Annotated in this window: 57 protein-coding genes and 1 tRNA gene (2 of these 58 only partly in view); 16 read left to right on the top strand and 42 right to left on the bottom strand. The window is 64.1% G+C overall.

Annotated elements, in window-relative coordinates; genetic code table 11:
* Window positions 1-525 carry the 5' portion of a YdeI family protein gene (locus F2P46_RS06920; protein WP_166886639.1) on the bottom strand. It extends 81 nt beyond the left edge of the window, so 525 of the gene's 606 nt are visible here — the first part of the coding sequence; the start codon lies at window positions 523-525; its stop codon lies off the left edge, out of view.
* Window positions 526-615: 90 nt separating this feature from the next.
* On the opposite strand from F2P46_RS06920, the gene F2P46_RS06915 reads away from it, so the two are divergent.
* From F2P46_RS06915 to F2P46_RS06905, 3 genes are all read left to right on the top strand, one after another.
* Window positions 616-1,671 (top strand): sensor histidine kinase, encoded by a 1,056-nt coding sequence (locus F2P46_RS06915; protein WP_166886636.1) that lies wholly within the window; start codon window positions 616-618, stop codon window positions 1,669-1,671.
* Window positions 1,659-2,372, top strand: coding sequence for a LytTR family DNA-binding domain-containing protein (locus F2P46_RS06910; protein ID WP_166886633.1), 714 nt, complete (start codon window positions 1,659-1,661; stop codon window positions 2,370-2,372). Before F2P46_RS06915 ends, F2P46_RS06910 begins: the two co-directional genes overlap by 13 nt.
* A 104-nt stretch (window positions 2,373-2,476) precedes the next feature.
* Window positions 2,477-3,679 carry an acyltransferase family protein gene (locus F2P46_RS06905; RefSeq protein ID WP_166886630.1) on the top strand — a complete coding sequence of 401 codons (1,203 nt, stop codon included), beginning with the start codon at window positions 2,477-2,479 and terminating at the stop codon, window positions 3,677-3,679.
* 130 nt (window positions 3,680-3,809) lie between these two features.
* On the opposite strand, the gene phaP is transcribed toward F2P46_RS06905, so the two are convergent.
* The gene (gene phaP, locus F2P46_RS06900; RefSeq protein WP_166886627.1) at window positions 3,810-4,493 is read right to left on the bottom strand and encodes a TIGR01841 family phasin; all 684 of its coding nucleotides are present in this window, start codon (window positions 4,491-4,493) and stop codon (window positions 3,810-3,812) included.
* Window positions 4,494-4,885: 392 nt separating this feature from the next.
* Between phaP and F2P46_RS06895 the strand changes: the two genes are divergently transcribed.
* The gene (locus F2P46_RS06895) at window positions 4,886-5,614 is read left to right on the top strand and encodes a hypothetical protein (RefSeq protein WP_166886623.1); all 729 of its coding nucleotides are present in this window, start codon (window positions 4,886-4,888) and stop codon (window positions 5,612-5,614) included.
* 419 nt (window positions 5,615-6,033) lie between these two features.
* Window positions 6,034-8,403 carry a TonB-dependent receptor gene (locus F2P46_RS06890; protein ID WP_166886620.1) on the top strand — a complete coding sequence of 790 codons (2,370 nt, stop codon included), beginning with the start codon at window positions 6,034-6,036 and terminating at the stop codon, window positions 8,401-8,403.
* Window positions 8,404-8,405: 2 nt separating this feature from the next.
* Here the strand turns inward: F2P46_RS06890 and F2P46_RS06885 are convergent, their stop codons facing one another.
* From F2P46_RS06885 to F2P46_RS06875, 3 genes are all read right to left on the bottom strand, one after another.
* Window positions 8,406-9,308: an ion transporter gene (locus F2P46_RS06885; RefSeq protein ID WP_166886618.1), complete on the bottom strand. Its 903-nt coding sequence runs from the start codon at window positions 9,306-9,308 to the stop codon at window positions 8,406-8,408.
* A gap of 52 nt (window positions 9,309-9,360) precedes the next feature.
* Window positions 9,361-9,912: an NAD(P)H-dependent oxidoreductase gene (locus F2P46_RS06880; protein WP_166886615.1), complete on the bottom strand. Its 552-nt coding sequence runs from the start codon at window positions 9,910-9,912 to the stop codon at window positions 9,361-9,363.
* Between the two features lie 105 nt (window positions 9,913-10,017).
* On the bottom strand, window positions 10,018-10,656 hold the full coding sequence (locus tag F2P46_RS06875) for an NAD(P)-dependent oxidoreductase (protein ID WP_166886613.1): 639 nt from the start codon (window positions 10,654-10,656) through the stop codon (window positions 10,018-10,020).
* Window positions 10,657-10,904: 248 nt separating this feature from the next.
* Between F2P46_RS06875 and F2P46_RS06870 the strand changes: the two genes are divergently transcribed.
* Window positions 10,905-13,253, top strand: a complete 2,349-nt coding sequence (locus F2P46_RS06870; RefSeq protein ID WP_166886610.1) for a S8 family peptidase — start codon at window positions 10,905-10,907, stop codon at window positions 13,251-13,253.
* A gap of 48 nt (window positions 13,254-13,301) precedes the next feature.
* Complete coding sequence (locus tag F2P46_RS06865) at window positions 13,302-14,213, top strand: LysR family transcriptional regulator (RefSeq protein WP_208296532.1); 912 nt, start codon at window positions 13,302-13,304, stop codon at window positions 14,211-14,213.
* 17 nt (window positions 14,214-14,230) lie between these two features.
* Here the strand turns inward: F2P46_RS06865 and F2P46_RS06860 are convergent, their stop codons facing one another.
* Genes F2P46_RS06860 through F2P46_RS06845 form a run of 4 tightly spaced genes read right to left on the bottom strand, consistent with a single transcriptional unit; the run spans window position 14,231 to window position 16,650 of the window.
* Window positions 14,231-14,575, bottom strand: coding sequence for a hypothetical protein (locus tag F2P46_RS06860; RefSeq protein ID WP_208296531.1), 345 nt, complete (start codon window positions 14,573-14,575; stop codon window positions 14,231-14,233).
* A gap of 29 nt (window positions 14,576-14,604) precedes the next feature.
* Complete coding sequence (locus F2P46_RS06855; RefSeq protein WP_166886604.1) at window positions 14,605-14,913, bottom strand: hypothetical protein; 309 nt, start codon at window positions 14,911-14,913, stop codon at window positions 14,605-14,607.
* A complete protein-coding gene (locus F2P46_RS06850; RefSeq protein ID WP_208296530.1) occupies window positions 14,910-16,175 on the bottom strand; it encodes an MFS transporter in 1,266 nt (421 codons plus the stop codon). Before F2P46_RS06850 ends, F2P46_RS06855 begins: the two co-directional genes overlap by 4 nt.
* Entirely contained in the window at window positions 16,159-16,650 is a 492-nt protein-coding gene (locus F2P46_RS06845) for a MarR family winged helix-turn-helix transcriptional regulator (RefSeq protein WP_368737884.1), read from the bottom strand. Before F2P46_RS06845 ends, F2P46_RS06850 begins: the two co-directional genes overlap by 17 nt.
* A gap of 78 nt (window positions 16,651-16,728) precedes the next feature.
* Between F2P46_RS06845 and F2P46_RS06840 the strand changes: the two genes are divergently transcribed.
* Entirely contained in the window at window positions 16,729-17,262 is a 534-nt protein-coding gene (locus F2P46_RS06840; RefSeq protein ID WP_166886601.1) for a PaaI family thioesterase, read from the top strand.
* Here the strand turns inward: F2P46_RS06840 and F2P46_RS06835 are convergent.
* The 27 genes from F2P46_RS06835 to F2P46_RS06705 all read right to left on the bottom strand — a co-directional run bounded on the left by F2P46_RS06835 (window position 17,249) and on the right by F2P46_RS06705 (window position 40,999).
* Window positions 17,249-18,205, bottom strand: a complete 957-nt coding sequence (locus F2P46_RS06835) for a hypothetical protein (RefSeq protein WP_166886598.1) — start codon at window positions 18,203-18,205, stop codon at window positions 17,249-17,251. The genes F2P46_RS06840 and F2P46_RS06835 overlap by 14 nt on opposite strands.
* 124 nt (window positions 18,206-18,329) lie before the next feature.
* The gene (gene ispF / locus F2P46_RS06830) at window positions 18,330-18,845 is read right to left on the bottom strand and encodes a 2-C-methyl-D-erythritol 2,4-cyclodiphosphate synthase (RefSeq protein ID WP_166886595.1); all 516 of its coding nucleotides are present in this window, start codon (window positions 18,843-18,845) and stop codon (window positions 18,330-18,332) included.
* 18 nt (window positions 18,846-18,863) lie between these two features.
* Entirely contained in the window at window positions 18,864-19,559 is a 696-nt protein-coding gene (gene ispD, locus F2P46_RS06825) for a 2-C-methyl-D-erythritol 4-phosphate cytidylyltransferase (RefSeq protein WP_166886592.1), read from the bottom strand.
* A gap of 14 nt (window positions 19,560-19,573) precedes the next feature.
* The gene (locus F2P46_RS06820; protein ID WP_166886589.1) at window positions 19,574-20,257 is read right to left on the bottom strand and encodes a hypothetical protein; all 684 of its coding nucleotides are present in this window, start codon (window positions 20,255-20,257) and stop codon (window positions 19,574-19,576) included.
* Between the two features lie 6 nt (window positions 20,258-20,263).
* Window positions 20,264-20,860: an NUDIX hydrolase gene (locus F2P46_RS06815; protein WP_166886586.1), complete on the bottom strand. Its 597-nt coding sequence runs from the start codon at window positions 20,858-20,860 to the stop codon at window positions 20,264-20,266.
* A 16-nt stretch (window positions 20,861-20,876) separates the two neighbouring features.
* Window positions 20,877-21,191 (bottom strand): DUF2818 family protein, encoded by a 315-nt coding sequence (locus tag F2P46_RS06810; RefSeq protein WP_166886936.1) that lies wholly within the window; start codon window positions 21,189-21,191, stop codon window positions 20,877-20,879.
* 5 nt (window positions 21,192-21,196) lie between these two features.
* Entirely contained in the window at window positions 21,197-22,714 is a 1,518-nt protein-coding gene (nuoN, locus tag F2P46_RS06805; protein ID WP_166886583.1) for an NADH-quinone oxidoreductase subunit NuoN, read from the bottom strand.
* 8 nt (window positions 22,715-22,722) lie between these two features.
* Window positions 22,723-24,225, bottom strand: coding sequence for an NADH-quinone oxidoreductase subunit M (locus tag F2P46_RS06800; RefSeq protein ID WP_166886580.1), 1,503 nt, complete (start codon window positions 24,223-24,225; stop codon window positions 22,723-22,725).
* A gap of 23 nt (window positions 24,226-24,248) precedes the next feature.
* Window positions 24,249-26,357 carry an NADH-quinone oxidoreductase subunit L gene (gene nuoL, locus F2P46_RS06795; RefSeq protein WP_166886577.1) on the bottom strand — a complete coding sequence of 703 codons (2,109 nt, stop codon included), beginning with the start codon at window positions 26,355-26,357 and terminating at the stop codon, window positions 24,249-24,251.
* A gap of 56 nt (window positions 26,358-26,413) precedes the next feature.
* A complete protein-coding gene (nuoK, locus tag F2P46_RS06790; RefSeq protein WP_126075091.1) occupies window positions 26,414-26,722 on the bottom strand; it encodes an NADH-quinone oxidoreductase subunit NuoK in 309 nt (102 codons plus the stop codon).
* Window positions 26,719-27,420, bottom strand: coding sequence for an NADH-quinone oxidoreductase subunit J (locus tag F2P46_RS06785; RefSeq protein ID WP_166886575.1), 702 nt, complete (start codon window positions 27,418-27,420; stop codon window positions 26,719-26,721). The genes nuoK and F2P46_RS06785 overlap by 4 nt, the downstream gene beginning before the upstream one ends.
* A gap of 39 nt (window positions 27,421-27,459) precedes the next feature.
* Window positions 27,460-27,948, bottom strand: coding sequence for an NADH-quinone oxidoreductase subunit NuoI (gene nuoI, locus F2P46_RS06780; RefSeq protein ID WP_099876575.1), 489 nt, complete (start codon window positions 27,946-27,948; stop codon window positions 27,460-27,462).
* Between the two features lie 10 nt (window positions 27,949-27,958).
* Window positions 27,959-29,050 (bottom strand): NADH-quinone oxidoreductase subunit NuoH, encoded by a 1,092-nt coding sequence (gene nuoH / locus F2P46_RS06775; RefSeq protein ID WP_166886572.1) that lies wholly within the window; start codon window positions 29,048-29,050, stop codon window positions 27,959-27,961.
* Window positions 29,050-31,389 (bottom strand): NADH-quinone oxidoreductase subunit NuoG, encoded by a 2,340-nt coding sequence (gene nuoG / locus F2P46_RS06770; protein WP_166886569.1) that lies wholly within the window; start codon window positions 31,387-31,389, stop codon window positions 29,050-29,052. The genes nuoH and nuoG overlap by 1 nt, the downstream gene beginning before the upstream one ends.
* Before the next feature lie 15 nt (window positions 31,390-31,404).
* Window positions 31,405-32,700 (bottom strand): NADH-quinone oxidoreductase subunit NuoF, encoded by a 1,296-nt coding sequence (gene nuoF / locus F2P46_RS06765; protein ID WP_166886566.1) that lies wholly within the window; start codon window positions 32,698-32,700, stop codon window positions 31,405-31,407.
* Complete coding sequence (gene nuoE, locus F2P46_RS06760; RefSeq protein ID WP_166886563.1) at window positions 32,697-33,176, bottom strand: NADH-quinone oxidoreductase subunit NuoE; 480 nt, start codon at window positions 33,174-33,176, stop codon at window positions 32,697-32,699. The genes nuoF and nuoE overlap by 4 nt, the downstream gene beginning before the upstream one ends.
* Before the next feature lie 25 nt (window positions 33,177-33,201).
* The gene (locus F2P46_RS06755) at window positions 33,202-34,455 is read right to left on the bottom strand and encodes an NADH-quinone oxidoreductase subunit D (protein WP_166886560.1); all 1,254 of its coding nucleotides are present in this window, start codon (window positions 34,453-34,455) and stop codon (window positions 33,202-33,204) included.
* Window positions 34,448-35,062, bottom strand: a complete 615-nt coding sequence (locus F2P46_RS06750) for an NADH-quinone oxidoreductase subunit C (RefSeq protein ID WP_166886557.1) — start codon at window positions 35,060-35,062, stop codon at window positions 34,448-34,450. The genes F2P46_RS06755 and F2P46_RS06750 overlap by 8 nt, the downstream gene beginning before the upstream one ends.
* A 15-nt stretch (window positions 35,063-35,077) precedes the next feature.
* On the bottom strand, window positions 35,078-35,554 hold the full coding sequence (locus F2P46_RS06745; protein ID WP_054263649.1) for an NADH-quinone oxidoreductase subunit B family protein: 477 nt from the start codon (window positions 35,552-35,554) through the stop codon (window positions 35,078-35,080).
* Window positions 35,555-35,557: 3 nt separating this feature from the next.
* A complete protein-coding gene (locus tag F2P46_RS06740; RefSeq protein ID WP_099876556.1) occupies window positions 35,558-35,917 on the bottom strand; it encodes an NADH-quinone oxidoreductase subunit A in 360 nt (119 codons plus the stop codon).
* 172 nt (window positions 35,918-36,089) lie between these two features.
* A tRNA-Leu gene (locus F2P46_RS06735) sits at window positions 36,090-36,176 on the bottom strand.
* Window positions 36,177-36,342: 166 nt separating this feature from the next.
* Window positions 36,343-36,813, bottom strand: coding sequence for a preprotein translocase subunit SecG (gene secG, locus F2P46_RS06730; protein WP_166886554.1), 471 nt, complete (start codon window positions 36,811-36,813; stop codon window positions 36,343-36,345).
* A gap of 36 nt (window positions 36,814-36,849) precedes the next feature.
* Window positions 36,850-37,605 (bottom strand): triose-phosphate isomerase, encoded by a 756-nt coding sequence (tpiA, locus tag F2P46_RS06725; protein WP_166886551.1) that lies wholly within the window; start codon window positions 37,603-37,605, stop codon window positions 36,850-36,852.
* Window positions 37,606-37,688: 83 nt separating this feature from the next.
* Complete coding sequence (locus F2P46_RS06720) at window positions 37,689-38,669, bottom strand: NAD(P)H-quinone oxidoreductase (RefSeq protein WP_166886548.1); 981 nt, start codon at window positions 38,667-38,669, stop codon at window positions 37,689-37,691.
* 649 nt (window positions 38,670-39,318) lie between these two features.
* Window positions 39,319-39,933, bottom strand: coding sequence for a tetratricopeptide repeat protein (locus F2P46_RS06715; RefSeq protein ID WP_166886545.1), 615 nt, complete (start codon window positions 39,931-39,933; stop codon window positions 39,319-39,321).
* A 32-nt stretch (window positions 39,934-39,965) separates the two neighbouring features.
* Window positions 39,966-40,718, bottom strand: coding sequence for a DUF2807 domain-containing protein (locus F2P46_RS06710; RefSeq protein ID WP_166886542.1), 753 nt, complete (start codon window positions 40,716-40,718; stop codon window positions 39,966-39,968).
* A 74-nt stretch (window positions 40,719-40,792) separates the two neighbouring features.
* Complete coding sequence (locus tag F2P46_RS06705; protein ID WP_166886539.1) at window positions 40,793-40,999, bottom strand: hypothetical protein; 207 nt, start codon at window positions 40,997-40,999, stop codon at window positions 40,793-40,795.
* Between the two features lie 190 nt (window positions 41,000-41,189).
* Between F2P46_RS06705 and F2P46_RS06700 the strand changes: the two genes are divergently transcribed.
* Entirely contained in the window at window positions 41,190-42,491 is a 1,302-nt protein-coding gene (locus tag F2P46_RS06700) for a GMC family oxidoreductase N-terminal domain-containing protein (RefSeq protein ID WP_166886536.1), read from the top strand.
* Here F2P46_RS06700 and F2P46_RS06695 read toward each other — a convergent pair whose 3' ends face one another.
* Window positions 42,492-43,178 (bottom strand): methyl-accepting chemotaxis protein, encoded by a 687-nt coding sequence (locus F2P46_RS06695; protein WP_166886533.1) that lies wholly within the window; start codon window positions 43,176-43,178, stop codon window positions 42,492-42,494.
* Window positions 43,179-43,698: 520 nt separating this feature from the next.
* Here F2P46_RS06695 and F2P46_RS06690 point away from each other — a divergent pair.
* The 7 genes from F2P46_RS06690 to F2P46_RS06660 all read left to right on the top strand — a co-directional run bounded on the left by F2P46_RS06690 (window position 43,699) and on the right by F2P46_RS06660 (window position 50,462).
* Window positions 43,699-44,253, top strand: a complete 555-nt coding sequence (locus tag F2P46_RS06690; RefSeq protein WP_166886530.1) for an FxDxF family PEP-CTERM protein — start codon at window positions 43,699-43,701, stop codon at window positions 44,251-44,253.
* A 176-nt stretch (window positions 44,254-44,429) separates the two neighbouring features.
* Entirely contained in the window at window positions 44,430-45,809 is a 1,380-nt protein-coding gene (locus F2P46_RS06685; RefSeq protein ID WP_229509124.1) for a pitrilysin family protein, read from the top strand.
* Between the two features lie 11 nt (window positions 45,810-45,820).
* Window positions 45,821-47,233, top strand: a complete 1,413-nt coding sequence (locus tag F2P46_RS06680) for a pitrilysin family protein (protein WP_166886525.1) — start codon at window positions 45,821-45,823, stop codon at window positions 47,231-47,233.
* Between the two features lie 316 nt (window positions 47,234-47,549).
* Entirely contained in the window at window positions 47,550-47,999 is a 450-nt protein-coding gene (locus F2P46_RS06675) for a hypothetical protein (protein WP_166886522.1), read from the top strand.
* A gap of 13 nt (window positions 48,000-48,012) precedes the next feature.
* On the top strand, window positions 48,013-48,468 hold the full coding sequence (locus F2P46_RS06670; protein WP_166886519.1) for a hypothetical protein: 456 nt from the start codon (window positions 48,013-48,015) through the stop codon (window positions 48,466-48,468).
* On the top strand, window positions 48,465-48,884 hold the full coding sequence (locus F2P46_RS06665; protein WP_166886516.1) for a hypothetical protein: 420 nt from the start codon (window positions 48,465-48,467) through the stop codon (window positions 48,882-48,884). The genes F2P46_RS06670 and F2P46_RS06665 overlap by 4 nt, the downstream gene beginning before the upstream one ends.
* A 216-nt stretch (window positions 48,885-49,100) precedes the next feature.
* Window positions 49,101-50,462, top strand: a complete 1,362-nt coding sequence (locus F2P46_RS06660; protein ID WP_166886513.1) for a sigma-54 dependent transcriptional regulator — start codon at window positions 49,101-49,103, stop codon at window positions 50,460-50,462.
* Between the two features lie 4 nt (window positions 50,463-50,466).
* Here the strand turns inward: F2P46_RS06660 and F2P46_RS06655 are convergent, their stop codons facing one another.
* The 5 genes in view from F2P46_RS06655 to F2P46_RS06635 are tightly spaced (at most 46 nt apart) and all read right to left on the bottom strand, a layout consistent with a single transcriptional unit that may run on beyond the window.
* Window positions 50,467-51,195 carry an amidohydrolase family protein gene (locus F2P46_RS06655; protein WP_166886510.1) on the bottom strand — a complete coding sequence of 243 codons (729 nt, stop codon included), beginning with the start codon at window positions 51,193-51,195 and terminating at the stop codon, window positions 50,467-50,469.
* Window positions 51,192-51,830 carry a hypothetical protein gene (locus F2P46_RS06650; RefSeq protein WP_166886507.1) on the bottom strand — a complete coding sequence of 213 codons (639 nt, stop codon included), beginning with the start codon at window positions 51,828-51,830 and terminating at the stop codon, window positions 51,192-51,194. Before F2P46_RS06650 ends, F2P46_RS06655 begins: the two co-directional genes overlap by 4 nt.
* 46 nt (window positions 51,831-51,876) lie before the next feature.
* The gene (locus F2P46_RS06645; RefSeq protein ID WP_166886504.1) at window positions 51,877-52,497 is read right to left on the bottom strand and encodes a GIY-YIG nuclease family protein; all 621 of its coding nucleotides are present in this window, start codon (window positions 52,495-52,497) and stop codon (window positions 51,877-51,879) included.
* Window positions 52,481-53,554 carry an aminotransferase class I/II-fold pyridoxal phosphate-dependent enzyme gene (locus tag F2P46_RS06640; RefSeq protein WP_166886501.1) on the bottom strand — a complete coding sequence of 358 codons (1,074 nt, stop codon included), beginning with the start codon at window positions 53,552-53,554 and terminating at the stop codon, window positions 52,481-52,483. The genes F2P46_RS06645 and F2P46_RS06640 overlap by 17 nt, the downstream gene beginning before the upstream one ends.
* A gap of 3 nt (window positions 53,555-53,557) precedes the next feature.
* On the bottom strand, window positions 53,558-55,191 hold the 3' portion of the coding sequence (locus F2P46_RS06635) for a carboxypeptidase-like regulatory domain-containing protein (RefSeq protein WP_166886498.1). It continues 475 nt past the right edge of the window; the window shows 1,634 of its 2,109 coding nt (coding positions 476-2,109); its start codon lies off the right edge, out of view; its stop codon occupies window positions 53,558-53,560.

Here is a 55,191-nt window from a genome sequence, read left to right as displayed (position 1 = left end):
CGTTTCGGGCTTCTTGGCGGTCTGGATGCGAAACAGCATCGCGTAGCGGTTCTGCGAATTGAGCGTGGCGAAGAACTCGCGCGCGCCGGGGTGCGCATCGAGGGCCGCCTCCAGCTCGGGCGGCACCTGCGCCGAACTGGCCGGCGCGTAGGCGGCGTCCCAGCGGCCATCGCGCTGCGCGCGCTCCACTTCGGCCAGGCCGGCCGGCTGCATCTTGCCCTCGGCGATGCAGGCGAGCGCCTTGGCGCGGTTCACCTGCGACCAGATACTGCGCGCGCCGCGCGGCGTCCAGCGCTGCAGCCAGTAGTGCTGGTCCTCGGCTTTCTTCTGGCCATCGATCCAGCCGAAACACAACGCCACCTCAAGCGCTTCCTGGTACGACACGGTTGGCTGCGGCGCGCCCTTCTTGGCGTGGCGCAGCCACAGGCCGCGCGAACCGGCGTGGTGCTCGGCCAACCACTGCGCCCACGCGGCTTGCGAGGCGAAGGCACGCGGGGTGGCGTCCTGCGGCAACGGTGTCTCCATCTTGTTGCTCCCGATTCTTTGACATGAACCACAGAATACGCAATCATCAGCGCTTCGACCAGCCCCCGCATCGCACACACCAGCCTTCTCATGCGACCACAACGCTCCACCATTGTCATCGGCGTCGCCTGGCTGCTGTTCTGGTCACTGCTGGTATCGGTCGCCATCGAAGATTACCTGCGCGACGGTGGCACCAGGCTGTGGCAGCCGGTGCTGTGGGAAAGCTCCTCCATGGTGGCCGCATCGTTCTTGCTGGCGATCCAGCGCCGCTTCACGCGCCCCTACGACTACCTGCTGGCGACGCCCTGGCGCTGGTTCGGCCTGCAGGCGCTGTTTTTGCCGATGTACTGGGTCGCCTTCGTGCCGATCGCGTTCGGCATCCGCCATGGCGTGTATGCGCTGGCCGGGGCAAGCTACGAGCACGAAGGCTGGGTCGAAACCTTTGTCTACGAATCGCTCAAGCTGTCGTCGTTCATCGGCCTGTTCACGGTGATGGTGTTCGGCATCCTGTCGTACCAGCAGTTGCTGGAAGAAAAGCTGCGCGCCGAACAAGCCAGCGCCCTGCTGCGCCAGGCGCACCTGCAACGCCTGCGCCAGCAGATGCAGCCGCATTTCCTGTTCAATGCGCTCAACACCATCTCGTCCCTGATGCACACCGACGTCGCGCGCGCCGACGCCACCCTGATCGAACTGGCCGACGTGCTGCGCGCCACGCTCGACGTGGGCGAACTGCAGGTGGCGCCGCTGTCGACCGAACTGCGGCTGGTGCGCGGCTACGCCCGCGTGATGGAAGAGCGCTTCGCGGAGCGCGTGAGCATCGCATGGCGCATCGACGACGCTGCGCTGGACTGCCAGGTGCCGGTGATGAGCATCCAGCCCCTGCTCGAAAACATTTTCAAGCACACCGTGGAAAAGCGGCGCGAGACGGTCCGCATCGTCATCTCGGCCAGCCGCCACGGCAAGCTGCTGGTGGTGACGCTGGACGACGATATCGGCGCACTGGCGCCAGGCGCGTCGCCGGGGGTGGGCCTGTCCAACCTGCGCGAGCGCATGGCGGCGCTGTATGGCGACAGCGCCAGCATGGAACTGTCGCCGCTTGCGCCGGCCGGCGTGCGCGCAACAATGACCGTGCCATGCGCATCCTGATCGTCGACGACGAGCGCCCCGCGCGCGACAAACTGCGCCACCTGCTGGCGCAGGAAGACGGCGTGGACGCCATTGCCGAGGCGCGCGACGGGGTCGAGGCGATGCAGCGGATCGCGGCGTTCGTACCGGACGCGCTGTTCCTGGATATCCAGATGCCCGAAGTGAGCGGCCTTGAACTGGCCGCCTCCTTGCCCGCGCCGGCGCCGCTGATCGTTTTCGCGACCGCCTTCGATCAGTATGCGCTCAAGGCGTTCGACGCCAACGCCATCGATTACCTGCTCAAGCCCTACGACCAGGCCCGCCTGCGGCGCGCCATGCAGCGCCTGCGCGAACGCTTCCAGGCGCGCTGTGCGCAAACCCTGCCCCCCTTCACCGGCGAGCACGCGTTGCGGCAGTTGCTGGTGACCGAACGCGGGGTCACGCGCGTGATCCGCGCCGACCAGATCGGATGGATCGAAACGGCCGACAATTACGTCATCCTGCACACGGCGGGCCATCCGTTGATGCGCCAGACGCTGGCCGGGCTGCTGGTCAAACTGGGACCGGGCTTCATGCGCTGCCATCGCCGCGCGGCGGTGCAACTGGCCTGGATCGAGCGGGTCGAGACGCTCGACAAGGGCGACTGCGAACTGGTGCTGCGCGACGGCGCGCGCGTGCCCTGCAGCCGCCAGTACCGGGGCGCCGTGATGGATCGCCTGTAAGTAAGTGCGCCGTTTCGCCCCACCGTCATCCCGGCTCGCCACATTCCTGTGGCGTGCCGACCGGCCTTGATTCACGCTCGGTTTTTTTCACCTGCGAGCGCGCCATGACAACTTCTCCCGCCCGACTCTGGTTTCTCGACTGGGTCCGCATCATCGCTTTTTTCGTCCTGATTCTTTACCACGTCGGCATGTATTACGTGACGTGGGACTGGCATGTCAAGAGCCCCTTCGCCAGCGACGCCATCGAACCGCTGATGCTGCTCTCGTCCCCGTGGCGACTCGGCCTGCTGTTCATGGTGTCGGGCGTGGCCTCGAGCCTGATGCTGGTGAAAACCGGCGCCGCCCGTTTTTTGGGCCAACGCAGCGTGCGCCTGCTGGTGCCGCTGGTGTTCGGCATGCTGGTGATCGTGCCGCCGCAGGCCTACCTGGAGGTGGTGGGAAAGTTGGCCTACCAGGGAAGCTACGCCGACTTCATGCGCCTGTACCTGGGCGCCTACCACGGCTTTTGCAAGGGCGACGATTGCCTGGACCTGCCCACCTGGAACCACCTGTGGTTCGTGGCCTATCTGTGGGTGTACACACTGGTGCTCGGTGGCCTGGTGGCGGCGCTGGGCGGAAGGGTCGACCGGCTGGCCGCGCGCGTGGCCGCGTTGCTGGTGGGCTGGAAGATCATTGTGCTGCCGTTCGTGGCCCTGGCGATGGTGCGTCTGCTGTTGCAGCCCTACTTTCCAACCACCCACGCGCTGGTGGACGACTGGTTCAACCACGCGAACTACGTGTTGCTATTCCTGCTGGGCGCCACGCTGGCCCGGGCGCCGCAGTTCTGGCCGCGCCTCGAGCCCTTGCGCTGGAGCGCACTGGGCATCGCGGCGGCCTGCTGGGCAACGCTGACCATCTGTTTCGCGCTGCCGGATAGCTTGTTCATTGCGCAAGCGCTGGAGCAGATGTGGAATCTGCAGCGCATCCTGTATTCGCTGTTCTCATGGAGCGCCATCGTTGCCGTAGTCGGTTTCGCGTACCGTCACCTGAACCGCGACAGCGCCAACCGGCGTTACCTGGTGCAGGCGGTATTCCCCGTGTATATCGTGCACCAGACGCTGATCGTCGTGATGGCACATGCAATCGCGCCGGCCAAGCTCGCGCCCGTCATCGAAGCGCTGGTGTTGATCGTGCTCACCTTGTGCCTCAGTTTTGCCATCGCCGAAGTCGCGCGACGTTCACGCGTATTGCGGCCGCTGTTCGGCATCACCCCCATGCAAGCACCCGCAAAGACCGAGCGAAGCGCGCAGGAAGCGATGACGCAATGAACAAGGTCACGACGCACCAAATTGCCGGCGGGGGCAACAAGCCCTCCCCGGCAACGGTCTTGCTAATTCCGACCGGCCCTGTGCCGGTCAGGCGCACCCCTCGCGCTTATGATTGGTGATGCCTTGCTGTTCAGGTGTTCTTGCCAGTGCTTGCACCACCCGATTTGCTACCCGTGCTGGCGGACTGGCCTGCCGGCGACGCGCTGGTGCCGTGCGTCGCGCTGCTGCCTTGCATGCTGCCGTGCTGGTCGCTCTGGCTGCTGCCTGCCGAACCGCCCTGCGCGCTGCCGTTCTGGCCGCTCTGCATGCTGGTGCTGCCGCGCACTTCGGTGCTGCCGTTACCGCGCCAGGCGCCGCCCTGTTGCGTGAACGGATCGCTGAACTTGCGCATGTTCTCCTGTTGGTTTTGCATGCTGCGTTCGGTTTCTTCGGAAGCGACGCGTGCCACTTCATCTGCCAGGGCGCGCGCCGTGCGGGTGGTTTCCTGCACGTGCTGCTCGGTCACGCGGGCCAGTTCGACCTGCGCATCGGCCGCCACGCGCGAGATGTGCTGCTGGTAGGCGCGCAGTTTTTCGGTGGCGGGCTGGGCGCGCGAGGCGGCAGCGCTGATCACGTCGCTCTGGCGGTCGGCCGTCAGAATTTGCTGGCTGGTCATGGCGGTTTCTTCCAGCAAGGTCTGGGTCAGCTGGATGTTCAGGGCACACAGTTGCTGGAACGAATTGAACAACGATTTCGACATATCGTTGAGGAAGGATACCTGTGCGTCGAGGTGGGTACGCACAGCAGGAGTTACCGATTGCGAATATGGAAACATGTAGTCCTCTTTTATGTAATTAATCAAATACAAGAAGTTGCGGCGCGGCGATAAGCGGCCTTGTTCAGCTGACCGTTTAGCGGGCCGCCGCAGCGCATGCCTGGTGAAGACTGTTTGTCGCCAATCAAAACGATGCGCCAGATCGTCTTCAGCACGAGTCACTAGGCTAGGGGACAAACACCGTGGGAGTTTGATATATATCAAACGTGTTCAAGTCGGCAATGTTCCCAACTGCTTTCTGTCTTGAAATGGTGCGTTTGTGCTGCATCGCACCAAAAGCATGCCCGTCGCGGCCGGATTATCAGGCCGGCCAAGGGGCTGGCAGCACCTTGTTGGCATGGCACGGAACTTGCTTTTATGCATACTATTAACCAAACAAGGGAGCGTTGACGATGCTACTCAAGAACGACTTGCTCTATTACCCGGCGCAGGCGCGCACGGTCCGCATTTTGTGGATCGACAGCGCCGCCAGCGTGGCCTACACCTTCGACGTGGGTGTGAAAGGCGCGCATCCCGAGCTCGCGCCGCTGCATTGCCTGCACGCCGACCTGGGCGCGCGGCGCGCGCAACTGATGCCGGTGGACCCGTATGCGGCGCGCGGCGATGCGTCCCTGCTGCCGGCGCGCCACCGCCAGGTGCGCGACCGCGCGTGGGCCGTGGTGCAAGGCTTGATCGCCGACGAACCGGCCATCTACCAGGCGCGCCACCGAGGGCGCATGGTGATGGCGCAAAGCGCGCTGCACGGCGTGTCGCACCCGTCCATCTACCGCTACCTGCGGCGCTACTGGGAGCGCGGCCAGCATCCCGATACGCTGCTGCCGGACTATAAAAACTCCGGCGCGCCGGGCAAGACGCGCGGCTCCAGCGCCGGCGTCAAACGGGGGCGCCCGCGCAAGGCCGGCACTCATCCGGGACTGAACGCCGACGACGGCATCCGCCGCACCTTTCACGCCGCCGTGGCGCGCTACAGCGCCACCCACGCGCAGTTCTCGCGGCGCGGCGCGTACCGCCAGATGATCGAAGATTTTTTCGATCAGCACGAGGCCGACCGCTTGCCGACTTTCGGTCAGTTCAATTACTGGATCGAAAAGGATGCACCGGGCGCGAGCGCATCGGCGTGAGCCGTTCGCCGCAGCAGACGGGTGTGGTGCGGCGCATCAAAAATAGTCACCTGAAGCAATAACGGCCTCCTTCGCGGGGCCGTTTTTATTGGCCCGTTGAATCTGAGCGGCCGCAGTCGCATCCCTGTCGTTGACAAGCGACAAGTGTTGCACATGCACAAATCTGCCGAGTACCCTTGTTGCATATCACCGGTTGCCTGATCGAAATCGATATGGCCATCCCTGAAAAGTTATAGCTTGAAAGCAGCATTCCAACGACCAGGCATGCGCCGGCGCGCGTTTCCATGTCGCGCCGATTTCAACTGTTCACTTCCAAGGGAATTCCATGCTTAAGGCCACACTCAAGAAAAGCGTCGCCGCCACTATTGTGCTGCATTCCGGGATCACCTTCGCGCAGACCTCGCCCGGCAAAACCGACGATGGCGCCGGGGCACAAAGCCCGGCGTCCGGCGTCCGGCGTGGTGATCGTCACCGGCACCCGCGCCAGCGGCCTGAAAGCCGAGAACAGCGCCTCGCCGATCCAGGTGCTGGACGCCGCCGCCCTCGGGCGGACCGGCCCGCCCAACCTGATGCAGGCGCTGGCGCAGAACCTGCCCTCGTTTAATGTGCAAGCCTTCGGCCGCGACATGGCCGCGATGACCCTGTCGGCACGCCTGCGCGGCCTCAGTCCGAACAACACCCTGGTACTGATCAACGGAAAACGACGCCACGGCACCGCCAATCTGTCGGTGCTGGCCGGCGCCTACCAGGGCGGCGCGGCGGCCGACCTCAATTACATCCCCATGTCGGCGATCGACCACATCGAAGTGCTGCAAGACGGCGCGGCGGCCCAATACGGCACCGATGCCATCGCGGGCGTCATCAACATCATCCTCAAGTCGAACCAGCGCGGCGCGACCGGCAACGTGAACGGCGGCCGCTACCAGGATGGCGGCGGCCACACCGGCGCGGGCGCGGCCAACATCGGCCTGGCGCCGTTTGGCGGCGCGTTCCTGAGCCTGAGCGCCGAAACCAGATACCACGGCTTCAGCAACCGTGGCGGGATCGATCCGCGTGTGCTCGACAAGGGCACGCTGGCGGCGCAACCGAACCTGCTCAATGCGCCGGGCTACCCCAATCTCAACAAGATCCAGGGCGACGCCCAGTATCGCCAGCACGTGGGCGCCGCCAACTTCGGTTTCGGGATCGCGCCGGACACCTCGTTCTACAGCTTTGCCACCTTCGGCAAAAAGCAAGCGCGCGCGTTCGAGAACTACCGCATGCCGAAGCGCCTGCCACAGGTCTACCCGAACGGTTTCAGCCCGCTCGAAACCTTCGACGAAGAAGACTATGCCGCCACCGCCGGCATCAAGGGCAAGCTTTTCGGCGACTGGAACTGGGATCTCTCCACCACCTACGGCAAGGACGTGACCAGGATCGGCGTCGATTCCTCAGTCAACGTCTCGCTGTTCCTGGACCCCGGTTCGTCGCCGACAACGTTCGCGGCGGGCCAGTTCAAGGCCAGCCAGTGGACCAACAACCTTGACCTGAGCCGCGAGTTCGGCCTGGGCTGGGCCAAGCCGCTCACCTTCGCCATCGGCGCCGAGCAGCGCCGCGACAGCTACGCTATCGTGGCCGGCGAGCCGGCGTCGCGCTACAAGGAAGGCTCGCAGTCCTACCCCGGCTTTTCGCTGACCGACGCCGGCAGGCATGGCCGTCACAACGAAGCCTTCTACATCAACGCGTCGAGCCAGCCGATCAAGGACCTGACAGTCGACCTGGCGGCGCGCTACGAGCAGTTCAGCGATTTCGGCAAGGCCAGGGTCGCCAAGCTGACCACGCGCTACGATTTCACGCCGGATTTCGGGCTGCGCGGCACCTTCAGCAACGGCTTTCGCGCGCCCACGCTGGCTGAGTCCTACTACTCCGCCACCAACGTGACGCCGCGTAGCGCCTTCGTGCAACTGGCGCCCAATTCGGCCGGCGCGAAACTGATCGGCATCGATGGCTTGAAACCGGAAGCGTCGACCAACCTGTCGGCCGGCTTCGTGTTTACTCCGGCCCCTGGCGTGACCGTGACCGTGGACGGCTACCAGATCAGTATCCGCGATCGTATCGTCGGCAGCGGCGCGGTATATGGCTCGGGCGGTTCGGTCAACGCGCAAGCGGTGACGGCGGCCATTCTGGCCAACGGCAATGTGCTCGATCCGACCGTACTGGAAACAGGAATCAACATCTTCTCGAACGCGATCAACACGCGCAGCCGCGGCATGGAGCTGGTGGCGACGACGGCGAGCAATTACGGCGCCTACGGGAAGGTCGACTGGTCGCTGGCGGCCAACTGCAACCAGACCAAGGTCACCAGGATCAACCAGGCGCCGGCGCAATTGCGGCCGCAGACTTTATTGGACAAGACGGCGGTCTCGCACATCGAAAGCGCCTCGCCCAGGATGCGCGTGAACCTGGGCGCCTTATGGAAGATGGGCGACTGGACGGTGAACCTGCGCGAAGCGGTGTATGGCCAATCGTCGGAGCTGTTTTCGCCCGATGGCAATCGCACCTACTACGAAACCAAGGTCAAGACCAAGGCCATCACGGATCTGGAAGTGGGCTACAAGCTTACCGGCGAGTGGACGCTGTCGGTGGGGGCGAACAACCCGTTCAACGCATATCCGGACATGGTCAATCCGCAGATCCTGGCGGTGCAGCGGGCCAACCTGGATAACGGCGCGGTGACGATTTATCCGTCGTTCTCGCCGATCGGGATCAACGGCGGGTATTACTACGCGCGGGCCAGCTTCAGGTTCTGAGGCTAATCGGTGGTCTTATCGTATTCGTAGGCCGGCAAGGATTCGCCGCAATCCTTGCAGTACTTCGCATCCGGCTCGTGTCCTTCGCTCAGGCACGACGGACAGGTGCGCGTGGTCGGCCGCCAGTTCATTCGCTGCGACGTCATCTCCGCCGTCACGATCCCGGTCGGCACCGCCAGCACGCCCCAGCCCAGCAGCATCATGAACGCGGCGATCAGGCGCCCCAGGTTGGTCTGCGGCGTCAGGTCGCCGTAGCCGACCGTGGTCATGGTCACCGTGGCCCAATACATCGCCATCGGAATGCTGGTGAAGCCGTTTTCCGGTCCCTCGACCACGTACATCACGGTCCCTAAAATGAGCACCGCCATCATCACCACCGACAGGAACACGAGGATCTTGCGCCCGCTGGCGCGCAGGGCGCGGCCCAGACGCAGGTATTCGGTGATGTACAGCGTCAGCTTGAAGATGCGGAAAATGCGCAACAGGCGCAGGATGCGGATGTCGAGGAACGCCGACGCTTCCGGCACCAGCAGCGCAAAATAGGTCGGCAACACCGACACCAGGTCGATCACGCCGAAAAAACTGGTCGCGTAGCGCCATGGATGGCGCACACAGCACAGGCGCGCGATGTATTCGGCCGTAAACAACAGCGTGAAGGTCCACTCCAGCACATTGAGCGGGCGCTTGATGGCGCCGGTCGCCGATGGCACGCTGTCGAGGATGACCACGGCGATGCTGAGCAGGATGACGGCGACGAGCAGCACGTCGAAATGCCGGCCGGCGCTGGTATCGGCTTCGAAAATGATCGTATAGATGCGTCGGCGCAGCCCGCTATCGGGTTTGCCGAAGACAGGCGGCGTGTGCGGAGCGATGTCCGCGGCGGCAGGCGTGGTGGTGTCGGTCATGGTGCCGGCAGGGTAGCACGGACGAGGGACGCCGGGCGGCGCCCCGTTCCAATTAATCCGCGTGGCGTTCGACCCAGACCGCGAAGGCGTCGACGAACTTCTGCAAAAAGGCCTTGGTGCTGTCGTTGGTGAGGTTGTCGCCGTCGTACTGGCTGGCGACATTGGCCAGGTAGGCTTCGGGCTGCTGCATGGCGGGCATGTTCAGGAACACCAGCGACTGGCGCAGGTGATGATTGGCCCCGAAGGCGCCGAGCGCGCCCGGCGTCACGCTGACCACGGCGCACGGCTTGCTGCCCCAGGCGCTCTGGCCGTACGGACGCGAGCCGACGTCAATCGCGTTTTTCAGGGCAGCCGGCACCGAGCGGTTGTATTCGGGAGTGCAGAACAGGACCCCGTCGAATTCCTTGAGCTTGTCGCGGAATTCGGTGTAGACCGGCGGCGGCGCCGCGTCGTCGTCCTGGTTGTACAGCGGGAGCTGGCCGATCTCGACGATCTCCATTTCCAGCGTGGGCGGCGCCAGCAGCATCAGGGTCTTGGCGACCTTGCGGTTGAAGGAGTCCTTGCGCAAGCTGCCAATGATGACGGCGATTTTTCGTGAGGCCATGGTGGTCCTTTCGGGGGTGGTTGGTTGGTCGGCGATGCGTGATTTGCAAATCTTAACAATTTTCACAGTACCACGCGCGCGCGTTCCCGAACACCCCCGGAAGGCTTAATAGGCGATGGTAAAACGCTGGCGGCGGTGCGCCGGCTTTTCCAGCTCGTCGATCATGGCCACCGCGTAGTCTTCCACCGAAATGGCGCTGTTGCCGGCGCCATCGACCAGCAACTGGTCGCCGCCGAGGCGGAACACGCCGCTGCGCTCACCGGGCGAAATCATCGCCGCGGGACTGAGCATGGTCCAATCGAGCGAGGCTTCGTCGCGCAGCAGATTGAGCGCCTGGCGCGCGCCTTCCGCGCTGGCGCGGTACGCGTCCGGAAAGCCTGGGGTGTCGAGCAGTTGCACGTCAGGCGCGACCTCGAGCGAACCGGCGCCGCCGACGACCAGCAGGCGTGGCGCGCGCGCCTCCTTGACGGCGGCGATGATATTGCGCACGCCGGACAGGTAATACGACTGCACATCACCCTGGGCGTGGCCGCTGAAGGCCGCCAGCACGGCGTCGGCGCCGGCCAGTTGCGCGGTGAGCGCGGCGACGTCCATCACGTCAGCCTTGCGCGCCGTCAGGCGCTCGCGCGCGGCCAGCTTGTCGGGACGGGTCGCCAGCGCGGTGACGGCATGGCCACGGTTGAGTGCTTCATTCAATAAGGCTGTGCCGATAAATCCAGTGGCGCCGATCAAAACGATGTTCATTGCAATGCTCCTGCTGTTGGGTTGGTATGGAGAGCATCATGCCAGCAAGCATTGATCAGATAAACAGTGTCTTGCGCATTTCATTGTTACCGCTTTCTTATCAATGCAGCGGACTGGACAATTTGAAGGCGGCTTGCGCTGACGCAAAGCGGACGCTGGCATAACGCCGATTATCGACAACACGCCTGACCGAGCGCATGAAACCGTGTCGTCGCGCGGTGCGGGGCGCCACCCACAGGAGGCACAGCATGGACAAGCATAGCAGTCTGCAAGGCAGGACAAACAGTGCGAGTTACGACCGGCCGCGCGTGGTCGTGCGCTTTCGCGAAGGGGTGCGCCTGGCCGACCGTCCCGACCTGGGCGAGCAGATCGAAAACACCGGCATCGGCCCATGGCGGCGCCTCCTGGCGCAGTTCCCCGACCTGAAACTGAGCCCCGTTTTCACCGTGCTCAAATCGGACGACCTGCGCGAGCTGCAGCGGCGCGCGGCCGCCACGGACACGTCCTACCGGCCGGCCGACTTCAACACCTTCTATTATGTCGACGCGCCGCCCGAGACCGACCTGATCGAACTGGTACGCACACTGCTGCGCTGGAACAGCGTCCAGACGGCCTACATCGACCAGGGCGGCCCCGACCCCGCCGTCAACGCGGCCAACGATCCGCGCTCGGTCAACCAGGGCTACCTCGATCCTTCACCGGACGGCATCGACGCCGAATACGCGTGGACCTTTACCGGCGGCGACGGCGCCGGCCAGCGCTTCATTGACCTCGAACGCGGCTGGACGCTCAATCACGAAGACCTGGCCGCGCACGGCGCCACCCTGCTGCACGGGACCCTGCTCGACACCTCGCGCGCGCACGGCACCTCGGTGCTCGGCGAAATCTGCGCGGTCGATAACGCGATCGGCTGCGTCGGCATTGCGCCCAACATCGCCTCGGTCAATGTGGTGTCCTTCCACGGCAGCACGCGCCCGAACGCCGTCATCGCCGCCATCACCAACCTCGCCTTCGGCGACACCTTGCTTCTCGAAGCCCAGGTCGCGCTCAACGGCACCGCCCTGCTCGGCCCCATCGAAGCCTATGATGCCGAGTACGAGGCGATCCGCCTGGCCACGGCGCTCGGGATCATCGTGGTCGAAGCGGGCGGCAACGGCACCAATAACGGCGGCACGCCGGCGCTGAACATGGATACCTACACCACGCTCGGCGGCCAGGCCATCTTGCACCGCGATCCGGGCAATCCACAGTTCCGCGATTCGGGCGCGATCATTGTCACCGCCGCCAGTTCAGCCGCGCCGCACACGCGCCTGGCCTACGGCCCGCACGGCAAGCGCATCGACTGCTATGCCTGGGGCCAGGGCATCAACACCTGCTCGTCGAACGACGCCGGCTCCACCACGGCCTACACCACGGGCTTTTCCGGCACCTCGGGCGCCTCGCCGATCGTCACCGGCGCGGCGCTGGCGGTGCAGGGGCGCGCGCAGGCGCAGCTGGGCTACCGGCTCAGTCCGCGCCAGATGCGCGCAGTGCTCAGCGACCCGGCCACCGGCACCCTGCCCTCGGCGCTCGAAACCACCCAGATCCGCGTCATGCCGAACCTGCGCAAGATCTTCGACACCTTCTTCAACGCCGGGCCGGACGTGTACCTGCGCGACTTCGTCGGCGATACGGGCCTGCCGCACACCGGCGCCATCTCGGCCAGCCCGGACATCATCCTGCGGCCCACGCCCGTGCCCTCGCCGCAGGCCAGCTTCGGCGCGGGCAGCGGCACCGAGAACAATGCGGGCCTCGGCTACAAGGCCGAAGCGGGCCAGGACAACTATATTTATGTGCGGGTGCTGAACCAGGGCGGCTCCGCCGCCGTCAACGTACACGCCACCGTGTACTGGGCGCCTGTGGCCACCCTGATCACGCCGGACCTGTGGAACCTGGTCGGCGCCACGGTCCTGCCGAACGTGCCGACCGGCGAGCAACTGACGGTATCGAGCGCGCTGGTGTGGGCCAAGGCCGGCATTCCCGCACCGGGCCATTACTGCTTCGTCGGGCTGGTGGGCACGGCGGGCGACCCGGCGCCGGGTCCGGCCGACTTCCTCAACTTCGATAACTTCCGGCGCTTCATCCGCGAGAACAACAACGTCACCTGGCGTAACTTCAACGTCGAGAACAACGATCCCGACGTCGAAGACCCGACGCTGCCGCGCGGCTTCAAGGCGCTGGCCTTCCTTGCGCCCGGCGCCCCGGACCGCGCCCGCAACATGGCGCTGGAAGTGGTGGCGCGCCTGCCGGAAGGCGCGCGGGCAGTGCTGGAAGTGCCGCTGGTGTACTTCGAGATGCTGCGCGAGCGCCGCCAGTACGGGCGCGTGAAGATCGACAGCGAGCGCCGCGTAGCCTTTTTGGCGATCAATGCGAGCGGGCGCACCGCTTTCGGCGAGGTGCCGTTTCCCGCCAAGTCGCGCATGGCCATGCGCCTGCTGGTCGAGATCCCGGAGCAGTACCGCGAACGCACGTTCCAGGTCTACGTGCGCCAGTTGTTCGAGCGCGAGGAAATCGGCAGGGTTACCTGGCAACTGGAGCCCAGGCGCGAAGGCAATTGATACGCCGGGCGTCATGGACGATAATGGATTGTTACCCGATCCTTATCAATGCCCATGGCGCCTCTCGACCAGATTGACCTGAACAGCCTGACCATCTTCGACGCCGTCGCCGAAGCGGGCAGTTTCACGGCGGCGGCCGAGCGCCTGGGCGTGGCCAAGGCCCGGATCAGCGTGCAGATCGCGCGCCTGGAACGCCAGCTGGGGGTGTCGCTGTTTACCCGCACCACGCGCCAGGTGGCGCCCACCGAGGCCGGACGCGCGCTGCATGCGCAGTGCCAGCCCTTGCTGCGCGCCCTGTCGGACGCGCTGGCGCAAGCCGGCAGCGAGCAGGGCGAGTTGTCCGGCATGCTGCGCATCTCCACCACCGCGCTGCAGGTGGAACACTCGATCGGCCCGGCGCTGGTGGCGTTCATGGAGCGCCATCCACGCATCACGGTCGATGTGCGTACTGCCGACAAGGTGGCCGACATGGTCGCCGAAGGCATCGACCTGTCGTTTCGCATGGGCTGGCTGCGCGACTCGACCCAGCGCGCCATCAAGCTGGGCGAGTTCACGCAGCATGTGGTGGCCTCGCCAGCGTACCTGGAGCGGCGCGGTTATCCGGCCACGCCGCAGGACCTGGCGCAACACGACTGGGTGGCACTGTCGCTGATGCGCACCCCGCTGACCTGGACCTTTGCCGGCGCCGATGGCGTCCAGGCCGTGGTGCACACCAACTCGCGCCTGCAGGTCGACTCGCCCGCCGCGCTGCTGGCGCTGATCGAACAAGGCGCCGGGGTGACGGTGATGGAAGGGCAAACCCTGCGCGCTAGCTTCGAGGCGGGCACGGTGGTCGAACTACTGCCGCAATGGTCGCTGCCGCGCGGCGGCATGTACGCGGTGCTGCCGCCGGGACGCCAGGCGCCGGCGCGGGTGCGCGCATTTATCGAGTTCTATCGCGAGTTCTTGAGCGCGCCGTAAGAGACGCAAGCGGCAAACTATATTGATCGTCCCCGAACCGCGTCTGCAGGATCGAAGGGGTCTTCGCTGTGGATTTCACCGTCATCATCCTGGACACGCGCATCGAGCGCCCTCGCGATGGAGATCATCTTGCGAATGACCGCCGGGTCAGGATTTTTTGTATAAACCTCGCCAAGTTCCCACCATAGCGGCCATTTCTCGGCGTGCGACACCACCAGCCAGTTTTCGGACCCTGGATTTTCGTGATCGGGTTCGATCTCGCTATCGCCAGACGCGTAGTCCAGCCACTCCGCCAACGAGATCGCCGGACCATGTTCATCAGCCCAGAACTCCCTGCGTGTTATGTGGAAATCGTAGCCCATCGCTTGCATTCCTTAAGATGAAAAGTGGACTAAATCCTGCCACGCCTGAACTCGGCCAGGAATTTTTTTGCTTGCGCCGCCGTCAGCACCACTACCGGGTCGCCATGCCACGCATACAAGAACGGCGTACCGCCCAGGCGGTCGGTCAGCTTGGCCGACAGCAGGAAACGCGTGCCGGCTGGATGGAGCGCCGGGTCCACCAGCGCCCGCGCGCACTGCACGCGCAGGCTGGGGGCGAAGGCCTGCCCTGCCATCGGACGGATGCGCAAGGCGCCAGTGCGCCCATCTTCAAACGATTCGACCGCGACGTCGCGGTAAGCCCAGGTATCACGGGTCATGCTGATGCTTTCGCAGGGACGACCGGCGCGCGCACCACATGCGCCTCGCGGATCGGCAGGTTGATCAGGGCGGCCGCCAGGGCCAGCACGATGTCGGCGTACCACATCCAGGTGTAGTCGCCGTAGGTCACGAACGACAGGCCGCCGAGCCAGGCGCCGAAGAAGCCGCCCACCTGGTGCGACAGCAGCGTCAATCCGAACAGCGTGGACAGATAGCGCATGCCGAACAGTTTGCCGACCAGGCCGGCCGTCGGCGGCACGGTGGCCAGCCAGGTAAAGCCAAGCGCGCCGGCGAACACGTAGAAGGTGGTGGCCGTTTTTGGCGTCAGCAGGTAGATGACGATGATCACCGCGCGGCTGGCGTACATCAGGGCCAGCAGGGACTTCATGCGGTAGCGGGTCGAGAGCGCGCCCGCGCTCAAGCTGCCGGCGATGTTGAATAAGCCGATCAGCGCGAGCGCGGTAGCCGATACGCCCGGCGACAGCTTGCACAGGGCGACTTCGCCCGGCAGGTGCGTGACCAAAAACGCAATGTGAAAGCCGCATGTGAAAAAGCCCGCGTGCAGGCACAGGTAGCTGCGATCGCGCAGCGCGATCTTGATCTGCGCACCGAGCCCGATGCCGGGCGCCTCGACCGGCTTGGCCAGGACCACGGCTGCGGGATCGGCCTTGGCCATCCCCGCGCCCTTGCGCAGCGGCCAGGCCAGCGGAATCGTGAGCAAGGCGGTGGCCGCCATGGTCAGCATCGCCATCACCCAGCCGGCGCTGTTAATGATCGCCTGCATCAACGGGGCGAACACGAACTGGCCGAACGAGCCGCCGGCGTTGATGAAACCCGCTGCGAACGGACGACGCGCGGCCGGCAAACGCTGCGCGGTGGCGCCGATCAGGATCGAGAAGCTGCCCGCGCCCGCCCCCGCCGCGCTTAAAAAACCCATGGTAACGATCAGGCCCCACTGCGACGAGACGAATGGCGTGAGCGCCATGCCGGCGGCGAGCATGACGGCGCCGACGATAATCACCCTGGCCGAGCCCCATTTGTCGGCCACCGCGCCGAACACCGGCTGCGCCGCGCCCCACATGAACTGGCCGATCGCCATGGCAAAGCTGATCGAGGCGATTCCCAGCCCGGTCGCGGTGTTAATCGGCGACATGAACAGGCCGGTGGTCAGGCGCGCGCCCATGGTGATCATCAAGATCGCCGAGGCGGCGAGGATCAGCAGCCACGCGGCGCGCGGGGTCATCTCAGTCTGGGTGGGCATGATTCAGGTTCTCGATCAGGGGCGTTAGTCGGGCTAGCGTGGTGTCCAGTTGCGTGTGCAGGGCGCGCACGGCGTCGCGCCCGACCAGTTGTTCGAAGGCGCGCTGGGCGTCGCACCAGACCAGGTAAGCTACGCCCAGTTTCTCCTGGCCGGCGTCGGTGATGGTGACGATGCGCTGGCGGCTGTCGGCGCCGGGGCGCGTGGCGACCCAGCCGGCGTCCGCCAGCGGCTTGAGGTTGCGCGTGAGCGTAGTGCGCTCCATGCCGAGGCGTTCGGCCAGTTCGGCCACCGGCAGCGCGGCGCGCGCCACGTTGGCAAGCACGCTGTACTGGGTGGTCTTGAGGCCCACGGCGGCCATGTGCTGGTCGTACACGCGCGACATGGCGCGCGTGAGCTTGCGCAGCTTGAAGCAGGTACAGCCCAGGGGCTTGTCGGTCGTATCGGTCATGGCTTCGAGAAATAGGTGCAGGTACACTGATTATTCGAAGTATATTACAATCGATCTGCCTTGTGTGCATGGCCCGACATTTTAATCAGCGATAAGAGGATGATGATGGAACAAACAGACAAACGCCAGCAATGGCTGGACGAGGCCGCGACAATGCGCGCCAGGCTGGCCGCGCCGGGCGTGGCGGACCGCGCGCAATTACGCAGCCGCAGCGGAATGGAGTTCCTGGAAGCGATCGGCAGCGGCGCCCTGCCCCCGGCGCCGATCGCGCAGTTGATGGGCATTTTGCCAATCTCGGTGGAGCCGGGTCGCACCGTGTTCCAGGGAACGCCGGAGCTGGCGCATTACAATCCGAGCGGCGTGGTGCACGGCGGTTATGCGGCCACCATGCTCGACACCGCGCTCGGCTGCGCAATCCATACGATGCTGCCGGCCGGCAAGGGATACACGACCCTGGAGTTGAAGGTGAACTATCTCCGCGCGATGACGGACCAGAGCGGGCCGGTGCGGGCCGAGGCGACCGTGGTCAGCGTGGGTGGACAGGTGGGCGTGGCGCAAGCGCGCATCACCGATGCGAACGGCAAGCTGTACGCCTTTGCGACCACAACTTGCCTGGTATTCGATATCAGCGCTGGGTGATGGTGGAGAGATTGCCGCTGCCGTTTTGCAACACGCTGGCGGTAAAGGCATTGCCGGTTTGCGTGATGCGCGAGAAATTGCCTGTCGTCCAGTTGAGCACACCATTCTGCACCGTGGTGGCGCGGTTGTAGTTGCCGGCCTGGATGATCTCGGAAACGCTGCCGTTGAGCGTCGATGTCGCAGAGGCAAAGTTCTCGTTTCCGGCCTGGACGATGGTCGAGCCGTTGACTGCCCCGCTTTCATCGGCGCGCGCGACGTTGCGTTCGCCGTTTTGCGTGATCGACTGGTTCACCGTGAAAATGGTGCCCTTCTGGCGCACCCAGGCGTCGTTCAATTTGCCGGTCTGTGCCACCGTGACGAAAGAGTAGGCGGCGTCATCCTGGTCGATGAACACCTTGTTGAAGGTGCCGTTCTGGTCGATCTCGGGTCCGCCGTAGCCCGAGAAGTACTGGTAGACCACGATCCAGTTAGCCGAGCCGGTCTGGCGCACCGCGACCGAAAACGTGGGCAGGTCTTGTTGATTGAGCGAGGCGTAGTTGTTGCTGCCGCGCTGCTGGAGCGACAGTTGCGAACTGTTCACGTTATCCTGCCTGAACACGCCCACATTGCCCTGTCCAGACTGGAACATGCGGTTATCGCTGCGGTCGGCGTGCTCTTGCAGGACGCTGGCAACATTGGCGCGGCCCTCCTGGCTGACCTCGACACGCCCGACAGTGGCGATCTGGACGATGCCGCCATCGCGGATGACGGGGTCGCCGATATAGTTGTCGGCGCCGCGCTGCACGACGCTCACTTGCGCGTAATCGGTGCTCTCGCGCTGCTCGACAAGACTCTTGTTGCCGCTGCCCTGCTGGGTGGTGTTAACGGACGTCTGCGCCGCCGCCGGGCCGCTGGCGCACGCCATGCCCGTGGCGAAGGCGATCGCCGTGATTGCGGATGTCATGATGGGTCTCCCTGTGTTTGAACCTGACGAATCAGGTTCAAGTGTAGGGGTCACGTTTTCAGGTCCGCCTGACGGCGATCAAGCTTCCCGGTCGCCGGGCCAGGCGGGCCTTGCTCACCGGTCCTTATGCGGTGACGGACTTGATCAACAGGCAGATCGCCTCGGCGGCCATGCCCTCTTCCCGCCCCAGGTAGCCGAGCTTCTCATTGGTCTTGGCCTTGATGTTCACTTGCTGGGGCGAGACGCCAATGTCTTCGGCAATCCGCGACACCATCTGCGCAATGTGCGGCGCCATCTTCGGCGCCTGGGCGATGATGGTGGCGTCGATATTGCCGATCGTGTAGCCGGTGGCGACCACGCGGTGCGCCACTTCGCGCAGCAGGGTGCGCGAATCGGCGCCGGCGAACATCGGGTCGGTGTCCGGAAAGTGTTTGCCGATGTCGCCCAGGCCGGCCGCGCCGAGCATCGCATCGATGATCGCGTGCAGCAGGACGTCGGCGTCCGAATGGCCGAGCAGGCCCATACGGTGCGGGATTGCGACCCCGCCGATAATCAGTTTGCGGCCCTCGACGAGGGCGTGGCAGTCGTAGCCGGTTCCGACGCGGAACGGCGGTGCGGGATTGTAGGATGCCAGTGCCATGGTCTCACTCATTTCAGGTTAAGGCGCGGCCAGGTACATCTCGGCGATCCGGATGTCCGCCGGCAGCGTCACTTTTAAATTACGGGGATGTCCTTCGACCAGCTTGGGCGAAAAGCCCAGGGCCTCGACCGCACTGGCGTCATCGGTGATGACGCTGGCGTCGGTGGCCGCTGCGAGTGCATCGCACAGCAGCTTGTAGCGAAACATCTGCGGCGTCTGCGCCAGCCACAAACCATCGCGGGCGACGGTGGTGATGCTGGCGGCATTCGCGCCGCTGCGCTTGACGGTGTCCACGACCGGCAGGGCCAACAGGCCCCCGACCGGATCGTCGCCCACCGTGGCGATCAGCTTGTCGATCAGCGCCGCGTTCAGGCCCGGCCGCGCCGCGTCGTGCACCAGCACCCAGTCGTGCTCGTGCAACTCGCCCTCCAACGCCCGCAGGGCGTTGCGGACCGACTCCATGCGGCTCGCGCCGCCGCAGCGCAGCACGGTGGCTGCGCCGGACGGCACGATGGCGTCGATATACTCGTCGCGCGCGCTGACCACGACGTAGGTATGGGCGATCAAGCCGCTCGACAAAAACGCGTCGAGGGTGTGACGCAGCATCGGCTTGGCGCCGATGGGCAGGTATTGCTTGGGGCTGCCCGACGCCATCCGCGCGCCAATGCCGGCGGCGGGGATCAGGGCAAAATAGCGCGGTGCGGAATGCGTCATGGCTGTTGTCGTCGTCAATGTCGTTTAGCCGGTCTTATAAGGGACTGTACCTCACCTTTGCAAACTTTGCTCAGGCGCGCATACTCTTGCGGCGTGTCGATGGCGGCCTGCAAAAGCTCCACTTTCGCCATCTCGTTCTTTATGTACGTCATCCAGCCAGTATTGATTTCCTGCTGCAACAGGGCGCGAGCCCGGCCCGCCGGCGCGTAGAGCGGCTTGTTGTCGAACCGTTTGGACAGCGCCGCGCGCACCGTGACTTCCACTTTCGGCAAATGGTCGAGATAGGTCTTGAGGTGACGCATCTCATGCGCAAGAATCTCCTGATATGCGCAAGAACCGGGAGAAAACTCGCGTCCGACGTAGACCACGATGGGGCTGTAGAACAGCGAAACCGTGATTTTCGGCGCCACGCACTCGTAGCCGCTCAAGGGGTCCTTCAGCATCGCACCGTTGAGGCCGATTGACATGCGCGATTCGGTGCGGGTCAGTCCCAGCACGAAAGAGTTGGGGCGTCCGGGTTTCATGGCGGTCAGGCCGTGCAGCGACACCGTGTTGTTGATGGTGTAGCCGTTCTGCGCCGACGTCAATACCGACACCGCCTTGTCGATCGAATCTTCGCAGCGCGCCTGGAAAGCGGTGCGCGCGGCCCAGCAAGGGTGCGAGAACAACACCGCCAGCGCGAGCGCCAGAATCTTCATCGTCGCTCAGACCGCAGTCCAGCTTCCGGCAATCAACTTTTCCAGCCAGAAGGCGCCGATGATGGTCTTCACGTCGGTGACCTGGCCGGTGCGCACCATCTCGAGCAGTTCGGGCACGCTGGCGCTGAAGGTCTCCAGAAACTCGCCGTCGTCCAGTTTCGCCGGGCCGGCCGTCAGGCCGCGCGCGACGAACAGCTCAAGGTGCTCGTCCGAGTAGGCAATGGCGTTGTGGATCGTACTGATAAATTGCCAGTCGGTCGCCGTGTAGCCGGTTTCCTCCTGCAGCTCGCGCCTGGCGCAGGCCAGCGGCTCCTCGTCCGCATCGATTTTTCCAGCTGGGAATTCGATGAAGACGCGGCCGAGCGGATAGCGGAACTGGCGTTCGAGCAGCACGCGGCCATCGTCCAGGATCGGCAGGATGACCACGGCGCCCGGATGGCGGATGTATTCGCGGGTGGCGACGGCCCCGTTGGGCAAAGTCACGCGGTCGTGCGAGACCTTGAGAAAGCTGCCGTCGTAGGCGACGCCGCCATCGATACGCCGCTCTGTCAGGTGATCCTCAGTCAGGTGCGAGTCCAGGTGCGAGTCCAGGTGCGAGTCCATGTGCGGCTCCTTGCGGTTAATGTTGGCGCTTGCGCAGGTAGCGCATCACGAAGCCCGGGAACGCCAGCACCACGAACAGCGGCACGGTGATCATGTAGAACTCCTTGACCTGCACGAAGACGTTACCGATGCGCGACTCGAGCAGGTAAGCGATGCCGCCGACCACAAAGTACAGCACCAGTAATTCGGCCACGCGCAGCCAGCCCGACTTGTTCGGCGCCTCGCCGGGCGCGCTGTTCAAGGGGATGACGCCGAACAGCCGCTCATTGATGAACGGCAGGTTGGCCGCCGCCAGGGCAATGGCGATGGCCAACCAGCTCGATGACGACACGTCCATCAGGAACCGATAGTTTTCGTCATCGCGTTCAGGCAAGCGGCCAGCAGCGGACCGGCGAACACGCCGAGCAGCACGGTAGCGATACCGTTGATGGACAGGACCGCGCGCATGTCGAACGGCGCCACGATCGGGGTGGTGTCGGTCGGCTCGTCGAAGTACATGACCTTGACCACGCGCAGGTAGTAGAACGCGCCAATCAGCGAGAACATCACCGCCACCACGGTCAGCCACACGGCGCCGGTCGAGAGCACCGCTTCGAGCACCGCGAACTTGGCGGCAAAGCCCATCATCGGCGGCACGCCGGCCAGCGAGAACAGCAAGATCGCCATGACGATCGCGAACCACGGGCTGCGCTTGGCCAGGCCCTTGAAGTCATTCGTTTCTTCGGCTTCGAAGCCGCTGCGCGCCAGCAGCATGATCACGCCGAAGGTGCCGAGCGTGGTCAGGACGTAGGTGATCGAGTAGTACATGGCGGCGCTGTACGCCGAAGCGGCGTTGCTGGCGTCGGCCATGGCTTTCGGATCGAGCGGATTGGCGACCACGCCGGCCAGCAGGCCCAGCAAGACAAAGCCCATTTGCGCGATGGTCGAATAGGCCAGCATGCGCTTGATGTTGGTCTGGGCGATGGCGGTCAGGTTACCGATCGCCAGCGACAGCACGGCCAGCACCATCAGCATCTGCTGCCAGTCGATCGCCATCGGCAGCAAACCTTCCACCAGCAGGCGGATGCAGATCGCAAACGCCGCCAGTTTCGGCGCGCCGCCCAGCAGCAGGGTCACCGCGGTCGGCGAACCCTGGTACACGTCGGGCACCCACATATGGAAGGGCACCACGCCAAGCTTGAACGCCAGGCCGGCCACCAGGAACACCAGGCCGAACACCAGGATGTGCGCATTGGCCTTGGCCGACGATGCCGCTTTCGAGATTTCGCCGATGTCGAGCGAACCGGTGGCGCCGTACAGCATCGAGATGCCATACAGCAAGAAGCCGGAAGCGAGCGCGCCGAGGATAAAGTACTTCATCGACGCTTCGGTCGACACGGCGTGGTCGCGGCGCAGCGCAACGAGTGCGTACAGCGACAGCGACATCAGTTCCAGGCCCAGGTAAATGATCAGCATGTTGTTACCGGAGATCATGATCATCTGGCCGAGCAGCGAGAACAGCGCGAGCACATAGAATTCGCCGCCCAGGTTACCCGACAACATGCCACGCGCGGTGGCATAGGTGCGCGAGTAGACCAGCGTGATGCCGATGGCCAGGTAAGTGAACATCTTCAGCAGGTTCGACATCGGGTCCGACACGAACATGTTATGGAAGGTGTAGACCGTGGTGCCGGCCGCGTAGTCGGCGTAGCTCAAGGCGGCGCAGCCGAGCAGCGCACCGAGCGAGAGCAGGTACGTGACGATGCGCTTCTCTTCCTTGAGGAACATGTCGATCAACAGGATGCTTGATGCGGCGATCAGCAGGAAGATTTCGGCGTAAACCGGGATCAGGTTGGGATTCGTAGTCTGGATCATAGTCTTCTTTAGTGCGGCAGTTTCGACACGGCGACATGCTCGAGCAGGTCGGCGACCGAGGTTTGCATCGTGTCGGTGAACGGCGCAGGGTACAGGCCCATCGCAATCACGGCGATGGCCAGGATGCCGAGCATGACGAATTCGCGCGTGTTCAGGTCCGTCAGTTCGGCCACGTGCTTGTTGGCGACCTTGCCGAAGACGACGCGCTTGACCATCCACAGCGAGTAGGCGGCGCCAAAGATCAGGGCGGTCGCGGCCAGCATGCCGATCCAGAAATTGAATTCGACCGCGCCCAGGATGACCATGAACTCACCGACGAAACCGGAGGTGGCCGGCAAGCCGCAGTTGGCCATCGAGAACAGCACGATGAAGGCGGCGAAGCGCGGCATGCGGTTGACCACCCCTCCGTAGTCGGCGATCTGGCGCGAGTGCATGCGGTCGTACAGCACGCCGATACACAGGAACATGGCGCCCGAAATGAAGCCGTGCGAGATCATCTGCACGATGCCGCCCGAGACCGACATCTGGTTGAACATGAAAAAGCCCAGGGTGACGAAACCCATGTGCGCGATCGACGAATAGGCGACCAGTTTTTTCATGTCCTTCTGGACCAGTGCGACCAGGCCGATGTAGATCACGGCGATCAGCGAGAGGGTGATGATGAAGCCACCCATGTAATGCGATGCATCAGGGGTGATCGGCAGCGAGAAACGGAGAAAACCGTAGGCGCCCAGTTTCAGCATGATCGCGGCCAGCACGGCCGAACCGCCCGTTGGCGCTTCGACGTGGACGTCCGGCAGCCAGGTGTGGACCGGGAACATCGGCACCTTGACGGCAAACGCCATCAGGAAGGCCAGGAAGATGAAGATCTGCTCTTTCATCGACAGCGGCAGCTTGTGCCAGGCCAGAATGTCGAAGGTACCCGAGACGTTGTACAGGTAGACGATGGCGACCAGCGTGAGCAGGGAACCCATGAAGGTGTACAGGAAGAACTTGAACGAGGCGTACACGCGGTTCTCGCCACCGAACACGCCGATGATGATGAACATCGGGATCAGGGTCGCTTCGAAGAAGAAGTAGAACAGCAAGCCGTCCATGGCGCAGAACACGCCGATCATCAGGCCCGACAGGATCAGGAAGGAACCCATGTACTGGGCCACGCGCTTTTCGATCACTTCCCACGCCGAGATCACGACGATCACGGTGATGAAGGCCGTCAGCGGCACGAACCACAGCGACAAGCCGTCGATCGCCAGCGAGTACATGATGTTGAAGCGGCCGATCCACGGCGTGCTTTCGGCGAACTGCATGCCGTGCGCGGCGTTGTCGAAGTGCTGCAGCAGCGGCAAGGTGACCAAAAAGCTGGCGATGGACGCGATCAGCGCCATCCACCGGGTCAAGCCCGGCTTGTTGTCGCGGCCAAGCGCAAGAATGGCCACGCCAAGGACGATCGGAAGCCAGATCGCCAGGCTCAGATACGGAGGAAAATTAGAAATCGTAGACGGCATCATGTTTTATTGTCTTTGCGTGTCTGTTAAGCGTGCCAGAACGGGAGGAAGTACATCAGCGCGCCGAGCACACCGATGATCATCACAAACGCGTAGTGGTAGATGTAACCGGTCTGTCCGAGACGGACGATGGACGAGAACCAGCCAACCAGTTTCGCGCTTCCGTTGACGACCAGGCCATCGATGAGGCCCTTGTCGCCGATATTCCACAGGCCGTTGCCAAGCAGGCGCGCGCCACCGGCGAACACCACCTCGTTGAACTTGTCCATGTAGTACTTGTTGTCCAGCAGCGTATGGACCGCCTTGAAGTGGCGGTAGAACCAGGCCGGCACGCGCGGATTGACCATGTAGCAGTAGTACGCCGCCGCCACGCCGGAGATCGCCAGCCACAGGACCGGCGAGGTCAGGCTGTGCGTGACCATGGCCAGCGGGCCGTGGAATTCTTCGGCCAGGATGTGCATTGCCTTGTGGTTCTCGCCGACGGTAATGACCTTGTCGAAGAATTTACCGAACAGCATGGGACCGATGGTCAGGTAGCCGATGACCACCGAAGGAATCGCCAGCAGGATCAGCGGCAGGGTCACCACCAGCGGCGACTCGTGCGGCTTCTGGCCAGGGGCCAGGCCGTGGTGAGCATGGTCGTCGTGCTCCTCTTCATGGTGCGCGTCGGGCTCGTGCGCATCGGCGTGCTTGGCGTCGTGCTTCTTATCGTGCTTGGCGTCGTGGGCATGATGATCATGCGCATGCGCCTTGCCGAAACGCTCTTCGCCGTGGAATACCAGGAAGTACATGCGGAACGAGTAGAACGCCGTGACGAACACGCCGGCCATCACCGCAAAGTAGGCGAAGCCCGAACCCCAGATGGTGCTCGCGTGGACCGCTTCGATGATGCTGTCTTTCGAGTAGAAGCCCGAGAAGAACGGGGTGCCGATCAGCGCCAGGGAGCCGAGCAGCGCGGTGATCCAGGTAATCGGCATGTACTTGCGCAGGCCGCCCATGTTGCGGATGTCCTGGTCGTGGTGCATGCCGATGATGACCGAGCCGGCGCCGAGGAACAGCAGCGCCTTGAAGAAGGCGTGGGTCATCAGGTGGAACACGGCGACCGAGTAGGCCGACGAACCGAGCGCCACGGTCATGTAGCCGAGCTGCGACAGGGTCGAGTAAGCGACCACGCGCTTGATGTCGTTCTGGATGATGCCCAAGAAGCCCATGAACAGCGCGGTGATCGAACCGATCACCAGCACGAAGGACAAGGCGGTGTCGGACAGTTCAAACAGCGGCGACATGCGCGCCACCATGAAGATACCGGCGGTAACCATGGTGGCGGCGTGGATCAGGGCCGAAATCGGGGTCGGGCCTTCCATCGAGTCAGGCAGCCAGACGTGCAGCGGGAACTGGGCCGACTTGCCCATGGCGCCGATGAACAGGCAGATGCAGGCAACCGACAGCAACATCCAGTCGCTGCCCGGCAGGGTTTTGAGCGACAGCGCGCCGGCCTGGTCGAACACTTCCTTGTAATTCATGCTACCTGCGAACGCCAGCAGCAGACCAATACCGAGGATGAAGCCAAAGTCGCCGACGCGGTTGACCAGGAATGCTTTCATGTTGGCGTAGATCGCGGTCGGGCGGGTGTACCAGAAACCGATCAGCAGGTACGAGACCAGGCCCACCGCTTCCCAGCCGAAGAACAGCTGCAGGAAGTTGTTCGCCATGACCAGCATCAGCATCGCGAACGTAAACAGCGAAATGTAGGCGAAGAAGCGGTTGTAGCCTTCGTCTTCAGCCATGTAGCCGATGGTATAGATATGCACCATCAGCGACACGAAAGTGACCACGCACATCATCATCGCCGAGAGCGAATCGATCTGGAAGCCGACTTCCATCTTGATTTTGCCGACCGTCATCCAGTTGTAGATGGTGCCGTTGAAGCTGGCGCCGTCGAGAACGTCCATCAAGGTCATCACCGACAGGACCAGCGCGATCAGCACGCCCAAAATCGTGACGGTATGCGACGTTTTACGGCCGACCAGGTTACCGAAGAATTTTGTTCCGAACAAGCCCGCAATCACAGCACCAGCCAGCGGCGCCAGTGGTACGGCAAGAAGGACGTTAGGGTTAAGAAGTTGCCCCGCCATGTTGAACCTTAATCGTTATGTATTCGAGTATGAATGTAAGCGCCGGACGGACCGGATTAACCTTTGAGGGTATCGAGGTCTTCCACGTTGATCGTGTCCAGATTACGGAACATGACCACCAAAATCGCCAGCCCGATTGCCGATTCGGCAGCGGCGACGGTCAGGATGAAGAAGACAAAGATCTGCCCCGCCGCGTCGCCCAGGTAATGCGAAAACGCGATGAAGTTCAAATTCACGGCCAGCAGCATCAATTCAATCGCCATCAGCAGGACGATGACGTTCTTGCGGTTCAGGAAAATCCCGACGATCGAGATCGCAAACAGCAGTGCGCCCAGGATCAGGTAGTGTGCGAGCGATAAAGTCATTTTGTCTCCTTGGGGACGGCGACCGGTGGCGTGACGTCCGCCGAACCGGCCTGGGCTTCGGCGGCGGCCAGCGCGGCCGCTTTGGCAGCCGCGTCGATGGCAGGCTGGTCGACCGTTGCCATCTTTACGATGCGCAGGCGGTCGTTACGCTTGACGCGCACGGCGTCGCCCGGATCGAAGGCCTTGGTATCCTTGCGGCGACGCAGGGTCAGCGCGACGGCGGCAACGATGGCCACCAGCAGGATGGCGGCGGCGATCTCGAAACCAAGGATGTACTTGGTGTAGATCAGCAGGCCCAATTCCTTGGTGCCGCCGATGTTCGCGCCGACGGCCTCGGCCTCCTGCTCGAACTTCATGAAGCCGCGCCACAGCACGGCCGCCATTTCCAGCACGATCACCACGCCAATACCGGTGGCCAGCGGCAGGTAGGACCAGAAGCCCTCCCGCATGCGGTCCATATTGATATCGAGCATCATGACCACGAACAGGAACAGCACCATCACCGCGCCCACATACACGAGCACCAGCACGATCGCCAGGAACTCGGCCTTGAGCAGCAGCCAGATGCCGGCCGCGTTGAAGAACGCCAGCACCAGGAACAGTGCCGCGTGGACCGGATTGCGGGCAGTGATTACACGGGTCGCGGCGGCAAGCATAATCGCCGAGAACACGTAGAACATGACAGTTTTAAATTCCATAACTAACCCAGAGGACTTGCAGTTAAATGTGCTAAAAGATTAGCGGTAAGGGGCATCGGCCGCGCGCGCGGCGGCAATGTCGCCCTCGTAGCGATCGCCAACAGCCAGCAACATCTCTTTCGTATAGTACAGATCGCCGCGTTTTTCGCCGTGGTATTCCAGCACATGCGTCTCGACGATCGAGTCGACCGGGCAGGATTCTTCGCAAAAGCCGCAGAAAATGCACTTGGTCAGATCGATGTCGTAACGCGTGGTGCGGCGCGAACCGTCGTCGCGCTGTTCCGATTCGATGGTGATCGCCATGGCCGGGCACACCGCTTCGCACAGCTTGCAGGCGATGCAGCGCTCTTCCCCGTTGGGGTAGCGGCGCAGCGCATGCAGGCCGCGGAAACGCGGCGACATCGGGGTTTTTTCTTCCGGATACTGCACGGTGATCTTGCGCGAGAACGCATAGCGTCCGGTCAGCGCCAATCCCTTGATCAGTTCGGTCAGCAGCATGCTGCTGAAAAAGTCTTTCACTCGTTCCATTATCTCTTCCTTACTTCCAAATATTCCAGGATGTCTGCATCCAGCCAGCGACCAGGACCAGCCACACCAGGCAAATTGGAATGAAAATCTTCCAGCCGAGGCGCATGATCTGGTCATAGCGATAGCGCGGGAAGGTGCCGCGAACCCAGATGAACAGCGAGACAATCACAAAGGCCTTGGCGAACAGCCAGAAGAAGCCGAGGAAACCGCCCAGTACGCCGCCAACTTCGAGGAAGGCGAACGGTGCGTGCCAGCCGCCCAGGAACATGATCGAGGCCAGGGTGCCGATCAGGATCATGTTGGCGTATTCGGCCAGCATGAACATGGCGTAGGACATGCCCGAGTACTCGACCATGTGACCGGCCACGATTTCCGATTCGCCTTCGACGACGTCGAACGGGGAACGGTTGCATTCGGCCAGGCCCGAGGTCAGGTACACCACGAACAGCGGCAACAGCGGCCACACGTTCCACGACAGCATGGAGACGCCGTGCGCCACGCCCCAACCCATGTTCTGGCCGGCGACGATGTCGGAGAAATTCAGGCTGCCCGAGACCATCAAAATCACCACCAGCACGAAGCCGATCGGAATTTCGTACGAAATCATCTGGGCCGAGGCGCGCATCGCGCCCATGAACGAGTATTTCGAGTTCGACGCCCAGCCGGCGATGATGATGCCGTACACCTCGATCGAGGTGATCGCCATCAGCAGCAACAGGCCGGCGTTGATGTCGGCCAGGGCCACGCCCGGACCGAAGGGCACCACCACCCAGGCGGCCAGCGCCGGCATGATGGTCATGATCGGACCGAGGATGAACAGGCCGCTCGAAGCTTTGGTCGGCACCACGATCTCTTTGAACAAGAGTTTGAGCGCATCGGCGATCGGCTGCAGCAAGCCCATTGGACCCACGCGGTTGGGGCCGACGCGGATCTGGATCCAGCCGATCAGCTTGCGTTCCCACAGGGTCGCGTAGGCAACCAGGCCCATCAGCGGCAACAGGACGCACATGATCTTGACCATGGTCCAGATCAGCGGCCAGACGTAGCCGATGTTGGTGGCACCCCAGGCGTTGACGCCATCAATCATTTCAGGCAGAGCCATCAGACCCCCTCCCCTGCTTTTTCAACTGTGATCGCACCGAACATCGCGCCCAAGGTGGCGGTCAGCGGATGCGCCGAAGCGACACGCACGGTGTTGGCCGGCAGGCGGGCATCGACGCCGGCGACCAGGATGGCCGAGCCAAGACCTTGCGACACCTTCACCTTGGCGCCGGCCTGCACGCCCAGCTTTGCGGCCAGGTCGGACGGCAAGGTCACCAGCGGCGCGTTGGCGTCGGCGGTGCGCAGCAGCGGTTCGGAACGGCGCGCGATGGCGTCGGCAAAATAGATCGGCACGTCGGTGACGCGTTCCAGCGCGGTGCCGGTGCCGTAGGCGGCGCTCTTCAACGCGGCCTTGCCGGTGTTGTTCAGCTTGGCCGACAGGTCGGTCACGTCTTTGCCGAACAGCTCGTCGCGGATCGCTTCGGAGGTGTCGTACTCGAAACCGGACAGGCCCAGCAGGTTGCCCAGCACGCGCAGCACTTTCCATGCCGGGCGGGTGTCGCCGAGCGGCTTGACGGTGCCGTTGAAACTTTGCGCGCGGCCTTCGCAGTTCACGAACGTGCCCGAGGTTTCGCTGAATGGCGACACCGGCAACAGCACGTCGGCGTACTCGAAACCATGCTGGAAGGCCGACATGACGACGACCATCTCGGCGGCGTCCAACGCGGCGCGCGCTTGTTGCGGGTTGGCGCAATCGAGTTCCGGCTCGGCATTGAGCAGCACATAGGCTTTTTTCGGTACCGAAAACACTGGCGCCGCGTTCTTGGCGAACGCGCCGACCAGGTAAGCGCCGACCGTGTTGGCGGCCTCGGTCAGGTAACCGAACTTGGCGCCGGTCTGTTCGGCGATCCACTGCGCAGCCGCGTGCAGCGCGGACGCTTGCGGATGGTGCGCGGCGGCGTTGCCGAGCAAGACCACGCCCGGCAGGTTTTCGTCGCCGGTGTTCAGGCTGGCGGCAATCGCCTTGGCAGCGTCGCTTGCTTCGATGTTCTCGAAACCGCTTGGTGCGGCCACGCCCTTGGCGGCGGCGACCGCAGCCACGATGCTTGATAAGGCGGCGAGCCAGTCGGACGGCGCGGCGATGATCTTGTTGGCGGTCGGGATCAACAGTTCGTCATCCGACGCATGCACCAGCGACAGCTTGGCGCCGCCCTTGACGGCAGCGCGCAGGCGCGTGGCGACCAGCGGATGATCCTTGCGGATGAAGGAACCGATGACCAGCGCGCGCTTAACAAGCGACAATTCGGCGATCGGCATGCCCAGCCACGGCGTGACCTGGCCGTCCAGCGCGAAGTCGCTCTGGCGCAGGCGGAAGTCGACGTGCTCGGAACCGATGCCGCGAATCGCCTTTTGCAGCAAATGCAGCTCTTCGACGGTCGAATGGGCGGTGGCGACGGCGGCGATGCTGTCGGCGCCATGCTCGTGCTTGATGTTGCGCAAGCCGTGCGCCACGTATTCGAGCGCGGTCTGCCAGTCGGTCTCGGCCCACTGGCCGCCCTGCTTGATCATTGGCTTGGTCAGGCGCGAGCCGTTGTCCAGCGCTTCGTACGAGAAACGGTCTTTGTCCGAAATCCAGCACTCATTGATGCTGTCGTTTTCCAGCGGCAGCACGCGCATGACTTTGCCGCCCTTGACCTGGACGATCAGGTTGGTGCCGAGCGAATCGTGCGGGCTGACCGATTTGCGGCGCGACAGTTCCCAGGTACGGGCGCTGTAGCGGAACGGCTTGGAGGTCAGTGCGCCGACCGGACACAGGTCGATCATATTGCCCGACACTTCCGAGTCGACGGTCTTGCCGACGAAGGAAGTGATTTCGGCATGTTCGCCACGGCCCAGCATGCCCAGTTCCATGACGCCCGCCACTTCCTGGCCGAAACGTACGCAACGGGTGCAGTGGATGCAACGGGTCATCTCTTGCATCGAGATCAGCGGGCCCGCATCTTTCGGCGGAACCACGCGTTTTTCTTCTTCGTAGCGCGAGTTCGACTTGCCGTAGCCAACCGCCAGGTCTTGCAACTGGCATTCGCCGCCCTGGTCGCAGATCGGGCAGTCGAGCGGGTGGTTAATCAGCAAGAATTCCATCACGGATTTCTGTGCCTGTACCGCCTTCTCGCTGTTCGAACGCACGATCATGCCCGCCGAGACCGGCGTGGCGCAAGCCGGCAAAGGCTTGGGCGCCTTCTCGACTTCGACCAGGCACATGCGGCAGTTGGCTGCGATCGACAATTTCTTGTGATAGCAGAAGTGCGGAATGTAGGTGCCCAGCTTGTTGGCCGCGTCCATCACCATGCTACCTGGTGGGACTTCTACCTTCTTACCGTCAATTTCAATTTCAACCATGAGATTTCTCTGGCCTTAGATATAAGCAGGCACCAGACAGTGCTTGTGCTCGATGTGATATTCAAATTCTTCGCGGAAGTTCTTCACGAAAGCGCGTACCGGCATCGCCGCCGCATCACCGAGGGCGCAAATGGTGCGGCCCTGGATGTTGTCGGCGATCGAGTTGAGCATGTCCAGGTCGTCGGGACGGCCCTGGCCGTGCTCGATGCGGTGGACCATGCGGTACATCCAGCCCGTGCCTTCGCGGCACGGCGTGCACTGGCCGCAAGACTCTTCATAATAGAAATACGACAGGCGCAGCAGCGACTTGACCATGCAGCGCGTCTCGTCCATGACGATCACGGCGCCCGAACCGAGCATGGAGCCGGCCTTGGCGATCGAATCGTAGTCGAGATCGGTGTTCATCATGAGCTCGCCACGGATCACCGGGGCGGACGAACCGCCGGGAATGACCGCCTTGATCTTTTTACCGCCGCGCATGCCGCCAGCCAGTTCCAGCAGCTTGGCGAACGGCGTGCCGAGCGGCACTTCGTAGTTGCCCGGCAAGTTGACGTCGCCCGAGATCGAGAAAATCTTGCTGCCGCCATTGTTCGGCTTGCCGATGGCGGCGTACTTCTCGCCACCCATGTTCAGCAGGAACGGCACGGCGGCAAACGTTTCGGTATTGTTGATCGTGGTCGGCTTGCCGTACAGGCCGAACGAGGCCGGGAACGGCGGCTTGAAGCGCGGCTGTCCCTTTTTGCCTTCGAGCGACTCCAACAAGGCGGTTTCTTCGCCGCAGATGTAGGCGCCGTAGCCGTGCGCGGCGTGCAGCTGGAAGCAAAATTCGCTGCCCATGATCTTGTCGCCCAAGAAGCCGGCGGCGCGCGCCTCGTCCAGTGCGTCTTCAAAGCGCGCGTATTCGGCCCAGATTTCGCCGTGGATGTAGTTGTAGCCGACCGTGATGCCCATCGCGTAGGCGCCGATGGCCATGCCTTCGATCAGCGCGTGCGGATTGTAGCGAATGATGTCGCGGTCCTTGAACGTGCCCGGCTCGCCTTCGTCGGTATTGCAGACGAGGTATTTCTGGCCCGGAAACTGGCGCGGCATGAAGCTCCACTTCAAGCCCGTCGGGAAACCGGCGCCGCCACGGCCGCGCAGGGAACCGGCCTTGAGTTCGGCGATGATCGCTTCCGGCGTGATTTTTTCTTCCAGGATGCGGCGCAGCGCGGCGTAGCCGCCACGGTTCACGTAATCCTGCAAGTGCCAGTTCTGGCCGTCGAGGCCGGCCAGGATGACCGGGTCGATGTGACGTGAATGGAGCGATGTCATTTCTTGAGTTCCTCGACCAGTGCATCGATTTTGCTGTCCGACATCAGGCTGCACATGCGCTTGTTATTGACCAGCATCACCGGCGCATCGGCGCAGGCGCCCATGCACTCGCCTTCGACCAGCGTGAACTGGCCGTCGGCCGAGGTGGCGCGGTAGCCGATGCCGAGTTTTTCTTGCAGATAGTGACCGGCGTGCTCGCCGCCCGACAGGGCGCACGGCAGGTTGGTGCACACGGAAATCTTGTACTTGCCGACCGGCTTGACGTTGTACATATTGTAGAAAGTCGCCACTTCCTGCACGGCGATGGCCGGCATGCCGAGGTAATCGGCGACATCCTGCATCACTTCCGGCGGGAGCCAGCCTTTTTCATCCTGCGCAATGGCGAGCGCCGCCATGACCGCGGACTCTTTATGGTCGGGCGGATACTTGGCGACTTCACGGTCGATTTTTTTGTAAGACTGCTCTGATAACAACATGGTTGTGCCTCAAATGGTCGACTGCTTAGCGGTCGATACTGCCGAATACGATGTCCTGGGTGCCGATGATGGTGACGGCGTCGGCGAGCATGTGGCCGCGCGCCATTTCATCCAGGCTTTGCAAGTGCGCATAGTCCGGGGCGCGGATCTTCAGGCGGTACGGCTTGTTGGCGCCGTCCGACACGATGTAGATGCCGAACTCGCCCTTCGGATGCTCGACCGCGGCATACGCCTCGCCCGGCGGCACGTGGAAGCCTTCGGTAAACAGCTTGAAGTGGTGAATCAGCGACTCCATGTTCGACTTCATCTCGGTGCGGCGCGGTGGCGCAACCTTGTGGTTGTCGGTCATGACCGGGCCCGGATTGGCGCGCAGCCAGCGCGATGCCTGCTGGATAATGCGGTTCGACTGGCGCATTTCTTCCACGCGCACCAGGTAGCGGTCGTAGCAATCGCCATTGGTGCCGACCGGCACGTCGAAATCCATCTTGTCGTACACGGCGTAGGGCTGCTTCTTGCGCAAGTCCCACTCCACGCCCGAGCCGCGCAGCATGGGGCCGGTAAAGCCCATGGCCTTGGCCGCTTCCGGGCTGACCACGCCGATGCCGACGGTACGCTGTTTCCAGATACGGTTGTCGGTCAGCAGGGTCTCGTACTCGTCCACATACGTGACGAAACGCTTGGAAAAGTCGTCGAGGAAGTCGAGCAGCGAGCCCTGGCGGTGTTCGTTCAGTTCGTCGATGGCCTTGGCGCTGCGGATGATCGACGCTTTGTGCTTGGGCATCGCGTCCGGCAGGTCGCGGTACACGCCGCCCGGGCGGTAGTAGGCTGCGTGCATGCGCGCCCCGGACACCGCTTCGTAGCAGTCGAACAAGTCTTCGCGGTCGCGGAAGGCGTACAGGAAGGGGCCCATGGCGCCGACGTCGAGCGCGTGCGTGCCGAGCCACATCAGGTGGTTCAGCAAGCGCGTGATTTCGTCGAACATGACGCGGATATATTGGGCGCGCACGGGCACCTCGATGCCCAGCAGCTTTTCGATCGCCAACACGTAACCGTGCTCATTGCTCATCATCGACACATAGTCGAGACGGTCCATGTACGGCACGGTTTGCAGGTAAGTGCGGGTTTCGGCCAGTTTTTCGGTGGCGCGATGCAGCAGGCCGATGTGCGGATCGGCGCGCTGGATGACTTCGCCGTCGAGCTCGAGCACCAGGCGCAGCACGCCGTGCGCGGCCGGGTGCTGCGGACCGAAGTTGAGGGTGTAGTTCTTAATTTCAGCCAAGGTTTTTGCTCCCAGGATTCATCCCGTAGGTTTCTTCGCGGATCACGCGCGGAATGATTTCACGCGGCTCGATCGTCACGGCTTGGTAGATCACGCGCTTCTGTTCCGGGTCGTAACGCATTTCGACGTAACCGGAAATCGGGAAGTCCTTGCGGAACGGATGGCCGATGAAGCCGTAGTCGGTCAGGATGCGGCGCAGGTCGTTGTGACCTTCGAACAGGATGCCGAACAGGTCGAACGCTTCGCGTTCGTACCAGTTGGCGGCGCGCCACAGTTCGACCACGGAGGCTAGCACCGGGGTATCGTCGTCTTCGGCGAACACGCGCACGCGCACGCGCCAGTTGTGTTCGATCGACAGCAGGTGCGAGACGGCCGCGAAACGCGCGCCCTCCCAGGTACCTTCGCCGTAGGTGGAGTAATCCACGCCGCACAGGTCGAGCAATTGTTCGAAATGGAGGGCCGGATGGTCGCGCAGGGTCTGCATCGCGGCGTAATAGCCGGCGGCCTTGACCACTACGGTCACTTCGCCCAGCGCCACCGTAATAGCGGCGCCCTCACCCAGTGCGGTACGCAGGGCGAGTTCAAGGGCTTCGAGTTTTGTCGTCATGGTGGAAACCGCTTCTTAACGTGCGATGGTATTAGTGCGCTTGATCTTGTTCTGCAGTTGCAGAATCCCGTACAGCAGCGCTTCGGCGGTCGGCGGACAGCCCGGCACGTAGACATCGACCGGCACGATGCGGTCGCAACCACGCACCACCGAGTACGAATAGTGATAATAGCCGCCGCCGTTGGCGCACGAGCCCATCGAGATGACCCAGCGCGGTTCCGGCATCTGGTCGTAGACCTTGCGCAGGGCCGGCGCCATCTTGTTGCACAGCGTGCCGGCGACGATCATCACGTCGGACTGGCGCGGCGAGGGACGGAACACGACGCCGAAGCGGTCCATGTCGTAGCGGGCCGCGCCCGTGTGCATCATTTCGACGGCGCAGCAAGCCAGGCCGAACGTCATCGGGAACATCGACCCGGTACGCGCCCAGTTGATCAGCTTGTCTGCTGTCGTGGTGATGAAACCTTCGTTTAATACGCCTTCAATTGACATGGCTTATTCCCAATCAAGGGCACCTTTCTTCCAGATATACCAAAAACCGACCACAAACTCGGCGATGAAGACCATCATCGTCACGAAGCCGGACCAGCCCAGTTCACGCATGGAAACGCCCCATGGGAAGAAGAATGCCGTTTCCAGATCAAACAAAATAAACAGGATTGCCACCAGGTAGTAGCGGACATCGAACTTCATGCGCGCGTCTTCGAACGCTTCGAAGCCGCACTCGTAAGGCGACAGCTTGGCGGAATCGGGCTTATGGGGAGAGAGCAGATATCCCAGTACCTGCGGGACGACACCGACACCGATGCCAACCAGGATGAACAACAGGACGGGGAAGTAATTATCGAGGTTCACTTGATGGAGCCTATGTTGAACGATCGGTTAATGAAACACTGCATGTCGCAGCGCCCTACCGCACGAACCTGGCTTGAACCTTGCCACCAGGACCGTACGACTGATCCTCGCAAAAAAGCCAGCTTAGGCATAAACATGTTCGCTTATGCAACCTTGCTGGCTTTTATATTCTTGGTGCCGACGGCGAGACTCGAACTCGCACAGGCTTTCGCCCACTACCCCCTCAAGATAGCGTGTCTACCAATTTCACCACGTCGGCATTGAGTCCGCTATTCTAACATTGTTACATCACTGTATTCAATGCAAAATTGCGCGAAAACAAGGATAAAACAGAAAAACTTTACTTCTTTTTGATACCGGCCAATATGCAGCCTTACTGCCTGCACTAATACTCTGTGCGCGGGCAGTATTCTAACAGAAAACGATTACTTTGGCAGCTGATTAGCAGGTGCTGGTGGAACAGTTGCTGGCGCAGTCGCCGGAGCGGCTGCCGGCGTAGCGCCGCCGGTGGTGACCGACGCTGGCGGCGCGGCTGGTGTCGCCAGCGGTGCAGTTGGTGCGACTGGCGCAGCGGTCGGGATCGCGGCCGAGCCGGTCACTGGCGCTGGCGCGGTCACTGCGGCGCGGTCCATCAGGCCGCCGCCGGTGGTGCCGGTGTTGGTCTTGGCAAAATACGCCAGGCCCAGGGTGGCGCCGAAAAACACCGCGGCGGCCACGCCGGTCGACTTCGACATGAAGTTCGACGAGCCGGTGGCGCCGAACAGGCTGCCGGAAGCGCCGGAACCGAAAGCCGCACCCATATCGGCGCCCTTGCCATGCTGCAGCAATACCAGGCCGATGATCGCCAGAGCGGAAAGAACCTGTACAACAACTACCAGATTGAACAACGTGTTCATTGCTTATTCCATTCCAAGTTTAACAACAATAATAGTTCAATTGGCCGCATGAAGAATGGCGAGGAAATCCGCCGCCTTCAATGCCGCCCCGCCGATGAGGCCACCGTCGATATCTGGCTGGGCCATCAATTCAAGGGCGTTATCGGGCTTCATGCTGCCGCCGTACAAAATCTGCACTGTCTCGGCCGCTACTGCATTCTTCGCCATCAGTTGCGCGCGCAACTGGGCGTGGACTTCCTGGGCCATGGCCGGCGTGGCGGTCTTGCCGGTGCCGATTGCCCAGACTGGCTCGTAGGCGACGACGATCTGCGCCACGCGCTCGCCCACCAGGTCGAGCACGGCGCCGAGCTGGCCCGACACCACGGCCACGGTCTGGCCGGCGTCGCGTTCGGCCAGGGTTTCGCCGACGCACACGATCGGGACCATGCCGGCGTCGAGCACGGCGACGGCTTTTTTCGCCACCAGCTCGCTGCTTTCGGCATGGTAGGCGCGCCGCTCGGAGTGGCCGACGATCACGTAGGCGCAGGCGAAATCGGCCAGCATGGAAGCGGCAACTTCGCCGGTGAAGGCGCCGCCCGGCTGCGCCGAGACGTCTTGCGCACCCCAGGCGAGCGCGCTACCGGCCAGGACATCCTGGCACTGGGCCAGATAGGGCGCCGGCGCGCACACGGCGCAAGAGGCCTTAGTAATGTCAGCGGCATTGACGCCCGCGACGATGCCGGCCAACAGGCTTGCATTCGCGGCACGGTTGCCGTTCATCTTCCAATTTCCTACGACCAGTTTGCGACGCATAGTAGCCCAGATTTAATTAACCCGCTATTTTAACCCCCGATCCGATGTCGGTCAAACAAAGGCCGGGGTCAGTTGCCAACCGATCACAGCACTTGCAACATGATCTTCCCGATATGGGTAGAACTCTCCATCAGGACATGCGCCTGGGCGGCCTGTGCGAGCGGAAAAGTCTGGAAAATCACGGGGCGGATCTTGCCTTGCCCGATCAGCGGCCAAACCTTGTCGCGCAGTTTGGCGGCGATGGCGCCCTTGAAGGCGACCGGACGCGGCCGCAGGGTCGAGCCGGAGATGGTCAGGCGACGGCGCAGCACCTGGCCGAGGTCGAGATTCGCCTTGGCGCCGCCCAGCAGCGCGATCAGGGCGATGCGGCCATCGTCGGCCAGGCAATCGATTTCGCGCGGAATATAGTCGCCGCCGACCATGTCGAGGATGACGTCGACGCCCTTGTTGTCGGTGAGCGACTTGAGCACGGCGACGAAGTCCTCGGTCTTGTAGTCGATGCCGCGTTCGGCGCCAAGCGACTCGGTGGCGCGGCACTTGTCGGCGCTGCCGGCGGTGGCGAACACGCGGTGGCCGAGCGCGGCGGCGAGCTGGATGGCGCTCACGCCGATGCCGGAGGTGCCGCCCTGCACCAGCAGGGTCTCGCCCCCGGACAGGTGGGCGCGGTCGAACACATTGCTCCAGACCGTGAAGAAGTTTTCGGGCAGGGACGCCGCTTCGAGCGGGGACAGGCCCTTCGGCACCGGCAGGCACTGTTGCAACGGCGCGGCGCAGTATTCGGCGTAGCCGCCGCCCTGGACCAGGGCGCACACCATGTCGCCTTTGGCGAAGGTGCTGCCGGCCAGGTCGCCGTCGACGATTTCGCCGGCTACTTCGAGGCCGGGCAGGTCGGAGGCGCCGGGCGGGACCGGATAGTGGCCGAGGCGTTGCAGCACGTCGGGACGGTTGATGCCGGCCGCGTGCACGCGGATCAGCACTTCGCCGGCTTTCAGTTCAGGAACGGGACGCTCGCACAGTTGCAATACATCGGCAGGACCGGGCTGTTTGATTTCGATGGCACGCATGAAATGGGGGCTCGCTTGGGGGCAAAAGGCGATTGTACGGGATGTGGGGGATGCGTGTTTTTGCACGGCGCCGCCCAGGACAGCAGCATGCCCGGAGACATGGCAAGCCCGTACACGTCAATGGTCTTTAATCAGCCTGGCGGCGCGTGTGTACGGCAGCATCTGCCCTTGCGTCAGGCACTACTTACCGTTGCGGCACTGCCCTCTTGTTCGAATCTCCCGTGTCGACCCGCTGTTTTTGTTTTAGTCTTTGTTTTTAAGACATTCCACGCATTCATAAATTCCACCCAATACCAGCTCAACTTTTTCCATGTCGCCTTCCGTCAAAAGAAATTTCTTCCCACGAAACTCCGACGCCGCTTTTGTCGATAAAAGATATGCGATTTCATTTTCCCAGGATATTCAGATCCAGCAGTACCGGTCGTTAAACATCAAAAGTCATATCACACCGGACAGTGTTACCTGGACAGTACATCGCAATGGGAACAGGATCACTCATAGTGCAGTTGCAAAACTCATTATCTATATGACGAAGTGTGGCTTTGTTTGCGCAGGGTGTCGATACAAGAACGGATGACGCAGAAATTCCCGGCGCCGTCGAGGAGGGAGCGCCCAAGCGCTGCGACGCCAGCGCACAGGATAGCAGCGCCTACCCCGCCCCTGCTCCACTGCGCGACTGCGTCGGCAACGGCGTGCCCGGCTTCCACGCGCGCGACAAGGCCTGCGCCTCGTCGATCTGCTCCTGCGTCATGCGCCTGGCGATCGCCGCGCGCTGTTCGGTGGCGTTGGCGTTGCCGCTGGCCGCCGCCAGGTTCCACAACATATACGCCAGCACCTTATCCTGCGGCATGCCGGCCGCGTGATAGCGGTACATCAAGCCCAGCGCATGCTGCGCCTCGGCATGACCCTGCTCGGCGGCCTTGCGGAACCACCCGATCGCCGCCTTGTGATCGAGCGGCACGGCGTTGCCTGTGTAATACATCGCCCCCACCACATACTGCGCGTCGGCCTTGCCCTGCTCGGCCGCCTTGCGGTGCCACAGCATGGCCTGCTTGTAATCGCGCGCCACCCCGCGTCCCATGTAATACATGAGCCCGAGCAAATGCTGCGCGTCCACATGCCCGGCCCTCGCCAGCGGCGCGACTTCTTTCAGCGCATGCGCATAGTCGCGCGCATTGTAGGCGTTGGCGCCTTCGGTAAACCCGGCGACCGCACTGCCGTGCAGGCCGGCCGCGATCAGTATCGCAAAGAAGAATTTTTTCATGGTGCGAGTCATGGGGCGCGCGTGCATGACGCTCATTTCCAAGTGACCTTGCCGAGGCCTTCGACGCTGACGTTGCGGCTGGGTGGCTTGCCGTACACCGTCACCGACCCCATGCCGTTCAGGCGCAGGTTGGCGCTCTGGCGCGCCATCACCGTGGCGTTGCCCAGCCCGTTCAGGTCGACATTCACGCTGTCGACCTGGAAGTGCTGCGCATCGAGTCCGCCCAGCCCGCCCAGGCTGGCCCTGAGCCACTTGGCGCGTCCGCTCAACTTGACATATCCTGCCCCGCGCAGCGCCAGTTCGACGCCCTCGCTGGCCACACCCTGCAAGTCCAGGCTGCCGACCCCGCCCAGGCTGGCGCTGACGACGCGGTAGGTGCAGTTGACTTTCATCGAGCCGGCCCCTTCCAGCGACAGGTCGAGCTCGTCGCCGGCAAAGCCGCTGACCTCGGTCGAGCCGAAGCTGTCGGACGACACTTCGCGCAAGCTCGGCAGGGTCAGTTCAGCCCGCGCACGCGCGCCGCGCGCGGCGCCGCCAATGCTGATGGTGTCGCCGTGCTGCTCGGTGGTGACGCTGCCCAAGGCGCGCCGGGCGCCGCTGATGACCAGGCTGGGCACGGCGCCCTGGCGCAGGTGCAGGTCGATCGCGCCATCGAGCCGGACGCGCCGGGCGCTGGCGTCGATCGTCCGCGTTTCGGTCGCACTGTCGTCGGCGGCGCCGGCCGTGGCGAGCGGGGCCAGGGCCAGCGCCGCCGCCAGCGCGCCGGCTTTGAAAAAATCAATCATGGTGCGTCTTTCGCGTTTTCTTATCGTGGCTTGCCTGGCGCCTGCGCCAGCAGCAAGTCGGACGGCATGCCAGCTTATTGCGGCAGCCGGGCTTTTTCGGCGGCGCTCAGGCGGCGCGCGCTGACCACGACCACCGGAATGGCGGACTCGACATTAGCGCTGGCGGCCAGCGGCGCGCTGCGCTGGGCTGGCGCCGGCGCGCCGGCCGTGGCGAAGGTGCTGGCGCCGATCACGGCGACGACGGCAAGAAAAATGGCTTCCATGTGTTTGGCGATGTTCATGATGAGCTCCTCGTGTTCGGTTTAGTGACGTGGCGGTATGGTGTGACTTTAGCCACATGGCGCGCCTGTCTCCAGCCGATTGCGATGAACTGCATTTTTCGCCACCTGGTCCAGCGAAAATGCGCGATGAGGCGTCACGCGCAGGTTTGCCAGTTGACGAGCCCACGCTTGCGGCCGATACTCGTGCACCATGTCCGCGCCCACTTCCACGTCCACCACCGCCCCCTCGCCCGATGCGATTGTCGTCGGCAGCGGACCGGGCGGCGCCAGCGTGGCGCGCGAACTGGCCGCACGCGGCCTGCGCGTGCTGATCCTGGAACAGGGCAGCGCCGCCCCATTGAAAGGCACCCTGGCCCAGATGGCGCGCATCGCCGCCGTTCCCGGCAAAGGCGCCTTTATCCACCGCGACGCCTCACTGCTGGTGCAGGGCATCAACGCCGGCGGCAGCTCCAGCATCAATTTCGCCACCGCCGCCGATCCGCCCCTGGCCCGCTTCGCCGCCCTCGGCATCGACCTGGGGCCGGCCTTGCAGGCGCTGCGCGCCGAACTGCCGATCGGCCCGCTTCCGGATTCCCTGGTCGGCCCGGCGGCAAGCCGCATCATGCAAGGCGCCCTGGCCTTGGGCATGGACTGGCGCAAGCTCGACAAGATGATCCGCCCGCAACTGTGCCGCCCGGGTTGCTGGCGTTGCGTCTATGGCTGCCCGTTCGGGGCCAAGTGGAGCGCGCGCGACTTCATCGGGCAGGCCTGCGCCCACGGCGCCACCCTGCTCGACCAGGCCCGCGCCACGCGCGTGCTGGTGCAGAACGGCAAGGCGGCCGGGGTCGAATACATGCGTGGAGGCAAGCTGGAACAGGCGCTGGCGCCGCTGGTGATCCTGGCCGGCGGCGGCGTCGGCAGCCCGCGCCTGCTGCACGGCAGCGGCTTGCGCGCCCAGTCCAGCAGCCTGTTCAGCGATCCGGTGGTGGCGGTGATGGGCACGGTGGACGGCCTCGACGGTGGCGCCGAGGTGCCGATGGCGGCCGGCATGCGCCTGGACGACGCCGGCATCTCGCTGGCCGACATGACCCTGCCCAAGCCGATGTACCAGGCCTTCACGGCGCAGGCGGGCCGCTTCGACCGCCTGTTCGCGCACCGGCGCACGCTCTCGATCATGGTCAAGATCGCCGACCAGGCCGGCGGCGCGGTGGGGCCGCGCTGGGTCGACAAGACCCTGCACCGGCGCGATCGCGACAAGCTGGCCCGGGGCGAAGCGATGGCGCGCGCCATCCTGGCCGGCTGCGGCGCCACGCACGTCTTCAAAAGCCACCATTTCGCCGCGCATCCGGGCGGCAGCGTGCGCATCGGCGACGGCGTCGACGCCACTCTGCAAGCCGGCGCGGCAGGCGTGTATGTGTGCGACGCCTCGGTCATTCCGGGGCCGTGGGGCTTGCCGCCGACCTTGACCTTGCTGTGCCTGGGCAAATGGCTGGGCCAGCGCCTGGCGCGCTAGTCAGCTGGCCAGCGCGCCGTTCAGCGCCGCATGCACCAGATCGTCGATTTCACCCGTGATCAGGGTCATGGAGCTGGCCACCACCGAAAACTCCTTGCCGGCCTGGCCGGCGCGTGCGGCGACGATCTGGGCGTTAAAAGCGACCATGCGGGCCTGCTTGGCGATGGTCTGGATGTCGCCCATCATCACTTGCAACTGGCGTCTTTGCAGCTGGGCGTGGCGCTTCGATTGTTCTTCATACACCAGGGTCAGCCCGTTGAGCACGCTCAGCAGGGCGGTGGCGCTGCGCACCAGCTCATCTAGCAGCGCGGGCGCGCCGCGGCCTTCGCCGACGATGGCGTCGAGCGTCGATCCGGCCAGCGCGATGAAGTCGCGGATCACGCGGTCGCCCTGCAACACGCCAAAATAGGCCTCGCGCAAGGGGGCGCAGAACACGCCCGGCAAGCCGCCCTTGCCTTCCACCAGGGTCAGATGCGTTTCGCGCAACTGCGCCAGCGTCTCGCGCGCGGTAGCCGCCGCGCCGTCGTGGCCCATCGAGGCCAGTACGGCGTACAACACCACGCGCTGCGAGGTGAAGCGGCGCCGGCCGGACAGGTTGATCAGTGCGCCAAAGACATCGCCGGACAGCTTGGCCCCGGCAAATCCATCGTCGCGCGGGCGTTCCAGTGTGCTCGCATCTTCCAACATGGTGTTCTCCTTCTCCGCGCCGGCGGCGACTTCGCCAGCCGGACAGAGGCAACAGATGCAGGTTCCGTGCCAGCGCCCACGCGCGATTTTTGCTATGGGCTCACCAAGTTAGCGCAATGCGGCACAAAGCGAGCACCAAAGCAGTCCGCCACATCCCAACATGATGCGCGCCTGTCGTGTTGACCTGGCTTAACTGAACAATAACTTATGATTTACTTAAAGCATCGCCTCCTAAATTTCTCGCCTTCCTGTAGGAATAGGACTACATACACAAATGATATAGACAGAAATGGTGCTCTGCAACAGAAGTCAAGCGAGCTCTTCACTATGAAGATGCGCGTGCAATAGTATTTCCATATCAATAAAGCGTTCTCTGTAGAAAATTGCAACGAAATGTAAAGAAACGAGCTCATCCTTACCACTGTCACAAGCCAATGTTAGATTGGCCTCTCGCGTACACATACGTGATCCAAGCCACAATCCGGCCTTAACAAAAGGCAATTTTAATAGGTGCAATATGATGAAAAAATCTAAAGTTTTCCTGTCGGCCATCGCGCTGGCATCCGCCGCCCTGGTATCGAGCCAGGCTTCCGCTGTCGAGATCATCAACAACTCGACCCTGGAGCTGGTCGACAACTTCGCTGAAGCCGACGGTTTCTTCAAAGGCGGTCAAAAAGGCGACACCTTCGTCGACAACTACAGCTTCACCCTGGCCCAGGCTGGCGAATTCGCCGCTGGCGTCCTGTCGATCACCGGCAACGCTAAAAACGGCCTGGACATCACCGCTTTCAACCTGATCGACAGCGCCGGCTCGCTGTTCGGCGGCACCCTGCTGTCGACCGGCGCGACCGACCAGTGGTCGCTGTCGACCTCCAGCCTGAGCGCTGGCGCCTACACGATCCAGGTCAAAGGCACCATCCTGTCGAACGCAGCGGGTCGCTACTCGGCCAACATCGCTCTGGCGCCAGTACCTGAGCCAGAAACCTACGCCATGATGCTCGCCGGCCTCGGCCTGCTGGGCTTCACCGCTCGCCGCCGCAACAAAAAGGCAGCAGCCGCCGCACTGGCAGCGTAAGCTTTACGCGCCTCGCATGAAAAACCTCGCGCCCCCCCCCTGGCGCGGGGTTTTTTTTCGCATGCATATGTTTGCTTAAAAACCAACGTACGTTAAGATACTTCGCCATGCAGCGGGCCCCGCCCCTGCAGCCAAGCTTCGTTTACCAGGTTTTTATCGTGAGGTCATCCATGCGCATGCGCCAACTCCCCGTTCTCATCGCCGGACTTTCCCTGTCGCTGTCCGCATTCGCGGCCGCTGGCGACAGCTGGAACATTCCCGTCAACGTCAAGAAGCTCGATAACGGCCTGACCGTGATCGTCTCGCCCGACCATACCTCGCCCACCGTCGGCGTGAGCGTGGTGTACCACGTGGGCATGCGGCTCGAACCGAAAAACCGCACCGGCTTCGCCCACCTGTTCGAACACCTGATGTTCCAGGGCACGCCAAACGCGCCGAAGGGCGTGTTCGACAAGACCATCACCGGCGGCGGCGGGCGCAACAACGGCTCGACCCGGCCCGACTTCACCAACTATATAGAGACGGCGCCGGTATCGTCGATCGAGTCGATCCTGTGGCTCGAAGCGGACCGCATGAAGACGCTCGACTTCAACGAGAAGACCCTGAAGAACCAGCAGGACGTGGTCAAGGAAGAAATCCGCGTCAACGTCAAGAACCAGCCGTACGGCGGCTTCATGTGGATCGACATCAACCAGCAAGCGTTCCAGAAGTGGGAAAACAACCACGACGGCTACGGCAGCTTCGCCGACCTGGAAGGCGCCAGCCTGGACGACGTGCGCAATTTCCACCGCGATTACTACGGCCCCAACAACGCGGTACTGGCCATTTCCGGCGACGTGACCCCGGCCCAGGGCTTTGCGCTGGCCAAAAAATACTTCGCCGCCATCCCGAAACGCCCGACCCCGCCCGCCACCGACTTTACCGAGCCGCTGAACACGGCCGAAAAACGCATCGAGCAAAGCGACGCGCTGGCCCAGGTGCCGGCCATTGCCGCCGCCTGGAAAATGCCGGCGCGCGGTAGCCGCGATCTCGCGCCGATGGCGGTGCTGGGCGAGCTGCTGGCCGGCGGCGACGCCTCGGTGCTGTACCAGGGCTTGGTCAAGGGGCGCGAAGTGGCGCTCAACCTGGAAAACCTGTACGGGCTGACCAGCCCGTGGGAATTCGACGGCCCGACCCTGTTTACCGTGTTCGCCCTGTACAAGCCGACCAGCAACGCCGACGCCGTGCTCAAGGGCATCGATGAAGAAATCGCCAAAGTGGCCGCCGGCGGGGTCGATCCGGCCACGCTCAAGCGCGTCAAGACGCGTATGCTGGCCAACTGGTACAACACGCTCGAAAGCTTCATGGACCGCGCCGACACCCTGGCCAAGCTGCAAACCCTGTGGGGCGACGCCAACGTGGCCAACCAGATTCCGGGCTGGATCGATGGCGTGACCTCGGAAGACATCGAGCGCGTCGCGAAAACCTACCTGACCCGCGCCAACCGCACCGTGATCGACCGCAAGCCGGTCGCCAAGACCGCCGCCGTGGCCGCCCCAACGCCCGTGAAGAACTAAGGAGAGCCGCCATGAAAAAACTGATGCTGGCAATGAGTATTTCCCTGCTGTTCGGTACGGCCGCGCAAGCCGCTGCACCGGCCCCGGCCGCCACCAAGCTGCCGCCGTACGGCAAGGACAAGCCGATCCCGGCCCCCAAGATCATCAAGAAAACCCTGGCCAACGGCCTGCAGGTGTGGGTCGTGCCGCGCCAGGGCTTGCCGCGCGTGGACTACGTGCTGGCCGTGCGCGGCGCCGGCCTGGCCGCCGACGAGCGCAAGCTGCCCGGCTTCGCCACCCTGATGGCGGGCCTGCTCAACGAAGGCAGCACCAGGCGCGACTCGCGCGCCATCGCCGAAGCGGCCCAGGGCCTGGGCGGCGAAGTCGGCGCCGGCGCCAGCCACGACGGCGTGGTGGTCTCGGCCAACGCCCTGACCTCGAACGCCGGCCCGATGCTGCAACTGCTGGCCGAAGTGGCGCGCATGCCGGCCTTCCCCCCGCAAGAAGTCGAACTGGGCAAGGGCAACGCGCTGGAGGGCTTGAAAGTATCCGAAACCAACCCCGGTTTTCGCGCCGAACGCGCCTTGAACAAGGCGGTCTTCGCCGATCACCCGTACGGCAACACCAGCCCGAGCGTGGAATCGATCAACGCGGTCACGCCGGAATTGCTGCGCGCCGAGCACGGCAAGCGCTTCCGTCCCGACCGCAGCCTGCTGGTGATCACCGGCCGCATCGACGAGGCCGAAGCCATCAAGCTGGCCACCGCCGCCTTCGGGGACTGGAAGGCCGACGGCCCGGCCCTGCCCGAAACCCCGGGCGCCACCCTGGCCGCCAAGCCGGTGCGCATCCTCCTGCAACGCGACGGCAGCGTGCAGTCGACCATGCGCCTGGGCAGCCCGGGCATGGCCGCCAGCGCCGTCGACTACGTGCCGCTGCGCCTGACCAGCACCATCCTCGGCGGCGGTTTCAGCAGCCGCGTGAACCTCAACCTGCGCGAAGAAAAGGGCTACACCTACGGCGCCTCGGCCGGGGCGCGCATCTTCCGCAACGGCGGCAGCATCGTCGGCGGCGCCGATGTGCGCAACGAAGTGACCGGCGACGCGCTCAAGGAATATCTGCACGAGTACACCCGCATCGGCGCCGAACTGGTGCCGGAAGCGGAAATGAGCATGAACAAGCGCTACGTGGCCGGCGGCTACCTGATCAGCAACCAGATGCAGGCCGCCGTGGCCCGCACCCTGGCCAACAACTGGCTGGTCGGCCTGCCGCCGGAATTCCTCGGCCAGTACGTGCCGCTGATCCAGAAAGTCACGCCCGAACAGGTGCGCGAGATGGGCAAGAAGTACTTTGCTCCGGAACTGCAATCGGTGGTGGTGGTGGGCGACAATGCCGCCGTGGCGGAGCAGTTGAAAAAATACGGCGAATTCAGCGTCCAGCAAAAGTAAGCGGGGAACAGGCGCGGCCGCCCGCCAGGGCGCGCCGCCGCTTCACCGATCGGCCCGAACGCCGCCCGTGCGCAAGCCAATAGTTGCAATTGGTCATCTTGCTGGGAGATAATGCCGGGTTCCATCCCTCCCCGCCACCTCACTCATGTGGCTGGCCGGATCGACACCAGCCCCATAGCGCGTTCCACGCGCCTGTTTCTCTCTCATCATGCCAAACCCACGTCTTCTTTCCGCTTCCCTGCTGCTCGCCCTGCTTTCGGGCTGTAGCACTTACGTACCCCCAGCCAACAAGCCGATGGCAACGTTGACGATGTACATGGAAAACGATACCCCGGGCACGCGCATGCGCAACGGCTCGGCGATCACCTACGCCGGTACCGAATGCGAGCGCTCGACCGCCGGTGTTTTTATCAGCAGCAACACGTCCATGGAAGAGAAGGACGAGTTGCCTTCCAAGCCGATCGTTGCGGACCAGGAATTCACGTTTGCCATGAGCACCTCGCACGTGCTGTGGGGCGGCAATTCCGGTTGCTCCGTGACCGCCACGTTCACGCCCAAGGCGAATGAAACCTATGATGCGCGACTGTACACGCGCGGCAACTCGACAAGCTGCGAGCTGTTCATCGTCGACAAGGACAACCATGCGGTCCCGTTCACCAAGCCGGCCTATTCCTGCGTCCACACGCTCAACGGCATTACCCACAACGGCATCGGCTGGTACAAGCCGATCGACTGGGGGGCGATCATTCCACTTCTGCTCAAGTAAGCAGGTTCACGCAATGTCCAACAACACATTCATGACGCTCAAGCGCCTGGGCAGTGTCGCCATGATCGCCCTCACCCTGTCGGCCTGCGCCAGCGCTTACGAGAGCCGAACGGCCAACTTGTTTCGCGGTGTCCACGGTGGTTACGAAGAAGAACAGGGTCCCGGCCAACTGATCAAGGTGAGCTACACCGGCACTCTTGGCGTCGGCGTGTACATGGCCGCGCACTACGTTCTGTACCGCAGTGCGGAAATCGCCCAGCGCGAGGGCAAGCCCTACTTCGCGCTGTACCGCGATTTGCCGTCGGCCCTGAAGGACCGGCGCAGTCCCAACAGCACCTTTTCGACGCTTGACGGGCGCGCATTTTCCTACGCCTACATCCTGCCCTTCGAGGCCGATGCGGACGGCTTGTTGTCGGCCAATGCCGTGATGAAGCAACTTGAATCGAAGGTCAAAGGCACGGCGCCATGAGGCCGGCGCGCTATCTCGTGCTCATCGCGGCGCTTGGCACAGCGAGCGCTTGCGATATCCTGCCACCGTATCGCCATCCTCCGCAACTTTCCGCCGCCACGGTGAACCTCGCCGGCTCAGGCGAGAAGTGGATTTGCCGGCAAGGCCGGGAACACGCCCTGCAGGGCGACAAGACCGCTTACGCCGCCATTCCCGCTGGCACGCGCGTCACCGTCGTCGGACGCCATGATGTCGGCCTTGGCGGAAAGTGCAGCGCAGCAACGAGCCTCATCCCCGCCATCGGACAACGCTACCGCCTCGACCTGCAGATTGCCGCTGAGCACTGCGTTGCCACCGTTTACATCGAAGACACCGGAGCCGTTGCCGGCCTGCGGCCCGAGCCGAGCGCACTGCCATCGCCCGGTTGCAGTTTCTGAGGCAAAGGCCCACGCGGTCCGCAGCGGCCGCTGTCCGACGCTCCGTGGCATTTTCCATGCCATGTTACGAACTTCTGCGCAACAAAATGGGCATTGAGCCAGATCAAAGTTTGTGCACAAAGAAGCACGTATAGTTGTTTGTAGCAAGCTGGGCTCAATCAACCTTTGAGCCTTGTCAAACATTGTGCAACTTCTTTGACCGGGAGAACGACGCGCATGCAAGCCCGACTGCCCCTCCCGCTCTGGATCCACGCCTTCGAACACGTCAGCGCCGCCCTGTGCGCCAAGGTGGCGGCGGCGCTGGAACAGGCCGGCTTGCAGCTCGATCCCGGCGGCGCGCGCGCATCCGGCTTCGGCCTGGCCCTGCTCGACGGCATCGATGCCGCCGTGCTGGAGCGGGTGCGCAGCCTGGCCGCCGGCGCCAGCGTGCTGGCCATCGCCGTCGGCGCGCGCGCCCCGGCCACGGCCGACATGTGGGCGTTGCTCGAGGCCGGCGCTTTCGATGTGCTCAACTGGACCGACGCCAACGACGCCGCCGCGCGCGTGCGGGCCCGGCTCGAGCGCCGCGACGCCCTGCAGCGCCTGGCCGACTCGCCCGAGGTGCGCACCACCCTGGTCGGCGCCAGTCCCGCCTGGCGCGCGCTGGTGCACAGCGTGGTCGAGGTGGCGGCCTTCACCGAGTCGCCGGTCCTGATCACCGGCGAGACCGGCACCGGCAAGGACCAGGTCGCCCAACTGATCCACCGCCTCGGCGGGCGCGGCGAACTGGTCGTGCTCGACTGCACCACGCTCACGCCCGAGCTGGCCGGCAGCGAACTGTTCGGCCACGAGCGCGGCGCCTTCACGGGAGCGGCCAATGCGCGCGACGGCGCTTTTGCGCTGGCCGACGGCGGCATGCTGTTTCTCGACGAAGTAGGCGAACTACCCCTGCCGCTCCAGGCGCAACTGTTGCGCGTGCTGCAGGAGCACACTTACAAGCGGGTTGGCAGCAACACCTGGCAGCGCTCGCGCTTCCGGCTGGTGTGCGCCACCAACCGCAGCCTGGAAGAGGAGGTGGCGAACGGGCGCTTCCGGGCCGACCTGTTCCACCGCATCGCCGCCTGGCGCTGCCGCACCCCGCCCCTGCGCGAACGCAGCGACGACGTGCTGCCGCTGGCGCAGCACTTCCTGGCGCTGCTGGCCGGCCCCGGCGCGGCCTGCGAATTCGACGACGCCGTGCGCGAATACCTGCTGCTGCGCGAGTACCCCGGCAATGTGCGCGAACTGCGCCAGACCGTGGCGCGCCTGTGGTGCCGCCACAGCGGCCCCGGGCCGATCACCATCGGCGACCTGGCGCCCGACGAGCGGCCCGCGCGCGGCGCGCCCGCCATCTGGCCCGACGTGCGCTTCGAAAGTGCGATCCGCGCGGCGATCGACCTGCGCATTGGCCTCGCGCGCATCAGCCAGGCCGCGGCCGACATCGCGATCCAGCTGGTGCTGGAACAGGAAGGCGACAACAACCAGCGCGCCGCCCTGCGCCTGGGCGTGACCGACCGCGCGCTGCAGATCAGGCGCAAAGCCTGGGCCGAAGCACACTGATGCGTCACTGACGCCCGATCAGGCGCAGCAAATTTTGCCCCAGCACCAGCGCCTCGTCGTCCGGCGCCAGGCCGAGCATGCCGATCTTGGCCAGTTCCACGCCCGGATGCAGCCACGGGCCGTCGGAGCCGAACAGCAGCTTGTGCGCGCCGGCGCGGCGCACCGCCATTTCCAGCAGATCGAAACGGCGCACGCCGGCGCTGTCGGCGTAGATATTGCGGTGGCGCGCCAGATGGTCGACCAGCGCCAACTGCGCGCTCCAGTCGTCGGCAAAGCTGCCCAGGTGCGGCAGGATGAAGTTCACGTCCGGGAACTGGCTGGCCAGCAGTTCGGCCACCGCCACCTCGCCGGTCACGTCGTACAGCACCGGCAGGCGAAAGAAGCGCGCCGTTTCGCACACCTCGCGCGAGATGCGCGCGTCGTGCCGGTGCAGCTTGATGCCCACGAAACCGTACTCCTCGACGGCCACCCGCACCAGCGCGCGCACCCGCCCGCGGTCGCGCTGCGCATGCACGAACGCGAAGCCGTAGAAGCGGCCCGGATCAGCCGCCACGATGCGCGCCACGCTGCGGTTGGCCTGCGCGTAGTCGGAGTGAAACGCGGCCAGCAGCACCGTGCGCGCGATGCCGGCCCGGCGCGCCCGCGCCAGGTAGCGTTCGAGGCCGGCGTCGCTGTCCCACGGGCCCGAAAAGCCGTCGCCCTCGCCCGCGTGGCAATGGCAATCGATGATCATAGGTCGAGCACGATCTGGCCGCGCCCCTGGCGGCGCCAGGTGCCGCTGTCGGCACGATCGATGGCGCCGCCGGCCACTCCCGGCTGGCGCATGCGCGGCAGATGGCAGCGCAGCGCAGCATCGACCGCCTGGCGCGCGGCGCGCTGCGGGTCCATGCCCTGCCCCGCCATGCCGGCCTGCTGCGCGGCGGTGCCGGCGATGCGCACGAAGCGGCGCGCCATTTCCAGCTCGCGCTCCTCGCCATCGAGACCGGCCGCTTCCATCTCCAGTGCCTTGGCGACGGCACTCCCGAGCGCGCCGCCAAGCATCGTGCCCACACCCGGAATCGGTATGAAGGAGCCGAGCGCCTTGCCCACGAACGGCAGCGCGGTCTTGGCCAGGCCCTTGAGCACCCCGCCGAGCGGCTTGGCGACCTTGCCGATGACGGAGCCGACCTTTTTCACGCCCTTCCAGATCCCCTTGAACATCTTGCCGAGGAACTGCTCGAGTTCTTCCTCGCTGGCGACCGACATCAATTCCATCGCCAGCGCGATTTCTTCCTGCTCCCCGAAGGGTCCGGGCGCTGCGAATTCGAGCACTTCCAGTTCGCCGGCCGCCTGGCGGCATTTGGCGCAACCACATCCTGATTCTTGCATGACGATCTCCTTCGGTTGATGAAGCGTTTGCATACGTTAAAGTAAGTCAGCCCCAGAACTCGCCGAGCAACTCGGCTTCCAGTTCCTTGCGCTGGTTGGTCAGCACGCCCGGCGGATCGCCCGGTTTGCGCGGTTTGACGCCCATCTGCGCATGCAGGTCCTTTTCGGTCTTGCGCCGCGCGGCCGCCGACGGCGACGGCGCCACGAACACCCGATGCTTGCCCACGTCAAGCCCCAGCATGGTGGCGCACAGCAGATGCTGGCGCAGGCGGCGCCCCACGTTGTCGCTCTGGCCGCTGTAGGCACGCTTGCCGGCCGGGCCATCGAACTCGATCAGGTACAGTCCCGCCAGGTTCGCGCCCACCTTCGCCACCGCGTCGCGCAGCGGACCGTAGGATGTGTAGCTTGGCGCGGCGGCCATCCTGGCCAGGGCCGGCGCGATGCTGGTGGGCTGTTCGTCCTGCGGTTCGTCATCCTCGATGGCGTAAGGAGCCGGTTCCGGCCACGGCGCCAGCACCGGATAGCGCCAGCCGCCCCAGGCCGGCCAGCGTGGCGCGCGCGGCCAGGTACGGCCCGACGACGGCCGTGGTGCGCGCGCCGGCGCACCACGGCGGCCACCACGCTCTTGTTCCATCTCAAAAGCCACCATTTCAAATTCCGTATTCATATTCCCTCCTTGTATGTCTGGCCGTCGGCGCCTGCGCGCGCAGGCAGGCCGCCAGCAGCGCCAGTGCGCGTTCGATGTCGTCCGGCGCGTGGCGCGCCGTGACGATGAAACTGAGCGTGGCCCGCGCACCCGCGCGCTGCAGCACCGCATCGACGCCGGCGCGGCGCAGGCAGGCGTGCAGCGTATCGCCATCGATATCGCGCCGCAGCGCCAGCGTCTGCACCGGAAACGCACTCGCATGCAGCGCAATGCCATGCCTGGCCGCTCCAAGGCGCCACTGGGCCACGCGCCGCCACAGGCGCGAGCGCAGCTGGTCGCCGTGCGCGCGGTTGATGCGCAGCGCCGCCAGCGCGGCCCGGATCGCCGCCACCGACGGCGGGCTCGAATGCACGCGCGCCTGGCTCGATTGCCCGAAGCGGCGCACCAGCTCCGTGCTGGCGCACAGCACCGCCAGCGGCGCGCCGAACGCTTTCGAGAGCGAACTGCCGACCACCACGTGCGGCCCTTGCAGGCCGTGCCGGCGCAGCGAACCGCCGCCGGCGGCGCCGAACAGGCCAACCACCTGGGTGTCGTCGAGCACCAGCCAGCCGCCCGCCTCGCGCATCAACGCCGCGTAGGCGGCCAGCGGCGGTGGTCCGGGTGCGCCCGGCGAATAGCCGTCGGCCAGGATCAAGGGGCGCCGTCCCTGCTTGCGTGCGCTGCGCGCCAGCCTGCGCGCGCCGTCCACGTCGGCCGGCGCGAACACCGTCAGCGGCGTGCCGCGCGCGGCCGCCCGTTCGGCCCCGGCACGCGCGATCGGATAGCTGGCGCCATCGACCAGGATCGCCAGCGGTTCGCGCGCCAGCAGGTCGAACAGGTCGCAGAACAGGTGCAAGGTCGATGGCAGCAGGGTCGCCGCCTGGCAGCCGCACAGCAGTGCCAGCGCTTGCGCCAGTTGCGCGGCCCCCGGCGGCTCCATGCTGGCCGCCGGCCGCCCCAGGGTCAGCGCGTCCCAGCCGCCCAGGTCCGCGCTGGGATGGCGCATGCCGAGATACAGGGCGCTGGAAAAGTCGAGCATGGCCTACGCCATCCGCGCTTGCTGCTCCAGGCGGCGGCGCAGCAGGATCGAGGGCAAGGTGCCTTCCGCCTTCGGATCGCGCGCATCGACCGTCAGGTCGACCCCTGTGGCGGCGCGGTAGGCGTGGATGTAGCCCTGGATCTGCGGACGCCAGAAGCGCGCCCAGTTGAAGGCCTGGGTCGGCTCGTAGATGTCGCTCCAGGCGCCGTAGCGCACCGACAGCAGCACCTGTTCGCCGAACATGGCCAGGCTGCGGAAGTGCATCACGCTGGTATCGGACCATCCCTGCAGCTTTTTCATGGCGTCGACCCGGTCCATCCACGGTTCCGGATAGGCGACCATGATGCGGGTCGGGAGGAACTCGCGGAACTCGGGCCGCGCCAGCATCCACTGCTGCATCAGCATTTCGATGCGCGCCGTCGATGGCAGGTCACCGAACTGGTTGTGCGCGCCTTGCGACAGGATCAGGTGCACCTCCTTGAGGCCATTGAGCACCGGGAAGGCGTCGGCCTTGACGGTGGTGTCGTCGTCCTGGCGATAGAAGGCGGTGCACAGGCGCAGCAGGTAGTGAAAGGCTTCGAGGAATTTCGAGCGCGTGTCGGCCGGGCGGAAATGCTGGACCGCCTTGCCGTCGAGCCGCACGCCGTAGTGGTGGTCGTACTCGTAATTGCGCCGCACCACGGTGAGGCGATGCTGTTCATCCTGCGTGTAACCCCAGATCAGGTTATTCAGGGGGCGCAGCGGGTCGATTTCGAGGTTCGCCAGCGGGTCGTCGCGGCCCAGCGCGCGCACGTTCTGGAAGCGCTGGGTGATCGCGTTCATGGTCTGCACCAGCATGCCCTCTTCGTGCCAGTAGGACCAGATCAGCTCCAGCAGGCAGGGATTGGCCAGCTTTTGCTGGACGATGCCGAAGCACATATCGGCTTCGCCCTCGATCCCGCGCAGCAGGTGGATCGGCACGTCGGGCAGCTTGCGCCGGATGATCGCCAGGTACGGCAGCACCTTGGTGCCGTCCACCGTGGTTTCGAGGTAGTCGGCGTTGAAGGTGGTTTCCAGGTCGCGCGTGGCCGGAATATCGCGCCGGTCGAGGTAAGCCTGGTCTTCGACCGGATTGAACATGTTCGGTTGGCTCAGGACCCCGCAGTTGACCATCACGAACGCTTCGGTCGCCACCTTGAGCACGCGGTAGGCTTCCGAATCGTTGAAGGGCAGCGCGCGGCGCTGGCGCAACTGCTCGAACAGCTGGCTTTTTGCGTCGAAGGCGGCAGTACGGTTGGCCGGGGTGCAGAACAGCGCATCCATGAAGTTCAGGTAGTTCGTAAACGACATCGCATCGGTGCTGTTGCGGATCAGGGTCCACAGCGGCAAGTCGTCGGTCGGCTCGGTCTCGGTGCGCGTCATTGACACGCCGATGTTGCCCGAGATCGGGCTCGGCGTGCGCTCGTCGGCGACAAAGCCCTGGCGGATGCCGATCATGGCCGGCGCGGCCAGTGGCGCCATGTTGATGCCCGGCGCCAGCGCGGCCGCCGAGGGCCTGCGTTCGAACGCCAGCACCGCCTCGAACTGCTGCGGCCCGGCGTGGCGCACCACGCGCGAGAGCACGTACGGATCGTCCTCGCGCGCGGTCCATCCGGGCG

It is taken from the genome of Massilia sp. CCM 8734 (assembly GCF_011682155.1).
GTDB classification, from domain to species: domain Bacteria; phylum Pseudomonadota; class Gammaproteobacteria; order Burkholderiales; family Burkholderiaceae_D; genus Telluria_A; species Telluria_A rubra.
This window is presented reverse-complemented; position numbering and strand designations above follow the sequence as displayed.

What these genes read in the sequence shown, in the direction of transcription:
- F2P46_RS06715 (WP_166886545.1), bottom strand. Translation starts at nt 39,933, where the DNA reads ATGAAAAAATTCTTCTTTGCGATACTGATCGCGGCCGGCCTGCACGGC.
- F2P46_RS06865 (WP_208296532.1), top strand. Translation starts at nt 13,302, where the DNA reads ATGCCCATGGCGCCTCTCGACCAGATTGACCTGAACAGCCTGACCATC.
- F2P46_RS06665 (WP_166886516.1), top strand. Translation starts at nt 48,465, where the DNA reads ATGAGGCCGGCGCGCTATCTCGTGCTCATCGCGGCGCTTGGCACAGCG.
- F2P46_RS06850 (WP_208296530.1), bottom strand. Translation starts at nt 16,175, where the DNA reads ATGCCCACCCAGACTGAGATGACCCCGCGCGCCGCGTGGCTGCTGATC.
- F2P46_RS06675 (WP_166886522.1), top strand. Translation starts at nt 47,550, where the DNA reads ATGGAAAACGATACCCCGGGCACGCGCATGCGCAACGGCTCGGCGATC.
- F2P46_RS06880 (WP_166886615.1), bottom strand. Translation starts at nt 9,912, where the DNA reads ATGGCCTCACGAAAAATCGCCGTCATCATTGGCAGCTTGCGCAAGGAC.
- F2P46_RS06700 (WP_166886536.1), top strand. Translation starts at nt 41,190, where the DNA reads ATGTCCGCGCCCACTTCCACGTCCACCACCGCCCCCTCGCCCGATGCG.
- F2P46_RS06680 (WP_166886525.1), top strand. Translation starts at nt 45,821, where the DNA reads ATGAAAAAACTGATGCTGGCAATGAGTATTTCCCTGCTGTTCGGTACG.
- phaP (WP_166886627.1), bottom strand. Translation starts at nt 4,493, where the DNA reads ATGTTTCCATATTCGCAATCGGTAACTCCTGCTGTGCGTACCCACCTC.
- nuoI (WP_099876575.1), bottom strand. Translation starts at nt 27,948, where the DNA reads ATGGAACGAGTGAAAGACTTTTTCAGCAGCATGCTGCTGACCGAACTG.
- nuoF (WP_166886566.1), bottom strand. Translation starts at nt 32,700, where the DNA reads ATGACATCGCTCCATTCACGTCACATCGACCCGGTCATCCTGGCCGGC.
- F2P46_RS06835 (WP_166886598.1), bottom strand. Translation starts at nt 18,205, where the DNA reads ATGACATCCGCAATCACGGCGATCGCCTTCGCCACGGGCATGGCGTGC.
- F2P46_RS06910 (WP_166886633.1), top strand. Translation starts at nt 1,659, where the DNA reads ATGCGCATCCTGATCGTCGACGACGAGCGCCCCGCGCGCGACAAACTG.
- F2P46_RS06840 (WP_166886601.1), top strand. Translation starts at nt 16,729, where the DNA reads ATGGAACAAACAGACAAACGCCAGCAATGGCTGGACGAGGCCGCGACA.
- F2P46_RS06690 (WP_166886530.1), top strand. Translation starts at nt 43,699, where the DNA reads ATGAAAAAATCTAAAGTTTTCCTGTCGGCCATCGCGCTGGCATCCGCC.
- F2P46_RS06915 (WP_166886636.1), top strand. Translation starts at nt 616, where the DNA reads ATGCGACCACAACGCTCCACCATTGTCATCGGCGTCGCCTGGCTGCTG.
- F2P46_RS06855 (WP_166886604.1), bottom strand. Translation starts at nt 14,913, where the DNA reads ATGACCCGTGATACCTGGGCTTACCGCGACGTCGCGGTCGAATCGTTT.
- F2P46_RS06905 (WP_166886630.1), top strand. Translation starts at nt 2,477, where the DNA reads ATGACAACTTCTCCCGCCCGACTCTGGTTTCTCGACTGGGTCCGCATC.
- F2P46_RS06685 (WP_229509124.1), top strand. Translation starts at nt 44,430, where the DNA reads ATGCGCCAACTCCCCGTTCTCATCGCCGGACTTTCCCTGTCGCTGTCC.
- F2P46_RS06875 (WP_166886613.1), bottom strand. Translation starts at nt 10,656, where the DNA reads ATGAACATCGTTTTGATCGGCGCCACTGGATTTATCGGCACAGCCTTA.
- ispF (WP_166886595.1), bottom strand. Translation starts at nt 18,845, where the DNA reads ATGGCACTGGCATCCTACAATCCCGCACCGCCGTTCCGCGTCGGAACC.
- F2P46_RS06720 (WP_166886548.1), bottom strand. Translation starts at nt 38,669, where the DNA reads ATGCGTGCCATCGAAATCAAACAGCCCGGTCCTGCCGATGTATTGCAA.
- F2P46_RS06640 (WP_166886501.1), bottom strand. Translation starts at nt 53,554, where the DNA reads ATGCTCGACTTTTCCAGCGCCCTGTATCTCGGCATGCGCCATCCCAGC.
- F2P46_RS06860 (WP_208296531.1), bottom strand. Translation starts at nt 14,575, where the DNA reads ATGGGCTACGATTTCCACATAACACGCAGGGAGTTCTGGGCTGATGAA.
- nuoG (WP_166886569.1), bottom strand. Translation starts at nt 31,389, where the DNA reads ATGGTTGAAATTGAAATTGACGGTAAGAAGGTAGAAGTCCCACCAGGT.
- F2P46_RS06815 (WP_166886586.1), bottom strand. Translation starts at nt 20,860, where the DNA reads ATGGACTCGCACCTGGACTCGCACCTGGACTCGCACCTGACTGAGGAT.
- F2P46_RS06705 (WP_166886539.1), bottom strand. Translation starts at nt 40,999, where the DNA reads ATGAACATCGCCAAACACATGGAAGCCATTTTTCTTGCCGTCGTCGCC.
- nuoH (WP_166886572.1), bottom strand. Translation starts at nt 29,050, where the DNA reads ATGGCTCTGCCTGAAATGATTGATGGCGTCAACGCCTGGGGTGCCACC.
- nuoK (WP_126075091.1), bottom strand. Translation starts at nt 26,722, where the DNA reads ATGACTTTATCGCTCGCACACTACCTGATCCTGGGCGCACTGCTGTTT.
- nuoL (WP_166886577.1), bottom strand. Translation starts at nt 26,357, where the DNA reads ATGGCGGGGCAACTTCTTAACCCTAACGTCCTTCTTGCCGTACCACTG.
- F2P46_RS06650 (WP_166886507.1), bottom strand. Translation starts at nt 51,830, where the DNA reads ATGCAAGAATCAGGATGTGGTTGCGCCAAATGCCGCCAGGCGGCCGGC.
- F2P46_RS06710 (WP_166886542.1), bottom strand. Translation starts at nt 40,718, where the DNA reads ATGATTGATTTTTTCAAAGCCGGCGCGCTGGCGGCGGCGCTGGCCCTG.
- F2P46_RS06820 (WP_166886589.1), bottom strand. Translation starts at nt 20,257, where the DNA reads ATGAAGATTCTGGCGCTCGCGCTGGCGGTGTTGTTCTCGCACCCTTGC.
- nuoN (WP_166886583.1), bottom strand. Translation starts at nt 22,714, where the DNA reads ATGATCCAGACTACGAATCCCAACCTGATCCCGGTTTACGCCGAAATC.
- secG (WP_166886554.1), bottom strand. Translation starts at nt 36,813, where the DNA reads ATGAACACGTTGTTCAATCTGGTAGTTGTTGTACAGGTTCTTTCCGCT.
- F2P46_RS06655 (WP_166886510.1), bottom strand. Translation starts at nt 51,195, where the DNA reads ATGATCATCGATTGCCATTGCCACGCGGGCGAGGGCGACGGCTTTTCG.
- F2P46_RS06885 (WP_166886618.1), bottom strand. Translation starts at nt 9,308, where the DNA reads ATGACCGACACCACCACGCCTGCCGCCGCGGACATCGCTCCGCACACG.
- F2P46_RS06645 (WP_166886504.1), bottom strand. Translation starts at nt 52,497, where the DNA reads ATGAATACGGAATTTGAAATGGTGGCTTTTGAGATGGAACAAGAGCGT.
- F2P46_RS06670 (WP_166886519.1), top strand. Translation starts at nt 48,013, where the DNA reads ATGTCCAACAACACATTCATGACGCTCAAGCGCCTGGGCAGTGTCGCC.
- ispD (WP_166886592.1), bottom strand. Translation starts at nt 19,559, where the DNA reads ATGACGCATTCCGCACCGCGCTATTTTGCCCTGATCCCCGCCGCCGGC.
- F2P46_RS06890 (WP_166886620.1), top strand. Translation starts at nt 6,034, where the DNA reads ATGGCGCCGGGGCACAAAGCCCGGCGTCCGGCGTCCGGCGTGGTGATC.
- F2P46_RS06695 (WP_166886533.1), bottom strand. Translation starts at nt 43,178, where the DNA reads ATGTTGGAAGATGCGAGCACACTGGAACGCCCGCGCGACGATGGATTT.
- F2P46_RS06785 (WP_166886575.1), bottom strand. Translation starts at nt 27,420, where the DNA reads ATGGAATTTAAAACTGTCATGTTCTACGTGTTCTCGGCGATTATGCTT.
- F2P46_RS06660 (WP_166886513.1), top strand. Translation starts at nt 49,101, where the DNA reads ATGCAAGCCCGACTGCCCCTCCCGCTCTGGATCCACGCCTTCGAACAC.
- tpiA (WP_166886551.1), bottom strand. Translation starts at nt 37,605, where the DNA reads ATGCGTCGCAAACTGGTCGTAGGAAATTGGAAGATGAACGGCAACCGT.
- F2P46_RS06745 (WP_054263649.1), bottom strand. Translation starts at nt 35,554, where the DNA reads ATGTCAATTGAAGGCGTATTAAACGAAGGTTTCATCACCACGACAGCA.
- F2P46_RS06870 (WP_166886610.1), top strand. Translation starts at nt 10,905, where the DNA reads ATGGACAAGCATAGCAGTCTGCAAGGCAGGACAAACAGTGCGAGTTAC.
- F2P46_RS06800 (WP_166886580.1), bottom strand. Translation starts at nt 24,225, where the DNA reads ATGATGCCGTCTACGATTTCTAATTTTCCTCCGTATCTGAGCCTGGCG.
- nuoE (WP_166886563.1), bottom strand. Translation starts at nt 33,176, where the DNA reads ATGTTGTTATCAGAGCAGTCTTACAAAAAAATCGACCGTGAAGTCGCC.
- F2P46_RS06895 (WP_166886623.1), top strand. Translation starts at nt 4,886, where the DNA reads ATGCTACTCAAGAACGACTTGCTCTATTACCCGGCGCAGGCGCGCACG.
- F2P46_RS06750 (WP_166886557.1), bottom strand. Translation starts at nt 35,062, where the DNA reads ATGACGACAAAACTCGAAGCCCTTGAACTCGCCCTGCGTACCGCACTG.